At 64.2% G+C, this 57,671-nt stretch carries 48 protein-coding genes (1 of these 48 running past the window's edge); 26 read left to right on the plus strand and 22 right to left on the minus strand.

Annotated elements, in window-relative coordinates; all coding sequences use genetic code 11:
- Positions 1-193: 193 nt before the first annotated feature.
- The 8 genes from CLV47_RS13795 (at position 194) to CLV47_RS13830 (ending at position 12,547) form a co-directional block, all read left to right on the plus strand.
- Positions 194-676, plus strand: coding sequence for a DUF3817 domain-containing protein (locus CLV47_RS13795; protein WP_106349748.1), 483 nt, complete (start codon positions 194-196; stop codon positions 674-676).
- A 177-nt stretch (positions 677-853) separates the two neighbouring features.
- A complete protein-coding gene (locus CLV47_RS13800) occupies positions 854-1,291 on the plus strand; it encodes a MarR family winged helix-turn-helix transcriptional regulator (protein WP_106349642.1) in 438 nt (145 codons plus the stop codon).
- Positions 1,292-1,340: 49 nt separating this feature from the next.
- On the plus strand, positions 1,341-2,705 hold the full coding sequence (locus tag CLV47_RS13805; RefSeq protein ID WP_106349643.1) for an MFS transporter: 1,365 nt from the start codon (positions 1,341-1,343) through the stop codon (positions 2,703-2,705).
- 86 nt (positions 2,706-2,791) lie between these two features.
- The gene (locus tag CLV47_RS13810) at positions 2,792-3,295 is read left to right on the plus strand and encodes an NUDIX domain-containing protein (protein ID WP_106349644.1); all 504 of its coding nucleotides are present in this window, start codon (positions 2,792-2,794) and stop codon (positions 3,293-3,295) included.
- A gap of 261 nt (positions 3,296-3,556) precedes the next feature.
- Entirely contained in the window at positions 3,557-4,165 is a 609-nt protein-coding gene (gene rplJ / locus CLV47_RS13815; RefSeq protein WP_106349645.1) for a 50S ribosomal protein L10, read from the plus strand.
- A 75-nt stretch (positions 4,166-4,240) separates the two neighbouring features.
- Positions 4,241-4,624: a 50S ribosomal protein L7/L12 gene (gene rplL, locus CLV47_RS13820; protein WP_106349646.1), complete on the plus strand. Its 384-nt coding sequence runs from the start codon at positions 4,241-4,243 to the stop codon at positions 4,622-4,624.
- 478 nt (positions 4,625-5,102) lie between these two features.
- Positions 5,103-8,561, plus strand: a complete 3,459-nt coding sequence (rpoB, locus tag CLV47_RS13825) for a DNA-directed RNA polymerase subunit beta (RefSeq protein ID WP_106349647.1) — start codon at positions 5,103-5,105, stop codon at positions 8,559-8,561.
- 89 nt (positions 8,562-8,650) lie between these two features.
- Entirely contained in the window at positions 8,651-12,547 is a 3,897-nt protein-coding gene (locus tag CLV47_RS13830) for a DNA-directed RNA polymerase subunit beta' (protein ID WP_106349648.1), read from the plus strand.
- A 247-nt stretch (positions 12,548-12,794) separates the two neighbouring features.
- Here the strand turns inward: CLV47_RS13830 and CLV47_RS13835 are convergent, their stop codons facing one another.
- The 7 genes from CLV47_RS13835 to CLV47_RS13865 all read right to left on the minus strand — a co-directional run bounded on the left by CLV47_RS13835 (position 12,795) and on the right by CLV47_RS13865 (position 23,414).
- Positions 12,795-15,011 carry an NADP-dependent isocitrate dehydrogenase gene (locus tag CLV47_RS13835; RefSeq protein WP_106349649.1) on the minus strand — a complete coding sequence of 739 codons (2,217 nt, stop codon included), beginning with the start codon at positions 15,009-15,011 and terminating at the stop codon, positions 12,795-12,797.
- Positions 15,012-15,210: 199 nt separating this feature from the next.
- Positions 15,211-16,566: an MFS transporter gene (locus CLV47_RS13840; protein WP_106349650.1), complete on the minus strand. Its 1,356-nt coding sequence runs from the start codon at positions 16,564-16,566 to the stop codon at positions 15,211-15,213.
- A gap of 148 nt (positions 16,567-16,714) precedes the next feature.
- The gene (locus CLV47_RS13845) at positions 16,715-17,323 is read right to left on the minus strand and encodes a GntR family transcriptional regulator (protein WP_106349651.1); all 609 of its coding nucleotides are present in this window, start codon (positions 17,321-17,323) and stop codon (positions 16,715-16,717) included.
- A complete protein-coding gene (locus tag CLV47_RS13850) occupies positions 17,320-19,677 on the minus strand; it encodes a xanthine dehydrogenase family protein molybdopterin-binding subunit (RefSeq protein WP_106349652.1) in 2,358 nt (785 codons plus the stop codon). The genes CLV47_RS13845 and CLV47_RS13850 overlap by 4 nt, the downstream gene beginning before the upstream one ends.
- Positions 19,678-19,684: 7 nt before the next feature.
- The gene (locus CLV47_RS13855; protein ID WP_106349653.1) at positions 19,685-20,173 is read right to left on the minus strand and encodes a (2Fe-2S)-binding protein; all 489 of its coding nucleotides are present in this window, start codon (positions 20,171-20,173) and stop codon (positions 19,685-19,687) included.
- Entirely contained in the window at positions 20,170-22,539 is a 2,370-nt protein-coding gene (locus tag CLV47_RS13860) for a xanthine dehydrogenase family protein molybdopterin-binding subunit (RefSeq protein ID WP_106349654.1), read from the minus strand. The genes CLV47_RS13855 and CLV47_RS13860 overlap by 4 nt, the downstream gene beginning before the upstream one ends.
- A 2-nt stretch (positions 22,540-22,541) precedes the next feature.
- Complete coding sequence (locus tag CLV47_RS13865) at positions 22,542-23,414, minus strand: FAD binding domain-containing protein (RefSeq protein ID WP_106349655.1); 873 nt, start codon at positions 23,412-23,414, stop codon at positions 22,542-22,544.
- Between the two features lie 76 nt (positions 23,415-23,490).
- Here CLV47_RS13865 and CLV47_RS13870 point away from each other — a divergent pair, with 76 nt between their 5' ends.
- The 4 genes from CLV47_RS13870 to CLV47_RS13885 all read left to right on the plus strand — a co-directional run bounded on the left by CLV47_RS13870 (position 23,491) and on the right by CLV47_RS13885 (position 27,268).
- Positions 23,491-24,171 carry an enoyl-CoA hydratase/isomerase family protein gene (locus CLV47_RS13870; RefSeq protein WP_106349656.1) on the plus strand — a complete coding sequence of 227 codons (681 nt, stop codon included), beginning with the start codon at positions 23,491-23,493 and terminating at the stop codon, positions 24,169-24,171.
- A gap of 107 nt (positions 24,172-24,278) precedes the next feature.
- A complete protein-coding gene (locus CLV47_RS13875) occupies positions 24,279-25,076 on the plus strand; it encodes an SDR family NAD(P)-dependent oxidoreductase (protein ID WP_106349657.1) in 798 nt (265 codons plus the stop codon).
- A gap of 53 nt (positions 25,077-25,129) precedes the next feature.
- A complete protein-coding gene (locus tag CLV47_RS13880; protein ID WP_106349658.1) occupies positions 25,130-26,011 on the plus strand; it encodes an alpha/beta fold hydrolase in 882 nt (293 codons plus the stop codon).
- 60 nt (positions 26,012-26,071) lie between these two features.
- Positions 26,072-27,268, plus strand: a complete 1,197-nt coding sequence (locus CLV47_RS13885) for a CaiB/BaiF CoA transferase family protein (RefSeq protein ID WP_106349749.1) — start codon at positions 26,072-26,074, stop codon at positions 27,266-27,268.
- Between the two features lie 8 nt (positions 27,269-27,276).
- On the opposite strand, the gene CLV47_RS13890 is transcribed toward CLV47_RS13885, so the two are convergent.
- Positions 27,277-28,188 carry a hydroxymethylglutaryl-CoA lyase gene (locus tag CLV47_RS13890; RefSeq protein ID WP_106349750.1) on the minus strand — a complete coding sequence of 304 codons (912 nt, stop codon included), beginning with the start codon at positions 28,186-28,188 and terminating at the stop codon, positions 27,277-27,279.
- 202 nt (positions 28,189-28,390) lie between these two features.
- Between CLV47_RS13890 and CLV47_RS13895 the strand changes: the two genes are divergently transcribed.
- Positions 28,391-29,803 carry a PhoH family protein gene (locus CLV47_RS13895; protein ID WP_170111077.1) on the plus strand — a complete coding sequence of 471 codons (1,413 nt, stop codon included), beginning with the start codon at positions 28,391-28,393 and terminating at the stop codon, positions 29,801-29,803.
- Positions 29,804-29,825: 22 nt separating this feature from the next.
- Here CLV47_RS13895 and CLV47_RS13900 read toward each other — a convergent pair whose 3' ends face one another.
- Together CLV47_RS13900 and glpX are read right to left on the minus strand one after the other, a co-directional pair.
- Positions 29,826-31,241, minus strand: coding sequence for a class II fumarate hydratase (locus CLV47_RS13900; protein WP_106349752.1), 1,416 nt, complete (start codon positions 31,239-31,241; stop codon positions 29,826-29,828).
- 105 nt (positions 31,242-31,346) lie between these two features.
- Entirely contained in the window at positions 31,347-32,357 is a 1,011-nt protein-coding gene (gene glpX / locus CLV47_RS13905; protein WP_272946796.1) for a class II fructose-bisphosphatase, read from the minus strand.
- Between the two features lie 86 nt (positions 32,358-32,443).
- Here glpX and CLV47_RS13910 point away from each other — a divergent pair, with 86 nt between their 5' ends.
- Both CLV47_RS13910 and CLV47_RS13915 read left to right on the plus strand, forming a co-directional pair.
- The gene (locus CLV47_RS13910; protein WP_146135387.1) at positions 32,444-33,034 is read left to right on the plus strand and encodes a DUF4245 family protein; all 591 of its coding nucleotides are present in this window, start codon (positions 32,444-32,446) and stop codon (positions 33,032-33,034) included.
- A gap of 133 nt (positions 33,035-33,167) precedes the next feature.
- On the plus strand, positions 33,168-33,410 hold the full coding sequence (locus tag CLV47_RS13915) for an exodeoxyribonuclease VII small subunit (RefSeq protein ID WP_106349660.1): 243 nt from the start codon (positions 33,168-33,170) through the stop codon (positions 33,408-33,410).
- Positions 33,411-33,429: 19 nt separating this feature from the next.
- Here CLV47_RS13915 and xseA read toward each other — a convergent pair whose 3' ends face one another.
- The gene (gene xseA, locus CLV47_RS13920) at positions 33,430-34,731 is read right to left on the minus strand and encodes an exodeoxyribonuclease VII large subunit (RefSeq protein WP_106349661.1); all 1,302 of its coding nucleotides are present in this window, start codon (positions 34,729-34,731) and stop codon (positions 33,430-33,432) included.
- A 1-nt stretch (position 34,732) separates the two neighbouring features.
- Positions 34,733-35,455 carry a lipid droplet-associated protein gene (locus tag CLV47_RS13925; RefSeq protein WP_106349662.1) on the minus strand — a complete coding sequence of 241 codons (723 nt, stop codon included), beginning with the start codon at positions 35,453-35,455 and terminating at the stop codon, positions 34,733-34,735.
- Positions 35,456-35,576: 121 nt separating this feature from the next.
- Between CLV47_RS13925 and CLV47_RS13930 the strand changes: the two genes are divergently transcribed.
- On the plus strand, positions 35,577-36,560 hold the full coding sequence (locus CLV47_RS13930) for a 4-hydroxy-3-methylbut-2-enyl diphosphate reductase (protein WP_238145446.1): 984 nt from the start codon (positions 35,577-35,579) through the stop codon (positions 36,558-36,560).
- Between the two features lie 11 nt (positions 36,561-36,571).
- On the opposite strand, the gene CLV47_RS13935 is transcribed toward CLV47_RS13930, so the two are convergent.
- The 3 genes from CLV47_RS13935 to CLV47_RS13945 all read right to left on the minus strand — a co-directional run bounded on the left by CLV47_RS13935 (position 36,572) and on the right by CLV47_RS13945 (position 40,299).
- Positions 36,572-37,459 carry a DUF6542 domain-containing protein gene (locus tag CLV47_RS13935; RefSeq protein ID WP_146135388.1) on the minus strand — a complete coding sequence of 296 codons (888 nt, stop codon included), beginning with the start codon at positions 37,457-37,459 and terminating at the stop codon, positions 36,572-36,574.
- Between the two features lie 140 nt (positions 37,460-37,599).
- A complete protein-coding gene (locus CLV47_RS13940) occupies positions 37,600-38,649 on the minus strand; it encodes a DNA recombination protein RmuC (RefSeq protein ID WP_202862585.1) in 1,050 nt (349 codons plus the stop codon).
- A 138-nt stretch (positions 38,650-38,787) separates the two neighbouring features.
- Positions 38,788-40,299 carry an AlkA N-terminal domain-containing protein gene (locus tag CLV47_RS13945; RefSeq protein ID WP_106349754.1) on the minus strand — a complete coding sequence of 504 codons (1,512 nt, stop codon included), beginning with the start codon at positions 40,297-40,299 and terminating at the stop codon, positions 38,788-38,790.
- A 270-nt stretch (positions 40,300-40,569) separates the two neighbouring features.
- Here CLV47_RS13945 and ychF point away from each other — a divergent pair, with 270 nt between their 5' ends.
- Positions 40,570-41,655: a redox-regulated ATPase YchF gene (ychF, locus tag CLV47_RS13950; RefSeq protein WP_106349666.1), complete on the plus strand. Its 1,086-nt coding sequence runs from the start codon at positions 40,570-40,572 to the stop codon at positions 41,653-41,655.
- Between the two features lie 68 nt (positions 41,656-41,723).
- On the opposite strand, the gene CLV47_RS13955 is transcribed toward ychF, so the two are convergent.
- Positions 41,724-42,386, minus strand: coding sequence for a FadR/GntR family transcriptional regulator (locus CLV47_RS13955; RefSeq protein ID WP_106349667.1), 663 nt, complete (start codon positions 42,384-42,386; stop codon positions 41,724-41,726).
- A gap of 189 nt (positions 42,387-42,575) precedes the next feature.
- Here CLV47_RS13955 and CLV47_RS13960 point away from each other — a divergent pair, with 189 nt between their 5' ends.
- On the plus strand, positions 42,576-43,811 hold the full coding sequence (locus CLV47_RS13960; protein ID WP_106349668.1) for an MFS transporter: 1,236 nt from the start codon (positions 42,576-42,578) through the stop codon (positions 43,809-43,811).
- Positions 43,804-44,616, plus strand: coding sequence for an ABC transporter ATP-binding protein (locus tag CLV47_RS13965; protein WP_106349669.1), 813 nt, complete (start codon positions 43,804-43,806; stop codon positions 44,614-44,616). The genes CLV47_RS13960 and CLV47_RS13965 overlap by 8 nt, the downstream gene beginning before the upstream one ends.
- A gap of 50 nt (positions 44,617-44,666) precedes the next feature.
- On the opposite strand, the gene CLV47_RS13970 is transcribed toward CLV47_RS13965, so the two are convergent.
- From CLV47_RS13970 to CLV47_RS13980, 3 genes are all read right to left on the minus strand, one after another.
- The gene (locus CLV47_RS13970; RefSeq protein WP_146135389.1) at positions 44,667-45,047 is read right to left on the minus strand and encodes a hypothetical protein; all 381 of its coding nucleotides are present in this window, start codon (positions 45,045-45,047) and stop codon (positions 44,667-44,669) included.
- Between the two features lie 67 nt (positions 45,048-45,114).
- Positions 45,115-45,525: a PIN domain-containing protein gene (locus CLV47_RS13975; RefSeq protein ID WP_106349671.1), complete on the minus strand. Its 411-nt coding sequence runs from the start codon at positions 45,523-45,525 to the stop codon at positions 45,115-45,117.
- Entirely contained in the window at positions 45,512-45,790 is a 279-nt protein-coding gene (locus CLV47_RS13980) for a type II toxin-antitoxin system Phd/YefM family antitoxin (protein ID WP_170111078.1), read from the minus strand. Before CLV47_RS13980 ends, CLV47_RS13975 begins: the two co-directional genes overlap by 14 nt.
- 128 nt (positions 45,791-45,918) lie before the next feature.
- Here CLV47_RS13980 and CLV47_RS13985 point away from each other — a divergent pair, with 128 nt between their 5' ends.
- Positions 45,919-46,836 (plus strand): alpha/beta hydrolase, encoded by a 918-nt coding sequence (locus CLV47_RS13985; RefSeq protein ID WP_238145447.1) that lies wholly within the window; start codon positions 45,919-45,921, stop codon positions 46,834-46,836.
- Between the two features lie 9 nt (positions 46,837-46,845).
- The gene (locus tag CLV47_RS13990) at positions 46,846-47,856 is read left to right on the plus strand and encodes an MDR family NADP-dependent oxidoreductase (RefSeq protein ID WP_106349673.1); all 1,011 of its coding nucleotides are present in this window, start codon (positions 46,846-46,848) and stop codon (positions 47,854-47,856) included.
- Positions 47,857-47,873: 17 nt separating this feature from the next.
- Here CLV47_RS13990 and CLV47_RS13995 read toward each other — a convergent pair whose 3' ends face one another.
- Both CLV47_RS13995 and CLV47_RS14000 read right to left on the minus strand, forming a co-directional pair.
- On the minus strand, positions 47,874-48,854 hold the full coding sequence (locus tag CLV47_RS13995) for an NADPH:quinone reductase (RefSeq protein WP_106349674.1): 981 nt from the start codon (positions 48,852-48,854) through the stop codon (positions 47,874-47,876).
- Positions 48,854-51,010, minus strand: a complete 2,157-nt coding sequence (locus tag CLV47_RS14000; RefSeq protein ID WP_106349756.1) for an FUSC family protein — start codon at positions 51,008-51,010, stop codon at positions 48,854-48,856. Before CLV47_RS14000 ends, CLV47_RS13995 begins: the two co-directional genes overlap by 1 nt.
- Positions 51,011-51,390: 380 nt before the next feature.
- Here CLV47_RS14000 and CLV47_RS14005 point away from each other — a divergent pair, with 380 nt between their 5' ends.
- Positions 51,391-51,831, plus strand: coding sequence for an ACT domain-containing protein (locus tag CLV47_RS14005; protein ID WP_106349757.1), 441 nt, complete (start codon positions 51,391-51,393; stop codon positions 51,829-51,831).
- Here the strand turns inward: CLV47_RS14005 and CLV47_RS14010 are convergent.
- The gene (locus CLV47_RS14010; protein WP_106349675.1) at positions 51,828-52,175 is read right to left on the minus strand and encodes a hypothetical protein; all 348 of its coding nucleotides are present in this window, start codon (positions 52,173-52,175) and stop codon (positions 51,828-51,830) included. The genes CLV47_RS14005 and CLV47_RS14010 overlap by 4 nt on opposite strands.
- Positions 52,176-52,383: 208 nt before the next feature.
- On the opposite strand from CLV47_RS14010, the gene typA reads away from it, so the two are divergent.
- The 4 genes from typA to CLV47_RS14030 form a co-directional block, all read left to right on the plus strand.
- Positions 52,384-54,300 (plus strand): translational GTPase TypA, encoded by a 1,917-nt coding sequence (gene typA, locus CLV47_RS14015; RefSeq protein ID WP_272946797.1) that lies wholly within the window; start codon positions 52,384-52,386, stop codon positions 54,298-54,300.
- Between the two features lie 292 nt (positions 54,301-54,592).
- Positions 54,593-56,299 (plus strand): ABC transporter family substrate-binding protein, encoded by a 1,707-nt coding sequence (locus tag CLV47_RS14020; RefSeq protein WP_170111079.1) that lies wholly within the window; start codon positions 54,593-54,595, stop codon positions 56,297-56,299.
- A gap of 179 nt (positions 56,300-56,478) precedes the next feature.
- Positions 56,479-57,462, plus strand: a complete 984-nt coding sequence (locus CLV47_RS14025) for an ABC transporter permease (protein WP_106349677.1) — start codon at positions 56,479-56,481, stop codon at positions 57,460-57,462.
- A 61-nt stretch (positions 57,463-57,523) separates the two neighbouring features.
- Positions 57,524-57,671 carry the start of an ABC transporter permease gene (locus tag CLV47_RS14030; RefSeq protein ID WP_106349678.1) on the plus strand. It continues 800 nt past the right edge of the window, so only the first 148 of its 948 coding nucleotides appear in the window; it begins with the start codon at positions 57,524-57,526; its stop codon lies off the right edge, out of view.

A 57,671-nucleotide genomic window follows, 5' to 3' on the forward strand; every position in this document is an offset into this window, starting at 1 on the left:
TCACCCATCCACCAGTGGTGAAGTCCCCACTCGCGAGCGTGGGAATCAACCACCCCATCACCGACGAACGACTCCAAACAGGTTGACAGGTTCCGGAACCATACATTTGTGTGCGGTCGGGAGATGCGCGGGTTGGCCAACGTCACGTCGTCGCGAGCGGCGGTACGACGTAGCCTCGGGCATGCTTGGGGACATGACTGCCGAGCCGCCCAAGCCTGCCAAGCCATTTGTCACCTTCGACCTTCGCCGAGCGGTTCCTACTTCCACCTGGGTGAAATGGTGGCGGTTCATGGCGTTCGCCGAAGCCGTGTCGTGGGCGTTGCTGCTGACGGGTATGTACTTCAAATACCTCGCCGCCGACCCGACGCCGGTGCTCGTGACGATCTTCGGGTCGGTGCACGGCGCGATCTTTGTCGCTTTCGGCATCTTGACACTCCAGTTATGGCAGCGGCTGAAGTGGACCTACCCGGTTGTGATGATGGGCTGCCTGTCAACGATTCCGCCGTTCTGTTCGGTGGTGTTCGAGCTATGGGCGCAGCGCACTGGCCGGCTGGAGCACAAGCTCGGCCAGGTCGGCGACGCTGCCCAGCACGTGGGTGGCCCCGGCGTCGACGAGACGCGCACGGTCGTGGGCGCCGGTGAGTACGCCGGCGACCAGCGCAGCGCCACTTCGTAAACCGCTCAGTACGTCGTACGCCGTATCACCGACCACGTCCATGTGACGCATGTCGGTGACCTGGGGACCACTGATGAGATCGCGAGCGTCATGTCCACCCCGAACGATGCTCCACGCTGTATGGCCCTTACGTAATTAGTTGGTAAAAACCAATCATTGTGTGCTTAAAATAGTTGTATGACGATAACTAAAACCACACCTGTTGCAGTCTGGCTCAATCTGCACGCTCTGGTGATGGACCACAAATGGTTGTCCCGGGACCTGCTGCACGACCGCACCGACGGGATGCCGTGGAGCGGATACCGCGTACTGCGACGCGTCGAGGACGATCCGAGGTCACAGGGCGAGATCGCCGACCTGATGGGCATCGACGCCCCGGCAGTGTCGGGGATCGTCGCCGATCTGCTCGCCCGCGGGTATGTCGGCCGCACGACTGATCCCGCTGATGGACGACGCAAGCTGGTCCGCATCACCGACAGCGGTCGCGAGGTGCTGGAGAATTTGCGTGGGGTCACTGACGTGGCGCCTGCGCCGGTGGCGTCATTGACCGCGCCCGAACGCCGAGAGTTGACGCGGCTGATCGACAAGATGCGCGCGGCGAGCGACCGTGGATGATGCCGCGCTGAGCCGTAGGCGTCGGCTCGGGGTGCTGGCAATCTGTTGTATGAGCCTGTTCATCGTCGGAATTGACTCCACTGGAGTCAATCTTGCCCTGCCGTCGATCAACCGCGAGCTCGGTGCCAGCGGTTCGCAGTTGCAATGGGTCGTCGACGCCTACACGCTCATCCTGGCCAGTCTGCTGATGTTGTCCGGCTCGATGGGTGACCGGCTCGGTCGCAAGCGCGTCTTCCAGGTCGGCCTGGTCGTCTTCGGCGTGGGCTCGATCTGCTGTTCGCTTGCGGTGGACCCAGGCTTCCTGATCGGCGCGCGCGGCCTGCAGGCGATTGGTGGCTCGATGTTGAACCCGATCGCAATGTCCATCATCACTAATACATTTCGCGATCCACGCGAGCGTGCTCAGGCGATCGGCATGTGGGGCGGAGTGATCGGACTGAGTATGGCGCTCGGGCCCGTCATAGGTGGCGCGCTTGTCGAGGGGATTGGATGGCGGGCAATCTTCTGGTTGAACGTTCCGGTGGTCGCGGCGGCCGTCATACTCGCCGGGCTGTTCGTGCCCGAGTCGCGGGCTGCACTGGCACGCCGCCCCGATCCGGTCGCCCAGGTGCTCGTCGTGGTGATGCTGGGGAGCGTGACCTACGCGATCATTGAAGGCGAGTCGCTGGGCTGGACGTCGTTCACTGTGCTCGGTTGCTTCGTGGCATCGGTGGTTGCGACCGGCGCCCTCGTCGGCTGGGAGCTACGGCGAGACCAGCCCCTGCTCGACCCGCGCTTCTTCCGCAGCATTCCGTTCAGCGGCGCGGTGCTCGCGGCCATCGTCGGATTCTGCGCTATGGCCGGCTTCCTCTTCCTGAACACGTTGTATTTGCAGGAGGTGCGGGCCTTGTCTGCGTTGCAGGCCGGGTTGATGACGTTGCCGATGGCCCTGTCCGTCGCGGTGTTCGGTCCGGTGTCCGGCCGGGTCGTCGGGGATCGCGGAGCGCGTCTGCCGATGACGATCGCGGGCATCGGCATCGGGTTGAGCGCCGTCCTGCTGATGTCCCTCTCGAACCACACGAGCCTGCTCTATCTCGGCATTGCCTACCTCTTCTTCGGCATCGGTTTCGGAATGTTGAACGCGCCGATCACCAATGCCGCGGTGTCCGGCATGCCGCGCGCCCAGGCCGGTGTGGCTGCGGCGATCGCGTCGACCAGCAGGCAGGTCGGCGGTTCGCTCGGTGTCGCGGTGCTGCCGGCGATTGCCTACGGTCGGCTGGACGGCTCGATGGCACGCGGGTTCGCGGCAGCCACCCACCCTGCTTGGGGAGTGATGCTCGGCTGCGCCATCCTGCTGGTGGTGTTGGCCTTCGCGGTCACCGGGGGAGTCGCGCTCCGCTCAGGTGAACGCGTCGCGGCCGAGCTGGTGCAGTGAGTCGTGCATCGTCATCGTCTGTGCGATGTCGGATGGCCAGTCCCCGCGATCGGTGAGACTGCATCGCTCGTGAGATCGTGTGAGGCATGTCTGACCCGACCGATCCGCCCCGCCGTGACCACCATCGACCTTTCGGTCCGCGCGATCCAGGAGACGCGTGGGTGAGCGGAGCCCAGGGGCGGTTCTGGGGTCGGTACGGCGCCGCGGGGCTGATGGTTCACGACCCGCGCCGGGGCATCCTGCTGCAGCATCGCGCCGAGTGGAGCGACCGCGGCGGCACCTGGGGTCTGCCGGGTGGCGCACTGCACATGGGGGAGCAGGCCGTAGACGGTGCACTGCGCGAGGCGCACGAAGAAGCCGGCGTGCCGGCCGACGCGGTATGCGTGCAGTTCACCTCGACGTACGACGTGGGCTACTGGTCCTATACGACGGTGGGAGTCCGAGCGACCCGGCCGTTCGAACCGGTAGCCGGCGACGCCGAGAGCATCGAGCTTCGCTGGGTACCGCTCGAGCAGGTCGATCAATTGCCGCTGCATCCGGGCTTCGGGGCCGCATGGCCGGCGTTGCGGGCGAAACTCGCCACCGAGTGATGGACGTCGCCGGATATTGCGTTGCCGGTGGCGCGCGGGTGCCGTAACCTAGTCAAGGTTCTACCAAAGACCGCTGGTCTTCGTCGTGCTCCGGTACGCCGAAATAAGGTCCCACCAACATGGGCGACCCGCGCAGGGAGACGGTTCTGCATTGCCGAGACCACAGCGTCTCGCTCATGTTGCCCCGTGCGCTCTGCGCCGGGGTTCTCTTGTTTTCCGGGCACTTTTCACCACCAGCCCGACGTACAAGAGAGGAGGAACATGGCAAACCAAGAGAAGGTCGACGCTGTCGACAAGATCGCCAAGAGCTTGGAAGATTCCTCAGCCGCGGTGCTCACCAACTACCGCGGCCTGAAGGTCTCGGAGATGCACGCTCTGCGCCGCGTCCTGGGTGCCGAGACGACGTACACCGTCGTCAAGAACACGCTGACGAGGCGCGCAGTAGCGAAGGCTGGCCTGGACGAGCTCACCGAGCATCTGCAGGGCCCGACCGCGATCGCGTTCATCAAGGGCGACGCCGCTGTCGCCGCAAAGGGGCTTCGTGATTTCGCGAAGGACAACCCGCTGCTGGAGATCAAGGCGGGTGTCTTCGAAGGCCGCGCCGTTTCCGCCGACGAAGTTAAGCAGATCGCGGATCTCGAACCGCGTGAGGTCCTGTTGGCGAAGCTTGCAGGCGCGATGAAGGGCAACCTGACGAAGGCTGTCGGCACGTTCGCCGCACCGCTTTCGCAGTTCGCTCGGCTCGCCGAGGCGCTCAAGGCAAAGAAGCCGGCCGATGTGGCCGCTCCCGCCGAAGCCGCCGCGGATGCGCCCGCACCGGCCGCCGAAGTACCGAGCACCGAAGAATCCACCGAGGCCAGCGAGAGCTAGTCCCGGGTAATACCAGTCGCTGCGGCGACGCCCATGAACCCACGCCCACGCGGCGTAACTGAAAGGAAAGCCACCATGGCGAAACTGTCGTCTGAAGACCTGCTTGCGCAGTTCGAAGAAATGACCCTGCTCGAGCTCTCGGACTTCGTGAAGGCGTTCGAAGAGAAGTTCGACGTGACCGCTGCTGCTCCGGTCGCCGTTGCCGCTGCCGGCGGCGGCGCTGCCGCTGCTCCTGCCGAGGAAGAGAAGGACGAGTTCGACGTCATCCTCGAGTCGGCTGGCGACAAGAAGATCCAGGTCATCAAGGAGGTGCGCACCCTCACCAGCCTCGGCCTCAAGGAAGCCAAGGATCTCGTTGACGGCGCGCCGAAGCCTGTCCTTGAGAAGGCCAACAAGGAGACCGCTGACAGTGCCAAGGAAGCCCTCGAGGCTGCCGGCGCGACGGTCACCGTCAAGTAGCACCGCTTCACCGCTTTAACGCGCACAGGGCGTCCCGGCTTCGGCCGGGACGCCCTGTCGTCGTACGTCGTGCCACGCCGGTCCTGCGGTCGTCCGGCTGCGGAATCGGTCCAGCCAGGTAACGACTACGGCGAGTCGCTTGACGAAATCCCGGCGGCGGGGCAGGCTGCTACCCAACAACCCTCACCGAGGCCAGTTGGCTCGGTGGAAGCAAGATGCACGAGTTGTCCGCACGGATCGGCTCGCAGGCACCGTTCACCTGGAGGCCTCGCCGCTGTGTTGCATGACTCAGGCGTCCCCCCCGGCAGGGGACTGGACAGTCTGCCCTAAATAGGGCTAGACTTCATCTTTGCGCTGCCTCCCTATTCGGCTCCCGTTTGACACGGGTTACTTGCTATGAGATTTCCCGGCGTGAATCGGGCCAAAAGGGACCAGCGCGGCCCACTATTGCAGACGCAAGTCCTCGGAAGGACCCATCTTGGCAGGCTCCCGCCCCGAATCGACCACCGTCCGCTCGTCTTCCGCAATTGGCGCAAATGGCCAGCCCATTCCTGGGGCTCCTAAGCGCGTCTCGTTCGCGAAAATCCGCGAACCCCTTGCGGTACCAGACTTGCTTGCGCTTCAGACGTCCAGCTTTGACTGGCTCGTCGGCAACGAGGCATGGCAGGCGCGGACGAGCGATGACCCAACCGCACGAAGCGGTCTTGACGAGATCCTCGGAGAGATCTCACCGATTGAAGACTTCTCCGACTCCATGTCTTTGTCGTTCTCCAACCCTCGGTTCGAGGACGTCAAAGCCTCGCTCGACGAGTGCAAAGACAAGGACATGACCTACAGCGCGCCGCTGTTCGTCACCGCAGAGTTCATGAACAACACCACCGGCGAAATCAAGAGCCAGACGGTGTTCATGGGCGACTTCCCGATCATGACCCCGATCGGCACGTTCGTCATCAACGGCACCGAGCGCGTCGTCGTGTCGCAGCTCGTACGTTCGCCGGGTGTCTACTTCGACCGGTCGCTCGACAAGGCAACCGACAAAGACGTCTATGGCGCGAAGGTCATCCCGAGCCGCGGTGCGTGGCTTGAGTTTGATGTAGACAAGCGCGACACCGTCGGCGTACGTATCGACCGCAAGCGTCGCCAGCCGGTCACCGTGCTGCTCAAGGCGCTCGGCTGGACCGAAGAGCGGATCCGCGAACGGTTCTCCTGGTCTGAGACGATGCTCGCGACGCTCGAAAAGGACCACATCGCTTCGGAGGACGAGGCGCTGCTGGACATCTACCGCAAGCTGCGCCCGGGCGAGCCACCGACACGCGACTCGGCAAAGACGCTGCTGTCCAACCTGTTCTTCAACCCCAAGCGTTACGACCTCGCGAAGGTCGGTCGCTACAAGATCAACAAGAAGCTCGAGCTTGACCTGCCGACGACCGACAGCGTTCTCACCGAAGAGGACATCGTCGCCGCGATCGAATACATCGTTCACCTGCACGCTGGGGACGACGATTACGACGTCGACGACATCGACCACTTCGGCAACCGCCGGCTGCGCACCGTGGGCGAGCTGATCCAGAACCAGATCCGGGTCGGCCTCTCGCGCATGGAGCGCGTGGTTCGCGAACGCATGACGACGCAGGACGTCGAGGCGATCACTCCGCAGACCCTGATCAACATCCGCCCCGTGGTGGCCTCGATCAAGGAATTCTTCGGCACCAGCCAGCTTTCGCAGTTTATGGACCAGACCAACCCGCTCGCGGGTCTGACCCACAAGCGCCGTCTGTCGGCGTTGGGCCCAGGCGGTCTGTCTCGTGAACGCGCAGGCATGGAAGTGCGCGACGTGCACCCCTCGCACTACGGCCGCATGTGCCCGATCGAGACTCCGGAAGGGCCTAACATCGGTCTGATCGGATCGCTCGCGTCGTTCGCGCGGGTTAACCCGTTCGGGTTCATCGAATCGCCGTACCGCAAGGTCACCAAGGGCGTCGTCACCGACAAGGTCGACTACCTGACTGCGGATGAAGAAGATCGCCATGTCATCGCGCAGGCGAACGCTCTCCTCGACGAGAAGGGCCACTTCTCCGAGGAACGCGTGCTTGTGCGGACCAAGGGCGGGGAGACCGTCGAGGTCGAGCCGGACGCCGTCGACTACATGGACGTTTCGCCGCGCCAGATGAACTCCGTCGCCACCGCGATGATCCCGTTCCTCGAGCACGACGACGCCAACCGCGCGCTCATGGGCGCCAACATGCAGCGTCAGTCCGTCCCGCTGTTGCGTAGCGAGGCGCCGCTGGTCGGCACCGGCATGGAACTTCGTGCCGCCGTCGACGCCGGCGATGTCCTCACCACGACCAAGTCCGGTGTGATCGAGGACGTGGCAGCCGACTACATCACGATCATGGCGGACGACGGCACTCGTCAGACGCTCGCGCTGCACAAGTTCACTCGCTCCAACCAGGGCACCTGCATCAACCAGAAGGTGCTCGTCTCGGAAGGCCAGCGGGTCGAAGCGGGACAGGTCATCGCCGACGGTCCGTGCACCGACAAGGGTGAGCTCGCGCTCGGTCGCAACCTGCTCGTGGCGTTCATGCCATGGGAAGGACACAACTACGAGGACGCGATCATCCTGTCGCAACGCCTCGTGCGTGACGACGTGCTCTCTTCGATTCACATCGAGGAGTTCGAGGTCGATGCCCGCGACACCAAGCTCGGTGCCGAGGAAATCACTCGCGACATCCCCAATGTCTCCGAAGAAGCACTGGCCAACCTCGACGAACGCGGGATCATCCGCATCGGCGCCGAGGTTATCGCCGGCGACATCCTCGTCGGCAAGGTCACGCCTAAGGGCGAGACCGAGCTGACCCCGGAAGAGCGCCTGCTGCGCGCGATCTTCGGTGAAAAGGCGCGCGAAGTGCGCGACACCTCGCTCAAGGTCAAGCACGGCGAGTCGGGCAAGGTCATCGGCGTACGCGTGTTCTCGCGCGAAGACGGCGACGAGCTGGCCCCGGGCGTCAACGAGCTCATCCGGGTGTACGTCGCTCAGATGCGCAAGATCACCGACGGTGACAAGCTGGCCGGTCGACACGGCAACAAGGGCGTTATCTCCAAGATTCTGCCTGAGGAAGATATGCCGTTCCTGCCGGACGGTACGCCGGTCGACATCGTGCTCAACCCGCTCGGCGTGCCATCGCGCATGAACGTCGGACAGGTTCTCGAGACGCACCTTGGCTGGATCGCGAAGCAAGGCTGGAAGGTCGAGGGCACCCCCGACTGGGCGGCCGAGCTGCCTGAGCAGGCCCGCGAGTCCGAGCCGGACACCAACACCGCGACGCCGATTTTCGACGGTGCGGCGGAGAAGGAAGTCATCGGGCTGCTCGGCTCGACGACGCCTAACCGCGATGGTGAGCGGATGGTCAAGGAGACCGGCAAGGCGCGGCTGTTCGATGGTCGTTCGGGTGAACCGTTCCCGGCGCCGATCGCGGTCGGTTACATCTACATCCTCAAGCTCTCGCACCTCGTGGATGACAAGATCCACGCGCGTTCGACCGGTCCGTACTCGATGATCACCCAGCAGCCGCTCGGTGGTAAGGCGCAGTTCGGTGGTCAGCGCTTCGGTGAGATGGAGTGCTGGGCGATGCAGGCGTACGGCGCGGCGTACGCGTTGCGCGAGCTGCTCACGATCAAGTCCGACGATATCTTCGGCCGCGTCAAGGTCTACGAGTCGATCGTCAAGGGCGAGAACATTCCCGAGCCCGGTATCCCCGAGTCGTTCAAGGTGCTGCTGAAGGAACTTCAGTCGCTGTGCCTCAACGTCGAGGTGCTCTCCTCGGATGGTCAAGCAATTGAGCTACGTGACAGTGACGACGAAGTTTCGCGCGCCGCTGAAGAGCTTGGAATCGATCTTTCTCGGCGCGAGCCGAGCAGCGTCGATCTCGACGGCTAGTCATGTTGACGGCGGCGTACCACGATGGTCTGCCATTCGGTACGCCGCCAGACCAGCCTTAATACCTGCTAAAAGAGGGACTGACATACGTGTTCGACGTAAACGTCTTCGATGAGTTGCGCATCAGCCTCGCGACGGCCCAGGACATCCGCACCTGGTCGTACGGCGAAGTGAAGAAGCCTGAAACCATCAACTACCGCACGCTGCGTCCGGAAAAGGACGGCCTGTTCTGCGAGAAGATCTTCGGACCTACTCGCGACTGGGAATGCTACTGCGGCAAATACAAGCGTGTCCGCTTCAAGGGCATCATCTGCGAACGCTGCGGCGTCGAGGTCACTCGCGCCAAGGTACGGCGCGAGCGCATGGGTCACATCGAGCTCGCCGCTCCTGTGACGCACATCTGGTACTTCAAGGGCGTTCCTAGCCGCCTGGGCTACCTGCTCGACATCGCTCCGAAGGATCTGGAAAAGATCATCTACTTCGCGGCATACCTGATCACCACGGTCGACTCGGACGCTCGTCATCGCGACATGTCGACGATCGACGCGGAGATCGCGGCTGAGAAGAAGCAGCTGGAAAACAAGCGCGACTCCGATGTGGATACTCGCGCCAAGAAGCTCGAGACCGACCTGGGCGAGCTCGAGGCCGAGGGCGCCAAGGCCGACGTACGCCGCAAGGTGCGCGACGGTGGCGAGCGCGAAATGCGCCAGATCCGGGACCGTGCACAGCGCGAGATCGACCGTCTGGACGAGGTCATCGACACCTTCCGCAAGCTCGCCGTTGGTCAACTGATCATTGACGAGATGCTCTACCGGGAGCTGCACGACCGCTTCGGGGAGTACTTCGAGGGCGGCATGGGTGCCGCGGCGCTGCAGAAGCTGCTCGCCGACTTCGACCTCGCCGCGGAGTCCGAGAAGCTGCGCGAGATCATTCGCGACGGCAAGGGTCAGAAGAAGATCCGCGCGCTCAAGCGGCTCAAGGTTGTCGCGCATTTCCAGAACACCAAGAACTCGCCTGCGGGCATGGTGCTGGACTGCGTGCCGGTCGTCCCGCCGGAGCTGCGCCCGATGGTGCAGCTTGACGGTGGCCGTTTCGCGACGTCCGACCTCAACGACCTGTACCGCCGCGTGATCAACCGCAACAACCGTCTGAAGCGGTTGCTTGACCTCGGGGCCCCCGAGATCATCATCAACAACGAGAAGCGCATGCTTCAGGAGTCCGTGGACGCGTTGTTCGACAACGGTCGTCGCGGCCGTCCGGTCACCGGTCCGGGCAACCGTCCGCTGAAGTCGCTGTCCGATCTACTCAAGGGCAAGCAGGGCCGGTTCCGTCAGAACCTGCTCGGCAAGCGCGTGGACTACTCCGGCCGTTCGGTCATCGTCGTCGGCCCGAAGCTCAAGCTGCACCAGTGCGGCCTGCCTAAGCTGATGGCGCTCGAGCTGTTCAAGCCGTTCGTCATGAAGCGCCTGGTCGACCTGCAGCACGCGCAAAACATCAAGTCCGCCAAGCGGATGGTCGAGCGCGCCCGGCCGCAGGTGTGGGACGTCCTCGAAGAGGTCATCTCCGAACACCCGGTCATGCTTAACCGCGCACCTACCCTGCACCGGTTGGGTATCCAGGCGTTCGAGCCGCAGCTGGTCGAGGGCAAGGCCATCCAGATCCACCCGCTCGTCTGCACCGCGTTCAACGCGGACTTCGACGGTGACCAGATGGCGGTCCACCTGCCACTGTCGTCCGAGGCGCAGGCCGAGGCCCGGATCCTGATGCTCTCGAGCAACAACATCCTGTCGCCTGCATCCGGCCGTCCGATCACGGCGCCGACGCAGGACATGATCATCGGCCTGTACCACCTGACCAACGTGGTTGAAGGCGGCGCCGGTGAGGGCGATGTCTACTCGTCGTACGCCGAGGCCATCATGGCCTACGACCGCGGCAAGCTCGCGCTCAACGCGAAGTGCCGGATGCGTCTGAAGGACGTGCCGACGGTCGACAACGGCAAGGACGAGAAATGGGAAGCACCCGAAGGCTGGGTCCCCGGTGAGCCATTGCTGCTGGAGACGACGCTGGGCCGGGTGATCTTCAACGAGACGATGCCGGCGGACTACCGCTACGTCAACTACATGGTCTCCAAGAAGGAGCTCGGCGCGATCGTCAACGATCTCGCGGAGCGCTACCCGAAGGTCCAGGTCGCGGCTTCCCTTGACGACCTCAAGGAGAAGGGCTTCCACTGGGCGACTCGCGCGGGCGTCACGATCGCGATCGACGACGTCTCCACGCCGCCGAGCAAGCCCGAGATCCTGTCTCGTTACGAGGCGGACGCGGTCAAGATCGAGAAGCAGTACCAGCGCGGCGTGATCACGTCGGACGAGCGTCGCCAGGAGCTCATCGAGGTCTGGACGAAGGCAACCGAAGAGGTCGCCAAGGCGACCGAGGCCAACTTCACCAAGGAGAATCCGGTCTTCATGATGGTCAACTCTGGCGCCCGCGGCAACATGCTGCAGCTGCGTCAGATCGCCGGCATGCGTGGCCTGGTGGCCAACCCGAAGGGCGAGATCATCCCGCGGCCGATCAAGGCGTCGTACCGCGAAGGCCTGACGGTGCTCGAGTTCTTCATCGCGACGCACGGTGCCCGCAAGGGTCTTGCCGATACGGCGCTGCGTACGGCGGACTCCGGCTACCTGACTCGTCGCCTGGTCGACGTTTCGCAGGATGTCATCATCCGCGAGGAAGACTGCGGCACCGAGCGTGGCGTGGCTATGCCGATCGCGACCGAGGAAAACGGCGTACTGGTCAAGGATGAGCATGCCGAGACCTCGTCGTACGCCCGCCAGCTGGCCGAAGATGCGGTCGACGGCAAGGGCAAGGTTGTCGCCAGCAAGGGCGATGACCTCGGCGACACGCTGATCGACACGCTGATCGAGGCCGGCCTGACTGAGGTCCGGGTGCGGTGCGTCCTGACCTGCGAGTCGGCTGTCGGCACCTGTGCCGCCTGCTACGGGCGGTCGCTGGCCACCGGTAAGACCGTGGACGTCGGTGAGGCCGTCGGCATTATCGCCGCGCAGTCCATCGGTGAGCCTGGCACGCAGCTGACGATGCGTACCTTCCACACCGGTGGCATCGCCGGCGACGACATCACGCACGGTCTGCCGCGCGTGGTGGAGCTGTTCGAAGCCCGCGTTCCCAAAGGCAAGGCGCCCATCGCCGAGACCGCCGGCCGGATTCGGATCGAGGAGCAGGACAAACTGCGTTCGATCACGATCATTCCGGACGACGGCAGCGACGAGGTCGTCTACGAGAAGCTCTCCAAGCGCATCCGGTTGCGCGTCGCCGAGGGCGACCACGTCGAGATCGGTCAGCAGATGACCGAGGGCGCCGTGGATCCGCACGAAGTGCTGCGCATCATGGGCCCGCGCGAGGTGCAGCTGCACCTCGTCCGTGAGGTCCAGGAGGTCTACCGCAGCCAGGGTGTGCAGATCCACGACAAGCACATCGAAGTGATCGTTCGCCAGATGCTCAAGCGCATCACCGTCATCGAGTCCGGCTCCACGGAGTTCCTGCCGGGATCGTTGCCGGAAAACGCGCACTTCATCGCGGAGAACCGTCGCGTCGTCCAAGAGGGCGGCGAGCCGGCCTCGGGTCGTCCGGTGCTCATGGGCATCACCAAGGCGTCGCTTGCCACCGAGTCGTGGCTGTCGGCCGCGTCGTTCCAGGAGACCACTCGGGTGCTCACCGATGCGGCAATTCAGGCTAAGAGCGACTCGCTCGTCGGCCTGAAGGAAAACGTCATCATCGGCAAGCTCATCCCGGCCGGCACCGGTATCGCGCGTTACCGCAACGTCAAGATCGAGCCGACCGAGGAAGCCCGCGCCGCGGTCTACTCGATGGCCTCGTACGACGATGGCTCCTACTACGACGACAGTGTCTTCGGGCAGGGCAGTGGCCAGGCGGTCCCGCTGGACACGTTCGACTACGGCGACTACCGCTAGTCAGTCAGTAAAAAGGCCCGGCTCCCCGCAAGGGGAGCCGGGCCTTTTGGTTTTGCACGTGCCGAACGTCCGTTTACGGTCACCTTTCAAGCGGGCTGACCACGGGCAGCATCGCTGGGGTGAGCTGCCGCGGCCGCCCCGCCCACATCTGTGCCGTTGTGCATCACAGCTCGACGCTGACTACTGCTAATCGCTACAAATGCGCCGCCGTGCAGAAGCGCGCCGGATCGCCCAGGGCGACCGCGAGCTAGTCGGTCAGGCTGGCGAGGACCTTGTTGAGCGTCGCGGACGGACGCATGATGGCCTCGGCCTTGGCGTCGTCCGGGCGGTAGTAACCGCCGAGATCGGCAGGCGAGCCCTGTACGCCGAGCAGCTCGGCGTTGATCGCTTCTTCGTTACCCGCCAGGCCCTGCGCCACTTCGGTGAACGCGGCGGCCAGGTCCGCGTCTTCGGTCTGGGCCGCGAGTTCCTGCGCCCAGTACAGCGCGAGGTAGTAGTGGCTGCCACGGTTGTCGATCTCGCCGGACTTGCGGCTTGGGGACTTGTTCTCGTCCAGGAACGTGCCGGTGGCGCGGTCCAGAGTGTCGGCGAGAATTTGCGCCCGGGCGTTGTTCGTCGTGGTCGCCATGTGCTCGAAGCTGGAAGCCAGCGCCAGGAACTCACCAAGGCTGTCCCAGCGGAGATGGTTTTCCTTCATCAGCTGCTGGACGTGCTTGGGCGCCGAGCCACCGGCGCCGGTCTCGAACAACCCGCCGCCGTTGATCAGCGGCACGATCGAGAGCATTTTGGCGCTCGTGCCAAGCTCGAGGATCGGGAACAGGTCGGTGTTGTAGTCACGCAGCACGTTACCGGTGACCGAGATGGTGTCTTCGCCCTTGCGGATTCGCTCGAGCGAGAATGCGGTCGCCTCAACGGGGGACATGATCTCGATCTGCAGCCCATCGGTGTCGTGCTCGGTCAGGTACTGCTTGACCTTGGCGATCAGGTTGGTGTCGTGCTCGCGAGTCGGGTCCAGCCAGAAGACCGCAGGGGTGTTCGAGGCGCGCGCGCGGGTGACGGCGAGCTTGACCCAGTCGCGAATCGGCACGTCCTTGGCCTGACAGGCGCGCCAGATGTCGCCGGGCTCGACTTGGTGCTCGATGAGCACGTCACCGGAACCGTTGACAAGCTGTACGACGCCGCGGGCGTCGAGCACGAAGGTCTTGTCGTGGCTGCCGTACTCCTCGGCCGCCTGCGCCATGAGGCCGACGTTGGACACCGAGCCCATGGTGGTCGGGTCGTACGCGCCGTTGGCGCGGCAATCGTCTATGACGGTCTGGTAGACCCCGGCGTAGGAGCTATCCGGGATCACGGCCAGCGTGTCGGCCTCGTCGCCGTCCGGGCCCCACATGTGGCCGGAGGTGCGGATCATGGCCGGCATCGAGGCATCGACGATAACGTCGCTTGGCACGTGCAGGTTGGTGATGCCCTTGTCGGAGTCGACCATCGCGAGTGCCGGACCGTTGGCGATACCTTTATCGATCGCGGCCTTGATCTCGGCACCGTTGGGAAGCGCGTCGAGGCCGGCGAGGATCGAGCCCAGACCGTCGCTCGGGGAGAGACCGGCCGCGGCCAGATCGTCGCCGTACTGGCTGAAGACCTCGGGCAGGAACGCCTTGACGACATGTCCGAAGATGATCGGGTCGGACACCTTCATCATCGTGGCTTTGAGGTGGATCGAGAACAGTACGCCGTCGGCCTTCGCGCGGGCGACCTGTGCCTCAAGGAACTTGTCTAGCGCGGCGGCGCGCATTACGGTGCCGTCGACGACCTCGTCGGCCAGGACCGGGAACGAGTCCTTGAGGACGGTCGTGGTGCCGTCCTCGCCCACGAACTGGATCTTGACCGAGTCATCGGCCGAGATGACGACCGACTTCTCGTTGTGGCGGAAGTCGTCGCTGTCCATGCTGGCGACGTTGGTCTTGGAGTCAGCGCTCCACGCGCCCATCGAGTGCGGGTGGGTGCGTGCGTAGTTCTTCACGGAGGCAGGCGCCCGCCGGTCGGAGTTGCCCTCGCGTAGCACCGGGTTGACGGCGCTGCCCTTGACCTTGTCGTAGCGGGCCCGGACGTCCTTCTCCTCGTCGGTGGCCGGCGACTCCGGGTAGTCCGGAAGTGCGTATCCCTGGCTCTGGAGCTCCTTGATCGCGGCTTTCAGCTGGGGGACCGAGGCGCTGATGTTGGGGAGCTTGATGATGTTGGCTTCCGGCTTCTTCGCCAGGTCGCCGAGTTCTGCGAGTGCGTCCTCGATGCGCTGCTCGGCTGGGAGCCGGTCGCCGAACTGGGCGATGATGCGTCCGGCCAATGAGATGTCCCGAGTTTCGACCTCGACGCCGGCGGTCGAGGCGTAGGCCTCGATCACGGGCAGGAACGAGTAGGTCGCCAGCATCGGCGCTTCGTCGGTGTGGGTGTAGATGATCTTGGCCATCGGCGTGGTGTCTCCTAGAAACGGTTCGCGGGTTGGTGCGTTGCGTCTTATCGTCCCGCTGTAGATAGACGGGACTCAAGAGTCCAGACTATCGTCCGCGCGCCGTACCGCTTCGGCCTACCGAACATCTCACAACGTCATGCGATGTGGTTGGGATGCCGACAACATCGCATGACCTCCCGCTGCCCATCGGGTGCCGTCAGTGGATCAGCCGGCCCTTGGTCTCGGGCGTCAGGAACAGCATGATGGTCGTCACGATCACGAGCAGGCCGCCGGCGATCGCAAACGTGCCGACGTACCCGAAGAACGGGAAGAGCAGGCTACCGAACGCCACCGGCACCAGCGCCGAGACGATCCGGCTGGCGCTCGAGGCCCAGCCAAACCCGGAGGCGCGTAACTCGGTGGGGTAGAGCTCGGAGCAATAGCAGTAGATCGCCGGTATGCAGAATTCGATCACGATGCCGAAGGCCAGGATCCAGAACTTCGCCGGTCCGGGCGACTCGATGAAGATCGCGAACAAGATGATCGAGAGCGTGGTCAGGACGGCCGACCCGAAGATCACCTTCTTGCGGCCAAACCAGTCGACGAGGTACGCCGACACGAGTACGCCGATGATGCCCACGGCAGTGACGCCGGTGGTGACCATGAACGCGACGTACTCGCTGTACTTCGTATCGCGCAAGATCGACGGCAGCCAGATCAGCGCCCCGTAGTAGACGAACAGCACCGAGGAGAAGAGCGCCCATGAGATGAAGGTGACCTTCCAGTCGAACTTCCACAGGTGCCCGACGCGGTTGAGGATGCTCTTGATCGACAACGGCGCTGCCGGCTCCGGCTCGCCCATGACGTATTCGTGGGCCTCGGCACCGGTACGACGCACGAGGTTGTCGATGATCTCACGAGCTTCGGCCTCGCGGCCGCGCCGCAACAGGTACATCGGCGACTCGGGGATCCCACGGCGTACCCACACGACCAACAGCGCCGGCAGGACCATGAACAGCAGCAGGAGACGCCAGTTGCTGACACCCTGTGCGGCGAGGAACGCCGCGACGAGCCCGCAGATTGTGGCGCCGATCGGCCACCACGCGTCCATCGCGGTCAGCGCCCGGCCACGCACCTTGCTCGGAGTGAACTCGCCGACGATCGCGTAGTCAACCGGGATGCAGCCGCCCAGCCCGACGCCCGCCAGGAAGCGCAGAACGATGAACACTTCGTAGTTGGGTGAGCCGGCGCTGAGCACCGATAGCGCCGCGAATATCAGCAGCGAGTAGGTGAAGACCTTCTTGCGACCGATGATGTCGGCGATGCCGCCGAGCAGAATCGCGCCGATCGCCATGCCGATGAGGTTGGTCGTGCCGAGCCAGCCGAGCTGTGCCGCGCTGAGCCCCCAGTCCGCCTTCAGCAGCGGGAAGAGGAACGCGTTGAGGATGACGTCCCAGGCGTCGAACATGAAGCCGAGACCGCCGATGATGAAGATCTTCCCCTGGACGCCCCACCTCCAGGGGAGGTTCTGAACAATCTCGGCGCCGGTGCGCGTGGGTGCAGTCGTCGTCATTTGGTGCTTCCTCCAGGGTCCTGACCGATCATCGACGTCGAGCCGTTAGCGGGATCACACCCATCAGGTATACCAAGTGATATACCAAATGAGCAACAGGTAAACGCGAGAATGTTGCTTGACCGAGACCTGTGGCCGGGTGCGTCAGCTATTCCTGGTCGATTGCGGCGCCAAGGATGTGCACGCGCAGCAGGCTCCCGATCGTGTCTTTATCCCTGGCCCGCAGGGCTTTGAGGATCTTGGCGTGCTGTCTGGCGGACTCGCGGTGGCTGCGTACGACGTGCGGCCCGTCGCCCAATGCGTTCCACAGCAACCGGATGAATGACATCAACATCGGGCTGCGGGCAGCGCCGCAGATGCCGAAATGGAACTGTTGGTTGAGGTCCCGGTACTCGTCGTTGATCTCGCCGAGCTCCCGCATCTTCTTGTCGATCCGGGCCAACTCGTCGATCTGCGTATCGGTGATCGACTCGCAGGCAAGCTCGGCCGCGAGCGATTCGAGCGCCGCGCGAATCGCGAAGTTCTCGTTCCACAGACCGGCGCTGGCCTCCACGACGGTGGAGCCCTTATGCGGGTCGTTGACGACGATTCCTTCGGACTCGAGTCGTCGAAGTGCCTCCCGCACAGGCGTCTGGCTGACCCCGAACTGGATAGCGAGATCCCGTTGCCGAAGGGCCGCGGATGATCTGATCTCGCCCGAGATGATCATTTCGCGCAGCTTCGCGGTGACCATGTCGGCTTTCGAGGTATAGATCATCGGCGGTCCTTGGCGTGTCTATTGAGGTAGCGGGCGACGTACGCCGGAGTGATCGGCAGTTTGATGATATCGACTGCTGCCGGATCGCCGTTGCATAAGGCATCACGTACGCCGCTGGCAAGACAGCCGCCTGCCGCGGTGAGCCCGCCTTCGCCCGCACCGCGTACGCCGAGGGGGTTGGTCGAGGCGGGGAAGTTCGCGCTGATCAACAGTTCCATGTCCGGAATCTCGCAGGCCGTCGGCATCAAGTAGTCCATGAACGTCGTCGACTGGGGCTGGCCGGCCTCGTCGTACGTGAACTCCTCCAGGAGCGAACCGCCGATGCCCTGCGCAATACCGCCGCGCAACTGCCCCTCGATCATCATCGGGTTAACCGCCACGCCGATCTCGTAAGCGACGAGGTAGCGGCGTACCTCCACTTGTCCGGTTTCCGGGTGAATCTCGACTAGGCAGACGTGGGTGCCGTACGGGTAGGTCATGTGGTCGACGGTGAACCGATGACGCACTCGGATCCCGGACGGCTCGTCTTCGTGTAAGTAAATCGATCCTGGCATGCTGGCGGCAACAATCTCGGCAAATGTCTTGCGCTGATTGGGATCCAGCCGACTCTGCACGGTCGAACCGTTGATGACGAGCTCATCCGGAGTATGACCGAGCATTCGTCCGGCGAGCTCGATGAGGCGGGCCGCGACCTTCTTGCATGCCTGGTGGACAGCGCTGCCGGTAACCACGGTCGAGCGGCTGGCCCACGAACCGGTGCCAAACGGTTGCTCTGCGGTGTCGCCGTTTATGACGTCGATCTGGTCCATGCCAACCGGAAGCACGTCGGCGGCGACCTGCGCGAGCGCGGTCTCGATGCCTTGACCGAGCGAAGTGCCTCCGGAGTAGACGCGGACACGGCCGCGGCGGGTGATCTCCACATCGGCCGTGTCGTTGGGTCCGAGGCCACTCTTCTCAAGGAACGTAGCGATACCTAGGCCCATCACGCGCCCTTCGCTGCGGCCGCGGCGTACTTCGTCCTGCCAGCCGAGCTCGGACGCCCGGTCGAGCGTCTTGTTGAACAGCTCGAGAAAGTCGCCCTCGTCGAGAATCACGTCGGTGCCGAGTGTGCTCATCGGTCGTTCGTGGGGCATCTCGTGCGCGGTGAGCAGATTGCGGCGACGGAATTCGACCCGATCGATGCCGACTTCTGCTGCCGCCTTGTCGAATAGCTGCTCACGGCTCGACGTACCTTCGAATCGGCCCGGCGCACGGTAGGTGCCGCATGGTGTCTTGTTAGATAGCGCGACCCGCACATGGCCGTCGTACGCCGGGATTCGGTACGGCCCAGGCAACATCGCGATGGTCAGCTCGGGGACGATGATGCCGTGCGTGCGCGCATAGGCGCCGTTGTCGTGGATGACGTCGGCCTTCAGCCCCAGGATCGTGCCGTCCTTGGCCATTGCGACAGAGAGCTTGTGGCGCTGTTGGCGAGAGTGGTTGACCGCGACGAGGTGTTCGGCGCGGTCCTCGGCCCAGCTGACCGGACGCTTTGCGCGTCGTGCGAGCCACGGGATCAGAAAGTCCTCAGGGTAGAACTCGCCGCGGACGCCGAATCCGCCGCCGGCATCGACTGCGTGCATGTGGATCTTCTGCTCGTCGAGCTCGAGCATGTCGCTGAGTACGCGTCGGTTGAAGACCGGCACCTTGGTGCTGCCGAAGATCTCCAGGGTGTCCAGCGCGACGGGATCGACGACAAGCGTGCGCGGTTCCATCGGTACGGCGGAGTGCCGGCCGATATCGAACGTCAGCTCGGTGACATGGTGCGCCGCGGTGAACGCGTCGGCGACCGCTCCGAATCCCATCGAGAAGTCCGCCGCGATGGTGACGTCGGCGCCGTCGTCCACGGCCGTGGTGTCGAGCGTGACGGGAAGCTCGTCGATCTCTACGACGACCAGTTCGGCGGCATCCTCTGCGACGTAGGCATCTTCGGCTAGTACGACGGCAACCGGCTCTCCGACATAGCGCACTTCGTCAAACGCCAGCACCGGTTGGAGGTAGTCGTCGAGGTCGACCTCTTGCACTTGAATCCGCACCGGGATACGCGGCATATCCGGCAGATCTTGCGCGGTCACGACGTCGACGACGCCGGGCAGTGCCTTCGCCTCGGCGATGTCAATGTTGATGATGCGCCCGTGCGCGACCCCCGAGCGGATCACGCGCGCGTGCGTCATCCGTGGCCGCTGCATGTCATGCCCGAAATTGCCGGCCCCGCTGAGCAGCCGTTGGTCTTCCTTGCGTGCGGCGCGGCTGCCGACCACCGTCTCGGGTAGTGAAGCGGTGGGGACCTTGGCGGCGGCCGGGGCGGTAGTCATGGACGTGTCATTTGGCACGGGCGGCTGCCCTGCTTCCGGCGACCTCGGTGACCGCGTCGACGATTCCTTGGTAGCCAGTACACCGGCACAGGTTGGAAGCGACCACTTCGCGGACGTCTTCGCGGTTGGGCACCGGGCTGCTGGCCAGATAGGACTCGGCAAGCATCAGGAATCCGGGGGTGCAGAAGCCGCACTGTAGGCCGTGATGTTTTGAGAATGCCTGCTGCAGATCGGAAAGCTCGTCGCCATTGGCGAGGTCCTCGACGGTACGCACGGAACGGTCGTCGGCCTGTACGCCGAACACGAGGCATGAGCGCACCGGTTCGCCGTCAAGCAGCACGGTGCACGCGCCGCAGATGCCGTGTTCGCACCCCAAATGGGTGCCGGTAAGTCCGAGGTCTTGGCGCAGCATGTCGGCAAGGGTGCGCCGTGACTCGATGACGAGTTCGTGCTTCGTGCCGTTGACCTCGACGGTGATCAGGTGAAGGTCTTTCATGAGGCGGCCCTTTCGATTGCATCGTTATCGTTGGCACCGAGTGCGCGGACGATATCCGGAGGCAGCACGGGCAGTCGGTCAAACTGCGTGCCGGTAAAGCGGAGTGCGTCGTTGACGGCCGACAGCACCGCGGATGGTGCGCCGATCGCGCCACCCTCGCCCATACCCTTGGCGCCGAGCTCGTTGGCGGCATTAGGCGTCTCAAGGTGATGGATGGTGACCGGTGGTATCTCGCAAGCCGTGGGGATGAGGTAGTCCATCAACGTGGCGGTTAGCGGCTGACCGTCGGCGTCGTACTCCAGATGTTCGTAGAGTGCGGCCGCGATGCCTTGTGCGACGCCGCCGCGTACCTGTCCCTCGACGATAAGCGGGTTGACCACAACGCCGCAGTCCTCGACGACGAGGTAGTCCACGACGTGTGCCTCTCCGGTGCTCTTGTCGATGCGCACTAGAGCCGCGTGGGTGGCGTTGGAGAAACACCCGTCCGGATCGCTTTCACCACGGGCTTCGAGTAGCTGCTCGGGCTGTTCGGTGAATTCGTGTGCCCGGAAGTGCACCCGCGAGGCCAAGTCGCTCAGTGATATCGACACGGAATCGATCGAGGCTTTGCCGTCTGCGAGCCGGATGTCACGCGGATCGGCTTCGAGGAGCTCGGCGGCGACTCGCTTGAGATTGTCTGCGAGTACGCCGGCCGCGTTGCGCGCTGCCATACCGCCGATGACCAGAGACCGGCTGGCGAAGGTGCCCCAGCCGTAACTGGTCAGGTCGGTATCGCCCTGACGAAGATGTACGTGGGCGGGGTCGATGCCGAGTTTGTCGGCGACGACCTGAGCGAACGTCGTCTCGTGTCCCTGCCCGTGCCCGCAGGTCCCCGTTGTCACCGTGACGTGGCCGCTCGGGTCCATTTTGATGTGCGACACGTCGTACCCCGGCGTCATCCCCATCTTGCGCGCGCCCATAGTTGGCGTGCCGTAGGCCGACCGCTCGGAGAAGCAGGCGATGCCGATGCCATAAAGACTGTCGCTGTCGGTGTCGTTGCCATCAGTGGCGCGTTGCCGCCAGCCTGCGCTTTCGACTTCCTTGGCGCACAGGTCGAGTGACTCGGCGTACGAACCGAGCTCGTAGGTGAGCGCGTTCGGCCCGGTGTAAGGGAAGTCTTCGTAGCGGATGAGGTTTCGACGACGAATGTCGATGGGGTCGATTCCCAGGCGGACGGCGGCCTTGTCCATCAGTCGCTCCATGACCATCACGATCTGCGGGCGAGAGACACCGCGGTACGGCGCGGTCGGCGATTTGTTGGTCGCGTAGCCGCGGCCGCGGGCGGCGTACCGGCCGACCTTGTAGACGCCGGGTAGCTCGCTGCACGCCATCAGCGGTTCGACGCCGCACGTGAACGGGTACACCGAGTACGCCCCGATATCGCAACGGATATCTGCGCTGATCGCGGTCAGTATGCCGTCCTCGGTGAAGCCGGCGCGCACCGCATAGTGCTGCTCGTGTCCGGTGAAGGAGGCCATCAGACTGTCCCGACGGTCTTCGCTCCAGCGCACGGTGCGACCGAGCTTGCGCGCCGCAGCGGCGGTCGCGATCTCCTCCCGTCCGGTAACGCACTTGACGCCGAACCCGCCACCCACGTCTGGCGCGATCACCCGCACCGCGCCCTCCGCCATGCCGAGCGACTGGGCGATCGCGCTGCGCATCTGATGCGGCACCTGAGTGGACGTGTGCACGACGAGCTGGCCGCTGCGATCGTCGACTTCCGCCAACGCCGCGCGACATTCCATGGGAGAGGCGTGCACTCGCGCCGCGCTGAACTGTTCGGTGAGGGCCAGGAATGAGCCGTCAATCGTCGGCTCGACCTGATCGTCGACGTACATCCGCAGGTCCACGAGCGTGCCGTCCGGCGCATCGTCGTGCACGCCGCCGGAACTCGCTGCCTTAAGATCCATCACCGCGGGAGTCTGGTCGATCTCGACGATCACCGACTCGGCACCGTCCTCGGCGCTGTATGCGCTATCGGCGACGACGATGGCAATCGGCTCGCCGCAGTAGCGCACTCGGTCATGCGCGAGAATCGGCATTTCAGTGGCGATGAACCCGTCGCGCTCGAGTACCGCGATCAAGCCATCCGCGCCAAGGTTCTTAGCGGTAAAGACCGCGACAACGCCTGGCACGTCGGCGGTCTGCGACGTGTCGATGGACGTGATTGTGCCGGCGGCGACCGATGAGCGGACGAACGACGCGTGTAGGGCGCGGCTGGGCATGATGTCGTCGGTGAACCGGCCCCGGCCGCGCAGCATCCGGGCATCTTCGTGCCGCGGCCGGCGCTGACCGACCCAAGTGAACGGAGTCTGGTCGCTGGCCATGCCTAAGCCGCCTCGGTCGGCACGGCGCCCGCATCGGCGAAGGCCTGGCGGATCATGCTGCCCACCAGATGCCGGCGGTAGTCGGAGCCGCCGTGCAGGTCGGCCGGAGGATTGACCATCGCCTGGGCGGCGGTCGCGACTGCCTGCGCCGTGTCGGCGCCCGGCGGTCGACCGTTCGCGACCGCGTCGAGTTCGGGGCTGCGGAACGGTTCGCTGCCGACACCGCCGAGAACGACCGTGGTGTTTGCGCACCCGCCATCGGTGACGTCGAATGCGACCGCCGCGGAGGCAATCGCGAAATCGCCCTTGCGCTGCGCGAACTCGGCGAGTGCCGAATACGTTCGCGGATTGGTGAAGCGGATTTCGACGACGACCTCGTCGTACTCCGCGCTGGTGGTGAGAAATCCGGTGAACCACTCGGCGCTACCCACCTCACGCTTTCCACGCGGGCTTTCGGTGACGATCGTGGCATCGAAGAGTCGAGCTAGCAGGCACCACTCGGCCGACGGGTCGGAATGCGCGATGCTGCCGCCGACCGTGCCGCGGGTGCGGATGGGGAAGTGGCCGATGTGATGCGCGGCCTTCGGCAGTACCGCGAAGCCGTCGAGAATGTCTGCAGACGTGGAAGTCTCGACGGTGCGGTGCCTGGTTAGTGCGCCGATGGTGAGTGCCGCACCGTCGCGGCGGATGTAGTCCAGGTCGCTGACCCGGTTGATATCGATCAGGGCGCTAGGCCGCGCCAGACGGAAGTTCATCATCGGCGCGAGGCTTTGACCGCCCGCAAGGATCTTCGCCTCGTCGCCCAGTTCGCTGAGCAGCTGCACTGCTTCTTGGGCACTGAAGACCCGATGATATTCGAACGCGGCCGGTTTCATATCGCGATCCTCCAGAACTCTGGGCGGTTGAATTTGGTATACCATACGTCCACCGACGAAAGCGAGAGGTGACCCCATGACGCTTGCCCAGGTCGATGAGTGGAACGGCGCGACGCGAGTCCGCTTTGACGACGCCGGTCGGCGCAATTCACTCGCGCTCGACACGGTCGAGCAGTTGCGTGAGATTCTGGTTCGAGACAGCGACCGAGTGCTCGTGCTAGGCAGCACCGCAAAGATCGTGTTCTCGGCCGGCGCGGACATCACCGTTGACGATGCAACTCGCGCCAAGATCAGCGACCTGCTTTACGAATGCTACGAACTGATGGTTTCGCGTCGCGGATTGGTCGTTGCCGTTGTCGAGGGGTCCGCCGTAGGTGGAGGATCGCAGTTGGCGTCGGCCGCCGATATTCGGGTGCTAGGCGCTCGGGCCCGCTTCAAGTGGGTGGGTGCGGGACACGGGCTGGTGGTCGGTGCATGGATCTTGCCGAGCCTTCTCGGCCGGTCCACCGCCCTCGACTTAGCCATGTGCTCGGACTGGGTTGAGGCTGACGACGCCGTGCGAATCGGGCTGGCCAGCGCCGTACAGCGCGATCCTTGGGCGCACACCGAGTCGTTGCTTAAGCGGTTTGCCGGGCTCGATCCGCAAGCGGTAGCGGGATTTAAGAACCTCGCCAACTCGCCAGATCTGCTGCAGCGGCTCGCCGCCGAGCGCCGTACCAACGCGACCTGGGGCGGCCAGGCACCCGCCAAGCCCTAGCGCCCTCGAGCGCCCGGGAAGGCACCAATCCAGGCAATGGGGTTGCCAGATGCACCGGAGACGGTGTTGTATTTGGTATACCATTCCAATTTCGTAAGGGGCATATCGTGGATCTCAACCTTGCCGGCAAGGTCGCCTTTATCACTGGTGCAAGCAAAGGGATTGGCTACCAGGTAGCTAAACAGCTTGGCGAGGAAGGCGTGAAGTGCGCACTGACGGCGCGAAACGACGACGACCTTCAGAAGGCGGCCGCGCAGTTGAGCGAGGCGACCGGACAGGAGATGGCCGGTTACGCAGGTGACATGAGCAAGAGCGAGGACGTCGAGGCATGCGTCGCGCAGACGCTGGAGAAGTTCGGCCGGATCGACATTTTGGTCACCTGCGCGGGAAGCTCGCCGGGTGGCCTGCTTGAGGAACTCACCGATGAGCAGTGGCACGCCTCGTTGAACCTCAAGTTCATGGGCTATGTGCGCTCCGTGCGCGCCGTCGTGCCGCACATGGTGAAGCAGGGCAGCGGCACGATCATCCTTGTCGTCGGCAACGACGGCCTTAAGCCAAGCTTCTGGGAGATGACTGCCGGGGCGGCAAACGCGGCCGATCTCAACTTCGCCTCCTCCATCGCCGATCAGTACGGGCCCAAGGGCGTGCGTGTTAACACGGTCAACCCCGGACCGGTCGACACGGACCGGTGGGACACTCTCGAGAAGGCGTTCGCGCGCGACATGGGCGTCGACCAGGCAGCGGCGCGGGCCGCCGCCGAGCGCTCGGTGCCACTGGGCCGGATCACCCGACCCGACGAGGTTGCCTCGCTTGTGACGATGTTGTGCTCGGACCGGGTCGGAGCGGTGCACGGTGCGCACATCCCGATCGACGGCGCGCAGCGCAAAGCGCTCATGGAGCGCTGAAAACGAGTTGGGTTCAGGCCTTTGACCGCATCTATGCAAGGGAAGTAGCACCAATGGCATTCGCGACTACCGATGATGGTGTCAAGCTCTACTACGAAGTGCACGGCGAAGGTACGCCGATCTTGTTCATCCACGAGTTCGCCGGTGACCACCGCTCCTGGCAACACCAGCTCAGGCACTTCTCGCGGCGTTATCAATGCATCACGTACGGCGCCCGCGGCTACCCGCCGTCGGACGTGCCTACCGATCCGGCGGCGTACAGCCAGGAGCGCGCGGTCGCGGATGCGATCGCTGTGCTTGATGCGGTCGGCGCCGACAAGGCATTCGTGGTCGGCAACTCGATGGGCGGGTTCGCCGTGATGCACCTGGGCCTGCGACACCCTGAGCGCCTGCTGGGCATGGTTTCCTCCGGATGTGGCTACGGTGCGCACCCGGACAAGCAGGAGACGTTTCGAAGCGAGAGCGAGACCATCGCGCAAGCCTTCGAGAACGAGGGCTCCGAGGCCATGGCAAGTTGGTACGGCGTCGGCCCGGCCCGGGTTCAGTACGAGGCGAAAGATCCTGTGGGGCACGCCGAGCACGTCAGGGTGCTCGCCGAACACCATCCCGTCGGCGCGGCGCTGACCATGCGCGGCGTGCAGAAGTCGCGCCCGTCCCTTTACGCGCTGCAGGACGACCTGGCGAAGGTGACCGTTCCCGTGCTCATCGTCGCCGGCGACGAGGATGACGGCATACTCGAGACCGACTTGATGCTCAAGCGCACGATGCCGCGTGCTGGGCTGGCAGTCCTACCGCGATCAGGCCATGTGACTAACCTCGAGGAGCCCGAGTTGTATAACGGTCTGTTGGACTCGTTCTTCAGCGAGGTGGAGCATGGCGGATGGGGGCCTCGTGACCCGCGTTCGCTCTCCGGGTCCACCACGGGAGCCAAATAGTCGAACTCAACCGAAGTGAAGTAGCCAGAAGAGCGTGCGGTGAAGCGAAAGGCACATTCAATGCAGCCGTTACATGACGTCACTGTCGTCGATTTCAGCCAGTTCCTGGCCGGTCCGTACTGCACGATGCAGCTGGCCGACTTCGGTGCCGACGTGATCAAGGTCGAGCGTCCGGGCGGCGGCGACGATTCGAGACACATGGGACCGATGACTGACGGCGTGAGCCATCCGTTTCAGGTGCCCAACCGCAATAAGCGCTCGTTGGCGATAGACCTGAAGTCGCAGCCGGGCCGCGAGGTCGTACGAGACCTGCTCAAAACTGCCGACATCGTGGTCGAGAACTTTCGGCCGGGCGTGACCACGGGGCTCGGGATCGACTATTCCGCAGCACATGCGCTCAATCCCGAGGTGATCTATTGCTCGATCAGCGGCTTCGGCCAGACAGGCCCGATCAGCCAGCGGCCCGGCTTCGACATCATCGCTCAAGGGATGGCTGGATTCTTGATGATGACCGGCGAACCCGGCGGCAAGCCGGCAAAGTTTGGCGTCGCGGCGACGGATCTGGCCGCGGGCCTCAACGCGGCGATAGCAATCGCGATGGCCTATATCCGGAGGTTACGCGAGGGTGGTGGACAGTACATCGATGTCTCGTTGCTGGATGCCGGGCTCGCGCTGACGACATGGGAGGCGGGCGCCTACTTCGGCTCCGGTGAGGACGCCGCCGCCAACGGGACCCGGCACCGTAGAGTTGCGCCGTACCAGGCCTATCCAACGGCGGACGGCTACGTGACCGTCGGCGCCAACAATCAGAAGCTGTGGGAGATCCTGTGCCGGTCCGTCATCGATCGACCGGACCTCATCGAGCGGGATGAGTACGCCGACTCGGCCGCCCGACACGACCATGCCGATGATCTTGAGATCGAGCTCGGCGCGATCCTCAGGAAGTGCCCCACCGACGAGTGGGTGCGGCTACTCGATGCCGCCGGCGTACCCGGCGGCCCGGTGCTCACCTACGCGCAGGCGATGCAGCAGGAGCAGGCCATTGCCCGTGGGATGACAGCAGCTGTGGAGCATCCGAAGATCGGCGAGGTGCGGGTGCTCGGCCCCGCGGCGAAGATGAGCGAGACCCCGCCGACCGTGCGGGCCGCCGCACCGATGCTCGGCCAGCACTCCCGCGAAGTCCTTACGCAGATCGGCTACGACGCCGCGCGGGTTGGCGAGCTGTTCGCGACCGGCGTCATAGCCGAACCCAGCTAGCGAGCGGGCTACTTGCCAAGACTGCCAGGGAAGTTGCCGGCTTTGCTCACCAAGGCGGGCGTGTCATGCTCAAGCTGGCCGGCCAGGAAGCTGGCGACCGGGAAGAGCGCGTCAATGTCCATACCCGTCTCGTAACCCATGCGGTGCGCGAGATAGAGCAGATCCTCGGTCGCAATGTTGCCGGTCGCGCGCGGTGCGAACGGGCAACCGCCGATTCCGCCCGCGGACGAGTCGAGAACGCGTACGCCGACCCCGAGCGCGGCGGCCGCATTGGCAAAACCGGTGTTACGGGTGTTGTGGAAATGCGCGCGCAGACCGACGCCGTCGCCGACCTCACGACGGATCCCGTCGATGAGGTGGGTGACCTGGGTCGGTACGCCGACGCCGATCGTGTCGCCGATCGCGATCTCCGTGGCGCCCGCCGCCGCGCCGCGGCGCGCTAGATCGATGACGACATCGGGGTCGACCTCGCCCTCGAACGGGCAGCCAAACGCGACCGTGATCGTCAGTGTCGCCGGTACGCCCTCCGCCTTCGCGGCCGCGAGCACTTCCTCCGAGTCGGAGATAATCCCTTCGATGGTGGAGTTTTGGTTCTTCTCGCTGAATGTCTCGGAGGCGCACGCGACCACGTTGATCTCATCGACGCCGGCCGCCTTCGCGCGCGTCCAGCCACGCGGGTTGAGCACGAGCCCGATATAGGAGACGTCGTCGCGGCGCGGGATGGCCTCCATAACCGCCTCGGCATCGGCCATCGCGGGCACCATCTTGGGATGTACGAACGACACCGCCTCGATGCGACGTGCGCCGGCCCCGATCAACTGCTCGATTAGGTCCACCTTTGCGCCGGTGGTGAGTAAGGTCTTTTCGTTCTGCAGCCCATCTCGGGGCGACACTTCGACGATCGTCAACTGTTCAGCCATGCCCCGATAGTAGGCCGGGTGCGCGACGGCGGTGCTACCAGATGCTTCCAAGAGTTCGTTCAAGAGTTAATGTCCCGGTAACCGGGCCAGGGCGTGTCAGTACGCCACCTACGCCGATTTCGGCGTACTTTTGCGGTACATCGTCCATCCACCAACAGCACAATTCCATCCACTGAGTAGCTATCCGTTGGAGACTCGAAGAATGGCAGTCAGGCCGAGCGAAAAGCTCCCGATGCAAGCCCCGAACACCACTACTAAAGCGGTTGAAAGGGACGCTATTCAAGGCCAGACAGGCCGCGCCGGGACGCCGCCCGATCCGACCGAAGGCATCAAGTGCTACGTGCTCGACACGAGTGTCTTGCTTTCTGATCCCTCCGCATTGCGCCGCTTCGGCGAGCATGAGGTCGTGCTGCCGGTAGTCGTGATCAGCGAGCTTGAAGGAAAACGGCACCATCCCGAGCTTGGCTGGTTCGCCCGCGAGTCGCTGCGCATGCTGGACGACCTGCGCCATGAGCATGGGCGCCTGGATGGACCGGTCCCCATCGGCGAGTACGGCGGAACCTTGCGAGTGGAACTCAACCACTCCGACGGCGCAATTCTGCCAAGTGGATTCCGCGACGGGGGCAACGACTCACGCATTCTCGCTGTCGCGCTTAACCTTGCCGACGAGGGCCATGACGTCGTCTTGGTCACCAAAGACATGCCCTTGCGTGTCAAGGCGTCATCGGTGGGCCTGCCGGCCGAGGAGTACCGCGCGATTGGGGCCGTCGAGACGGGCTGGACCGGAATGGCCGAGGTTGCTCTGAGCGACGAGGAGGTCGGCACGCTCTTCGAGTCGCAGGTCATCGACCACGAGGAAGCCCGGCAGCTGCCCTGCCACACGGGGCTCGTGCTGCAGTCGGCGGGCAGTTCGGCGCTCGGTCGAGTGACGCCCAACAAACAGATACAGCTGATCCGCGGTGGGCATGAGGTTTTCGGTATTCGCGGCCGGTCGGCCGAACAGCGAATCGCGCTGGACCTGCTGATGGACGAGGAAGTTGGAATCGTGTCGCTAGGGGGGCGCGCTGGGACGGGGAAGTCCGCGCTCGCTCTCTGCGCCGGGCTCGAGCAGGTGCTGGAGCGGCGTACTCACAAGAAGGTCGTCGTATTCCGGCCGCTGTACGCCGTCGGCGGTCAAGACCTCGGCTACCTGCCTGGCACCGAGGGCGAGAAGATGTCGCCTTGGGCGCAGGCGGTGTTCGACACGCTGTCTGCGGTGACGTCCCGTCAGGTCATCGACGAGGTGATGCAGCGAGACCTACTCGAAGTGTTGCCGCTGACCCACATCCGCGGCCGGTCGCTGCATGACTCGTTCGTGATCGTCGATGAGGCGCAGTCACTCGAGCGCAACGTGCTGCTCACGGTGCTGTCTCGCATGGGGCAGAACTCGCGCGTGGTACTCACCCACGACGTAGCGCAACGCGACAACCTGCGAGTCGGGCGCCACGACGGCGTCACGGCCGTGATCGACGCGCTCAAGGGGCACCCGTTGTTTGCGCACGTCACACTCACCCGCAGTGAACGCTCGCCGATCGCGGCCCTCGTGACCAGCATGCTCGAAGGCAGCGGCGACTGAATCTCGGTCGCCGACCGCAGTTCTAAGGGTGCGTCATCGACAGCAGGTCAAGTGCCGCGTCGAGCTGGTCCTCGGTCAGCTTGCCGGCCTTGACCAGCCCCCGCTCGATCACGACTTCGCGGATCGTCTTGCGCTCTTTGAGGGCCTGCTTGGCCACCTTGGCGGCCTCCTCGTAGCCGATGTACCTGTTCAGCGGTGTGACGATCGACGGCGATGAAGCGGCGAGCTCGGAGCAGTGCTCCACGTTTGCGCTGATGCCGTCGACGCACTTGTCGGCGAAGACCTCGGACGTGTTGGCCAGCAGTCGAATTGACTCAAGGATGTTGCGGGCCATCACCGGCAGCATCACGTTGAGTTCGAAGTTTCCTTGCGCACCAGCGAAGGTGATAGTGGAGTCGTTGCCGACAACCTGCGCGCACACCATGATCATCGCCTCGCAGAGGACGGGGTTGACCTTGCCGGGCATGATCGACGAACCGGGCTGCAGGTCAGTCAGCGAGATCTCGCCGAGGCCCGCGCGAGGGCCCGAGCCCATCCAGCGGATGTCATTGGAGATCTTGGTCAGGCCGACCGCGATCGTCTTCATCTGGCCGGACAGCTCGACCAGCGAGTCACGTGCGCCCTGCGCCTCGAAGTGGTTGCGCGCCTCGGTCAACGGCAGGCCGGTAGCCGCGGCAAGCTCGGCGATTACGGCGCCCGAGAAACCCTTCGGCGTGTTGATGCCGGTGCCGACCGCGGTGCCGCCGAGTGGCAACTCCGCGAGCCGCGGAAGCGCACTCTGCAACCGCTCGATGCCGTAGCGAACCTGTGCGGCGTAACCGCCGAACTCCTGACCGAGAGTGACAGGGGTGGCATCCATCAGGTGGGTGCGGCCGGACTTGACGACCGTGACGTATTCCTCGGCCTTGCGTTCCAGTGACTTCGCGAGCGTGTCCAGCGCCGGCAGCAGGCTGCCGGTCACGGCCGCCGTGGCGGCGACGTGGATCGATGAGGGGAATACGTCGTTGCTCGACTGGCTCGCGTTGACGTGGTCGTTGGGGTGTACGTCGAGACCGGTGGCTTCCTTCGCCAGCGACGCGATGACCTCGTTGGTGTTCATGTTGGACGACGTACCCGAACCGGTCTGGAAGACGTCGATCGGGAAATGCTCGTCGTACTCGCCGGCAATGACCTTGGCGGCCGCGTCCTGAATCGCCTGCGCTATGTCCTTGTCGATCACGCCGAGATCGGCGTTGACCTTCGCGGCGGCGGACTTGATCCGAGCGAGGGCTGCGATGTGCGCATGCTCGATGCGCTGACCGGAGATCGGAAAGTTTTCTACGGCACGCTGAGTCTGCGCACGCCACTTGGCGTCGATGGGCACTTTGACCTCGCCCATCGTGTCGTGCTCAATTCGGAACTGGCCGTCGTTGGCCGAAGCATCAGAAGAGGTAGGCATGCATCCAGTCTGCCCCGTGGCGTAGGCCACGTCGGCACCAGGTCCGACGCGCATTACGCGGCGGCCACCGCGTCAAATGGCCGCCGCATCGATCAGCGGTCCGGCTCAGACGGCTGGCAGGTCCTGAATCAGCTTCGCATTTTGGTGATGGCTGTCGATCTGCCGCAGCGTGCCGGAGCTGCTGCGCATGACCAGCGACTGGGTGTGTGCGCCGTTGCTGTCGTAGCGGACTCCACGCAACAACTCGCCATCGGTGATGCCGGTGGCGCAGAAGAAGACATTCTCGCCGCTGACGAGATCGCGGGTACTGAGCACCCGGTCAAGATCATGGCCAGCGGCAATAGCCTTAGCCCGCTCTTCCTCGTCGCGTGGCCACAGCTTGGCCTGGATCTCGCCGCCCATGCATTCGAGCGCGCACGCGGCGATGATGCCTTCCGGCGTACCGCCGACTCCCATGAGTACGTCGACCTCGGAGCCGGGCCGAGCGGCCGCGATCGCGCCCGCGACGTCACCGTCGGTGATGAACCGGATCCGGGCGCCGGTCGCCCGAATCTTGGATACCAGGCCGCGATGTCGCGGACGGTCGAGCACGCAAACAGTGATGTCGCGGACGGCTCGCCCCTTCGCGTTGGCGATGTTGTGGAGGTTGGTCTCTACCGAGGCGTTGATGTCAATCGAGCCGGCCGCATCCGGGCCGACGACCAGCTTCTCCATGTAGAACACCGCAGAGGGGTCGAACATCGTGCCACGGTCGGCAAGTGCCAGTACGGCGATCGCGTTGGGCATCCCCTTGGCCATCAGCGTCGTACCGTCGATGGGGTCGACCGCGACGTCGCACTCGGGGCCGGTGCCGTCGCCGACATGCTCACCGTTGAAAAGCATCGGCGCGTTGTCTTTTTCGCCTTCGCCGATCACGACCACGCCGCGCATGGACACGGTGCTGATAAGCGATCGCATCGCGTCGACGGCCGCACCGTCGCCGTCGTTCTTACGGCCACGACCAACCCAACGCGAGGCCGCCATCGCGGCGGCCTCGGTGACGCGCACGAGCTCGAGAGCAATATTGCGGTCGGGGACAAGATGGTGATCGGGCGTGCTTGCGGGCTTCTTTGGCACGTGCGGCTCCTCGGCTCGGCGGTCGTTCCATCTTATGTTGCTCACCCTGCGCGCGGTCGGCAAGGCACGTAGGGCACCATTATTTTGTGGCAGATACCCAGCCCTACCGGCCAAAGAAACGTGGTTATGAGACCGCGGCGGACATGCTCCGATCGCTCGTCCCGATCGTCGTTCTCGTGGTGCTGTTTGCCTATTTTTGTATGCCGAAAAGCGACAACAAGATCAATACGATCGATCCGCAGGACAACATAACGAGCATGGCTGAGTACGGCGCATTCTCGATTGTTGCGCCGAAGGCGCTCGATAAGTCGTGGAAGCCGACCTCATCCAAGCTCCTGCGTGACGACTCAAACCAGCTCAGTACGCCCACCGGGCTGACCATCGGCTATGTGACGCCGAAGATGAAGTTCGCGCGGTTCACGATCCGGCAGGGTGTCCCCGAAGCAGTACTCAAAGCATCCGTCGACGACGCCACCGTCACCGACGATCCAGCGGGTAACGCCGTGCAGATCGCGGGTCGATCCTGGACTCCGATCACGACGGACAAGGGCCGCGGATACGTCAATGTCGCCGGTTCGGGTGCAGCGAGCATCGTGATCGTGCTGGTTGGCAGTGCGTCGTACGACGAACTCAAAGAACTGGCCACCGCACTGCAGCCGGTGGCCAAGAAGTCGTAGCTCCACACAATTCGGGCAGTACGCGGGCTCGCAACTCTCATCGACCGCTACGCCTAACCCTGACCCGACCATCCAGACGACGTTCCGAGTGCACGCACGCACCCAGCGCCCAGGCTCGGTTAGCCTGATAGGCATGCCAGAGCCACAATCGGCCGACAACGCCGTATCCGACGACATCGCCTCGCTGAGCTACGAAGATGCGCGCGCGCAGCTTGGCGAGGTCGTGCAGAAGCTTGAGGCCGGGGGTACGACGTTGGAGGAGTCGATGACGCTGTGGCAGCGCGGCGAGAAGATTGCCGACCAGTGTGAGAAGTTGCTGCAGGGTGCGCAGCAGAAGCTGGACAAGGCCCTCGCAGCCCGCGACGACGAGGCTTAGGTGGCGGAGCCCGGATCGGCTACGAGCCTGGACTGTCCGTAACCCTGAGCCGGATCGAACCGCCGGCGACGCGTGCGGTGAGCGAGTCCCCAGCGGAGGCCTGGGCGGGGTCGTTGATGACGTGACCGTCCTCGTGCTGGAGTACGGCGTACCCGCGTTCGAGGGTGGCCTGTGGCGACAGGGCAACCAGTCGTGCGCGCATCTGTTCGAGGCCGCTGTGCGCGATGGATAGCCGGTGATCGGTGGTACGGCGGATCGCCTCGCGTTGCCGCCCGACATCGTCGATGCGCGCGGTGACGATGCCTGTCGGCTCCGACAACGACGGTCGAGATCGCTGCTGGTCGAGAAATGACCACTGATTTGCGAGGTAGCGCGCGACGGCGCTACGGATTCGGTCCCGTCCACCGCCGACCAGCGCGCGTTCCTCGGCCACGTCCGGTACGACGCGCTTCGCGGCGTCGGTAGGCGTCGAGGCGCGCAGATCCGCCACATAATCGAGAAGCGGCTTGTCCGGCTCGTGCCCGATCGCGCTGACGAGCGGGGTCCGTAACGCGGCAGCGTACCGGCACAGCGTCTCGTCACTAAACGGCAGCAGGTCCTCGACCGAACCTCCGCCCCGGGCAACGATGATGATCTCGACGGACTTATCCGCTTCAAGAGTCGCGATCGCGCCACGCACCTCGACTGCCGCCGTCCGCCCTTGTACGGCGCAGTTGATGACCTTGAAGGTCACGCCAGGCCAGCGATGCCGGGCGTTGGTGAGCACGTCGTGCTCGGCGGCGCTGTCGCGGCCGGTGACCAAGCCGATCGTCTTAGGCAAGAACGGGAGTCGCTTCTTGCGCCGCTGGTCGAACAGCCCTTCTGCCTCGAGGGCTTGTCGCAGGCGCTCGATGCGGGCCAACAGTTCGCCAAGGCCGACTTGACGAATTTCCCTGGCGCGCATGGAAAAATTTCCGCGCTCGGCCCAGAAGTCGGCCTTGCAGTGCACGAGCACCCGTGCGCCTTCTTTGAGCTCGACGCCCAGATCGTCCAGGACACTCGTGCTGCAGGTGATCGGGAGCGAGAAGTTCGCGACCGTGTCGCGCAGCGTGAGGAACACCGCGCGGGAGCCGGTGCGCCGATTGAGCTGGGCGATCTCTCCGTCGAGCCAGACCGGCCCAAGCCGGGCGATCCACGAGCTGATCTTCTGCGAGATCACGCGCACGGCGTACGGGTTGTCCGGGCCGTTGGGTGGACGCGCCGCCGGGGCAGGACCCGTCGTCGGCGCGGGGCGCTGCGGCGTACTAGCAGCCGGCGGGCGGTCCTCGTGGCGGTCGGTCACGTTAACCCTGCGGTTTGAGCGCGGTCAGCCTGGTGGCGAGCATCTTCAACACCGGCGCCCGGTTGCCCTGAGCGGTCTCATAGACGACCAGCGCCTGCAACGTGGCCGCGTCGAACGACTTCACCCGGGCCCGGATCTGCGGCAGCGTCATATCGTCGAACCCGGCGACGGGGGCATCGGAGGCGGTGCCGTTGCTCTTCGGGCTGCGGGTACGCCGCCGCGCGATGGGCATGTCCTCGAGTGCCTGCTGGTCGAAGGAGGACCCAGGTCCGATGCCGGGGGGTCGCACCCGGTTGCGCGGTTTTGACCGCGTGTCGGAGACGGTTGGCTTTGCTTTAGCGGGAGCCTTTTTAGGTGCCGCGGGGCGGGGATCGGTGTGCGTCTTCGGCGTACCCGTATCGGTACGTTGGCGCGTCGTCCGCGGCGCGACCTCCGGAAGGTCCTCGTCGAAGGTCGCCCACTCCGGCACCTCTTCGCTGGGACCGCGCAGCGTGTTGATGAGTTGCTCGCCTTTGGTGACCAGCTCGGTGTACTGCTGTTGGGCCTGCAACGAACGTTGCATCACGGCAGTCACCAGCGCCATCGGCAGTCCGCTAATCCGGTCCGGTAAGGCTCGCGCGTCCTCTAGTGCTTGTACGGCGAGGCCCGCCGCCGCTTTGAGCGGTGTTGGGAGGTCGACCGCTAGCAACGCGGACAGCGATGGTGGCAATTTTGACTGCGACATCCCTCTAGGGTGCCTTATTCAACAGTGGATTGTGCAATGACCCACGTTATTGATCGTCGGCTCGACGTAGGCTTGCCCTATGTCCTCGACGATCGAAAATGCGACCTCAGTGAGAGATTCTGTGACGCAGCGCAAGCGCGTCCTGCTGGCCAATCCCCGCGGTTACTGTGCCGGCGTCGATCGCGCGGTGGTGACAGTCGAGAAGGCGCTCGACTTGTACGGTGCCCCGGTCTACGTGCGTAAGCAGATCGTGCACAACGTGCACGTCGTACGCACGTTGGAGGCGCGCGGCGCGATCTTCGTCGAGGAGACCGAGGAAGTCCCCGAGGGCGCCATCGTCGTATTTTCGGCGCATGGGGTTGCGCCGGTCGTCCACGAAGAGGCCAAGCTACGCAACCTGCGCACTATCGACGCAACCTGCCCGCTCGTGACCAAGGTGCACAACGAAGCGCGGCGCTTCGCCGACGAAGACTACGACATCCTGCTCATCGGGCACGAAGGCCACGAGGAAGTCGTCGGCACGTCCGGTGAGGCGCCGGAGCACATTCATCTCATCGACGGGCCGGACGATGTCGCCAACGTGACCGTGCGCGACCCCGACAAAGTGGTGTGGCTCTCGCAGACCACGCTGTCTGTCGATGAGACGATGCGCACGGTCGAGGCCCTGCGCGAACGGTTCCCCAACCTGATCTCGCCGCCGAGCGATGATATTTGTTACGCGACCCAGAACCGCCAGCTCGCGGTCAAGCGGCTCGCACCGCAGGCCGACGTCGTACTCGTCGTCGGCTCGCGCAACTCGTCTAACTCTGTACGCCTTGTCGAAGTCGCGCTCGAGTCCGGTGCCGGGTCGTCCTACCTGATTGACTACCCAGAGGACATCGATCTCGGCTGGTTCGCCGGCGCGACGACCGTAGGCGTGACGAGCGGCGCGTCGGTGCCGGAAGACCTGGTGCGCGGCGTACTCGATGTGCTCGCCGGTCAGGGATTCGGCGACGTCGAGATCGTCACCGAGGCAGAAGAACGGTTGACCTTCTCGCTGCCCAAGGAACTACGCCGTGACTTGCGCGCGGCCGCGAAGACCTCGTCGGCTCAAGCGTCCTCCTAGCCGGCGCTTGTTCAGCGGCGCTCGGTCGGCCGCGTCGTCATCAATTTGACCCCGCCGATGAGCAGTGCAATCCCCGTCGCCAGCGCCATCCACGGAAATCCAGCGATTGCGATCTCGGCTAACGAGTATTTGTCGACGGTGGTGGGTGACAGCCAGATCAGCAGCACCCCAAACAGGGCGTAGACGATCGGTGGCGCGACTATCACCGACAGCAGGTCGAGCTTGCGGGTCACAAGCGCGGCAAAGAACGCGCCGATGCACAACCCGATACCGGTGAAAACGCCAAGTTTTGAGCTGACCATGTGGTCGATGAGCGCGCCGATCCCGGCCGTGATGATGATTAAAATAACGCCGCCGAAACCGGCGAGCACCGTGCTCGGTCCGGTCCCGGCCGTCGGTGGCTGACGCAGCTCACGCGCCTCTCCCAGGTCTGGTTTCACCCGGGTTGCCGAACCTCGGCGCGCTCCGGGTATGTCAGTGCCCGCGGTCGTGGAGCGTGGTGCTTCAGCGGTGGAGTACGCCGATGCAGGACTCGGCGCATCACCGTGGCTGCGGCGTGCCTGCTCGGCGGAGCGGCCGGTAACCTCGGCTTGCTCTGTGCTTCCCGCGCGTTCGCTCCTTCGCCTCGCCACGGTAGGAAGGTCTCGCCGCGCGCGGGACTCGGCGAGAATGTCGGCCGCAGACCGGCCACGGGGGATCGATGCGGCTTTAGTGTCGTCGGCAGTTGCGGCCCATTTGCTCCGCGTCGCCGAGTCATCAGCTTGATCGGCGGCGTGTGTGCTGGGCCCGGACGTGTCCTTGAGCGACTTGACCACCGAACCAGGCGCCACTGCCCAGCGTGACGATGAGGTTGCCGAGCCCTGTTGAGGGCGCTGTTCCTCGGGGAGTTCGTCGTTCACTCGATGCAACCCTCGTTCTGGTGGATGCCCGCCGAGTGCGTGATAAGCGAGACGGGGCGACGGCATTTTCACCAGAATAGACGCCGGGTGCCGTCGGACGGTTGACGACGTACACGATGGCGGCGACGAGTTTGGCCTCGTTAGTCGACGGCGCGCAGTTGCCGCGCGTGCTTCTCGAGCGGTAGAGGTGGGTCGATCTCGTCGCGCACGACGCCGTACTCGACGAATTTATTGGCGCTGACGAGCACGTTGCGCTCCAGCGAGCCGACAGTGTCGTTGTAGCGCTCGACCGCGCCACCGAGCGACACTCCCAGCCGCCGCAAGTGCGCGGACATCGTCGTAAGTCGCCCGTGCATCTCCCGGCCAAGGTCGAGCACCTGATGCGCTTCGCGGCTCAGCGTGTCCTGGCGCCAGGTATAGGCGACGGTGCGCAACAACGCCAGCAGCGTCGAGGGCGTCGCCATGATCACGTCGCGGTCGAAGCCGTGCTCAAGCAGTGCCGGGTCGTGTTCGAGCGCGACCTGTAAGAACGCGTCGCTTGGCAGAAACATCACGGTGAATTCGGGACTCGCTTCGTAGCGAGCCGGATAGCGCTTACGCGACAGCGCATCGAGGTGTCGACGTACGTGCTGTGCGTGGGCTTGCTGCTTGGCAACGCGCTCGATGTCATCAGACGCGTCGATAGCCGCGATGAAACCGGTGAACGGTACCTTGGAGTCGACCACGATCGTGCGGCCCTCAGTGAGCTGTACGACCAGGTCAGGACGCAGTAACCCGTCATCCGACGACGTCGTGTCCTGCTCGCGGAAGTCGCAGTGCGGAAGCATGCCGGCCGACTCCACGATGCGGCGCAGCTGCATCTCGCCCCATCGACCGCGCACGGTCGGAGCGCGCAGGGCATTGACGAGCTTGCCGGTCTGCTGCCCCAAAGTGAGCTGCGATTCGTGCATCGCGCGCACCTGCTCGCGCAGGGCTCCAGTTTCCGCGGCGCGATGTGATGCGCTGCTGCGCAGATAGTCCTCGACTCGGGCAAGCGTGTCCTCGATCGGCTGCACAGCCGAGTCCAGTCGTGGTTGGTCAGCCAGTGTGCTCGCCGCGCCGAGTCGGCGCCCGGCGACGACGCCCGCCCACACGCCGGCGGCCGTGCACAGCAGGGTGATCGCGATGTAGAGAAGCGTGCTCAGGTCCATGTCCTCAGTGTGCGGCAGAGGACTGACATTTCCTGGACCCGGCATTCCCGGACCTGGCATTTTGGACCTGGCAATCCCACAGCCGCGGCCCTTCGAGTGGACGCCATCCAACGATTACTGGCGTGTGACCCGACGTGCTTAGCGGTCCTGGGCGAGCAACTGCGGCGAGGCGCGCCACAGATGCATTGTCGCGTAGCTTCGCCACGGCGCCCATACTTTTGCCGCGTCATCGAGCGGGCCGAGATCAGCGGGCATTCCGGCCGCCGCAGCCGCTCGCCGTACGATCAGGTCCGTCGACAAGAACACGTCCGGGTCACCGAGCGCGCGCATCGTGACATAGTCCGCCGTCCATGGTCCGATGCCCTTCAACGCCAACAGTTGCGCGTGTGACTCGAGCCGGTCGCTGCCGATGTCCAGGTCAACCGCGCCGCTGGCGAGCGCGGCGCCGAGTCCGACCAGCGCCGTTGCTCGGCTGCGCGGCATCGGCAGCTCCATCGAGTCGACTTCGGCCAACGCCGCACTCGATGGGAATAGGTGGGTGAGACCCGGTTCGGTCGGGGTGACTGGACTGAGCGCGCCGTACCGTGCGACGAGCTTGGCGCCGGCATTGGCGGCGGCGGCCACCGAGATCTGCTGACCGAGCAAGGCCCTGATCGCGAGTTCGTGTCCCTCGAGTACGCCGGGTACGCGCAGCCCGGGAGCCGCCTCGACGTACGCCTTCAGCCAACTCGCGCCACACAACGTCGTGTCCACCGCGACCGGGTCTGCGTCGAGATCAAGCAGCCGACGGGCGCGGCGTACTGCTTGGGTCAGGTCGCGGAAGTCCTCCAACGAGACCTTGAGCGTGAGTTGGCCGTCGTTCCAATGCAGCGCTAGCGCCGCGGCTCCGTGCGCCAGGCCGACCGTGCGTGCGTAGACCCATCCCTCGGGTGTACGCCGAGCCGTCTCGATTCCGGCGATCTGGCGGCGCTCGAAGAAGTCGAAGATCCCGTCGGCGTGAAACGGTTCGCGAACCGGCAGTCGCAGCGACAGCAACTCGCCACCGTCGCTGGCATGTGTCGAGTGTCGGGTGCGTAACGCCGTCGGCGGTTGAGCGAACACTGCGCGGACCGTGTCGTTGAACTGCCGAACACTGGAAAAACCGGCAGCGAAGGCGATGTCGGCCATCGGCATCGTCGTACCTTCGATGAGGACGCGTGCGGTGTGGGCGCGTTGGGCACGGGCGAGCGCGACTGGTGGCGCGCCAAGCTCAGCGCTGATCAGCCTGTTGAGCTGGCGTTCGCTGTAACCGAGACGGGTCGCCAGACCACTGACACCATCCCGGTCAACGACGCCGTCACTGATCATCCGCATCGCCCGCCCGACCGTATCCGCGCGTAGGTCCCATTGCGGAGATCCGGGTACGACGTCCGGTCGACAGCGCAGACAGGCGCGATATCCGGCCTGCTGTGCGGCGGCGGCGGTGCTGTGAAACGAGCAGTTCTCCCGCCTTGGGGTGACGGAACTGCAGCTGGGCCGGCAGTAGATTCCGGTCGACCGTACGGCGACATATATCCACCCGTCGTACCGGTGGTCGCGGCTGGTGACGGCGCGGTAGCACGCGTCCGGGTCGGGAAGTCCGGTCGTATGCGACGTGCTCGGTCCGCTCATGTCACGCATCGTCCCAGGAATCCGTTAGCCTCGCTAGCGGATATCGGACACGCCCGTCGGCGTGGATTCGCCCAGGTGCGGCCTTCCTCATACCGCCAAGATCCCCCTTGTGCCGCCTAAAGAGCCGCGACAAGCAGGAGGTTGGCGCGACAAGAGACGTCGCCGGGCCGGGCGATACGGCGGTGCGCTGGGGTCCAAGACGGCGCGGCGCAACGTCCAACGAAACCGTGTGACCCAACCGGGCTCGGGTAGACCACTAGGATTGCGCACGTGAGTCTCACTATCGGAATCGTCGGTCTGCCCAACGTTGGCAAATCCACGATGTTCAACGCCCTTACCCGCAACAACGTGCTCGCCGCGAACTATCCGTTCGCGACGATCGAGCCGAACGTCGGGGTGGTCGGCGTACCCGACCCGCGGCTCGACGTGCTGGCCGGGATCTTCGGCAGCGCGAAGATCCTTCCAGCGTCTGTCTCGTTCGTCGACATCGCAGGCATCGTCAAGGGGGCCAGTGAAGGCGAGGGACTAGGCAACAAGTTCCTCGCCAACATCCGCGAGGCCGACGCGATCTGTCAGGTGGTGCGCGCATTCGAGGATGACAACGTCGTACACGTCGATGGTCGCGTCGACCCGCTGTCTGACATCGAGATCATCAACACCGAGCTCATCCTTGCCGACCTGCAGACGATCGAAAGAGCACTGCCACGCCAGGAAAAGGACGCGCGGATCAAGAAAGACCTTCAGTCGACGCTCGAGGCAACCAAGCAGGCGCAGGAATTGCTCGAGTCAGGCACGACGATCTTCGCCGGTGCTGCGAAAGCTGGTATCGATACCGCGCTGATTCGCGACTTGCAGCTGATGACCGCGAAGCCATTTCTCTATGTGTTCAACGTCGATACCGACGTACTGTCCGACGACGCGCGTAAGCAGGAGCTGTCCGCGTTGGTTGCGCCGGCCGACACGATCTTCCTTGACGCCAAGACCGAGGAAGAGCTCATCGAGCTCGACGAGGAAGACGCCAAGGAGCTTCTCGAGTCGATCGGTCAGGACGAGTCCGGTCTCGATCAGCTGGCGCACGCCGGGTTCAATACGTTGGGTCTGCAGACCTACCTGACGGCAGGGCCCAAAGAGGCTCGCGCGTGGACCATCCCGCAGGGCGCGACTGCGCCTGAGGCCGCCGGCGTCATCCATACCGACTTCCAGCGCGGCTTCATCAAGGCGGAGATCGTATCCTTCGACGACTTGGTCGCCGCCGGGTCGATGGCCGACGCGAAGGCCGCCGGCAAGGTCCGCATGGAGGGTAAGGACTACGTGATGGCCGACGGCGACGTGGTGGAGTTCCGCTTTTCGCTTTAACCTCTGGCTGCTGAGACGGTGCTTCACCGCCCGGACCTTTGGCTAGCAACGCACCCGACCGTGACCTCTTACGCCATCTTGAGCGTCAGCAGGTGCTCCCGCGCCAGGGTAGATGCGGTCCGGTCATCGCGATCAGCGATGGCGTCAAGAATGTCTTGGTGCGCGTGCTGGTCGGCGTCGCTGCCGAAGTCGCCGCGTAGCCGCAGCAGATCAATCATGGCTTGCCGGCTGCGCGGCGTGAAGCTGTCGAACAGGTCGACGAGGATCGGGTTGTGCGATCCGGCCACGATGGCCCGGTGGAAGACGATGTCCGCGTCGACGTGAGCCTCGATGTCCGTTCGCTGGGCGTCGCGCTTGCCTGCGGCCCACCTCATCGCGCGCAGCTCAGCTGGCGACCTCCGCTCGGCGGCAAGAGCTGCGGCTTCGACTTCGATGGCGATGCGGGCTTCGATCACCGAGTTGATGTCTGCCTTGCGCAGCGCCGCGCCCCAGTCCTTGGTCACATCGAGCGCAGCAACGAAGACGCCAGCCCCTTGCCTGGTGGCCAGGACGCCCTGACCGGCCAACCGGCGAATGGCCTCGCGCACAGTGGACCTGCCGACTCCGAGCTGCGGTCCGAGCGTGTTCTCCCCGGGGAGCTTTGATCCCAACGGCCACTCGCCGCCGCGTATGCGGTCGAGGAGCAGATCCGCTGCTTGCTCTGCGAGCGGGGTGCGTGTCACTAGTGCCATGAAATCTCCACTTGACTACTTGTCTGAGAAGGTGTGTAGAGTCTAACTCATGCCTCGGCCGCTACTTCTTCGCCGCCGCGCCAGGAACTGATCCGACCAGACATCTTGCGCGCGGAGTGGCTCACCCTTGCTGGTCTCCCTCACTACTTGCGCGCCGTGCCTCGACGCGCCCTGGATCGAAAGAAGCACATGAGCACGACCTCTCCTGGAACCCGCAACCGGCTGGGCCTGTGGGCACTGACCGCCACCCATGCAGCGAACGACTTCTATACCGGCGCGGTCGCGGCGCTGCTGCCGTTCTTCGTGCTCCACGCGGAGTACTCCTACGCGGCAGTCGCCGGCATCACCCTTGCCGCAACTGCTCTGTCGAGCGTCGCCCAGCCGATGTTCGGATACCTCAGTGACCGCTACGGGATGCGCTGGATGAGCCTGGCCGGGCTCCTCGCGGCCGGCGCTGGCATTGCCCTGAGCGGCATCGTCGTCGACTCGTATGCGGCCGTCTGGATCGTCGTGGCTATCTCCGGTATCGGTGTCGCCGCGTACCACCCGGCGGCGACCATGGAAGCGCGCGAGCTCGGCGGTGGCACCAGCGGCTCGATGAGTCTGTTCTCTGTCGGCGGGAATGTCGGCGTGGCGCTGGCACCTTCCGCCGTGATTCTCGTGGTCGGCACCTTCGGGCTGTCTGGCTCGGGCTTCCTCATGATCCCGGCGGTAGTGCTGGGGCTGGTGCACGTGCTCGTCTCCTGGAAGCACCTGTTCTCGCGGACAGTGGCTACCGAGCGAGCGCCTGCCGCCGCCAAGGCTTCGATTCCCGACGACTGGCGTGCTTTCGCGTGGCTCACCGCGGTGCTGGCCACCTGGTCAGTCGCCTACGTCGGCACCTCGACGTTCATCTCGCTGTACTCGATCCAGCGGTTCGACGTGACCACCGGCTTCGCGTCGATCGCGCTGTCGGTGTTCCCCGCGGCCGGCGCAGTGGGAACTCTTGCCGGCGGTTGGCTGGCTGACAGATTCGGACGGCTGCGCATCGTGCGCACCGGGTACCTGCTGGCGGCAGTCTCGGCCATCGCGATCGTGCTCGCGCCGTCTCCGGTGATTGTCATCGTCGCCGCGGCGGTCCTGGGGACTGGCCTGTTCCTGCCTTTCGCCGCGCAGATCACCTTGTCGCACTCATACCTGCCTAACAGGATCGGCATGGCCAGCGGAGTCACGCTGGGACTGACGCTTTCGCTCGGAGGACTGGTCAGCCCGCTGCTGGGATCCATCGCGGACCACACGAGCGTCCAGTCAGTCTTCGTGATCGTCGCTGTACTGCTGGTAGCTGGATTCGCACTCTCGTTCATCCTCAAGGAGCGCCGGAGTGGCCCCGTCCAGAGCTTTCAACAGCAGAACGAGAGCAGCGAACTGGAGAGTGCCAATGACTGACCAGGAGATCCTCCGCCTTGAAGCTGTGGACTTTGTGCGGGAATCGCGTCAAATTCTCACCGGCATCAACCTGACGGTTCGTGCGGGGGAACGATGGGCGCTGATCGGCCCGAACGGAGCTGGCAAGAGCACCATCCTGAGCATGTGCGGTGCGGTGAAGCACCCGACCCGCGGCAGCGTCCATGTGCTCGGCCGCGAGCTCGGACGGGTCGACATCCGGGAGCTGCGCGAGTCCATCGGACATGTCAATCCCCGCCACCCGCTTAGCTCGCCGCTCACAGTTCGGCAGGTGATCCTCACTGGCGCGACTGGCACGACAGAACTCATGCCGCGCTGGACGCCGGACACCGCCAGCCAGGCCCGCGCTGACAAGCTGATCGAGATGCTGGGTCTTGCCGGGCTGGAGCAGGCGACATGGCCGACGATGTCGCAAGGCGAGCGGGGGCGCGCGCTGATTGCGCGTGCCCTGCTGCCGGACCCTCCGCTCCTACTGCTGGACGAGCCCTCTACGGGGCTGGATGTCGCGGCGCGCGAACAGTTCCTCAGCACCGTGGACCATCTGCACCTTGTTCGGCCGGACCTTGCCACCATTCTGGTGACGCATCACCTGGAGGAGCTGCCCACAACGACGACGCATGCGATGCTGATCATGGACGGCCAGGTGCATGCGGCTGGCCGAGCCCGAGAGATCCTGACGACCGAACTGGTCAGCGAGTGCTTCGACCACCCGATCGAGATCGAGCACCGTGCAGGGCGCTGGCAGGCGCGGGCACTGGTGAATGATCTGGATACCTATGGCGGGTGACGCTATGCAGTGAAAGGTTGGTATGTGGGGCGACGTGGTGGAGCTCCGCTTCAACGTGTGAGGCCTCGGTGGACAGCGTCCAAGGTTGTCTCGGGAGAGTCGTTGAAGGCGAACGGGAGGCCTGGCTGGAGTGCGGCAACCGTGTTGACGATCCGCTCGAAGATCAGGGTGTACTCATGAGACGTCCGCAGCCCGGACCCGATTTCGACCACGTCGTATGCCCTGTTGGCGAATAACTCCGTAACCACCGACTCAGCGATGTCGGCGTCGTCCGGCAAGAGGCAGACAGTGACGTCCAGACCGGCGCGACTCAACTCCGCCTTGGCCGCTCCGATGCGGGCCCGAAGTTTGTCGGCGTCCTGGCCCGGCCACGGGGAGAAGTCGACGACCTCCGGGTCTATCCCGATCTGAAGCACGCGGGCGTTCGTCATCCGATAACGATAGCCCGACGGATCATCATTTTCACCTGTGCGATCGACGTAGGCCTCCATGGTTCGGTCAGTTCGATTCGACCGGGTCGGTGACCTGGAGTCCGAGGTGGCCCGCCACGGCTTTCATGGCAGCGTCATGGCTGGCGACCGTGACCTGTTCGCCGATGAGAAGTGCTGTCGCCAGATGAAGCGCATCGAGCGTCTTGATATGGCGCTCGATGGACTCGGCGACCGAATGGGTCTCACGGGTGATGTCGAACATGCCTACGCGATCGAGCAGTGGTGCCCCGTCGGTCAGTGGCCGGGCGTCGCGTCGTAGTACGCGGATGACTTCGGTGCGCAAGAGCCGAGACGACACATGAACTGTTCCAGGGATCTGCATCCAGGTCTGCAGCCGGACGCGCTCGGGGACGTCGAGGATGGTGCGAAGCGCAATCGAGGAGTCGAGGTAGACGATGCCCACCTCAGTGGTCCCCATGCATCTCGTCGAACAAAGCGTCAACGTCGGCGTCGGTGTACTTCGGACCGCCAGGACTGCTCGGCCAGGGCGCTGGCGTCGGCGTCGGCGGAGTGTAGCGACCATCGTGTTCCATCCGGCCGAGCGGCGCATCTTGGCCTTGGAAGGGGCTGACCCGCCACCGAGGTACGCCGCGTTCGGTCACGACGACATCACCCGTCTCGATCACTCGATCGAGGACCGATGCGGTGTGTTGGTTGAGGTCGCGCTTGCTCACTCTGTCCATGCGACAATTGTACTACCTATGTCTGACATGGCGAGCGATTTCCAACTGGTTTCGTCACGCTGGTGGGCGGTGGACAGGCACCGTTGCCGAGGACCAGGGGTCCTAGAGTTTCTCTCATGCGAGTTGGGATGTCTTCTCTGATCGATCCGGTGCTCTTGTCGCTTGTCGGCGAGTCTCGTACGTTCTACGCACGCCGAACTCCCGGCCACGGGCCCACGAGCGAAAGTGAGCTCCTCGCTGTCCGTGCAGCGATGCCCATCCCGGCCGAGTGCCAGCCATCGCCGTCGCTGGAGACAGTGAGCGCTTGCGGGCGGAGTGTGCCCGTCCGGATCCACATGCCGACGCGCCAGGCCGCGGCGGGAGTGCTGCTGGAGATCCACACCGGCGGCTTCTACCTCGGGTCCGCCGCAGGTAGCGATGTTCGAAATCGGCGGCTCGTCGACGACCTGGGCATCGCCGTGGTGAGCGTGGACTACCGACTGGCCCCGGAGCATCCATGGCCGGCGGCGACAGACGATTGCGAGACCGCGGCGTTGTGGCTCGTCGCGAACGCCGAAGCACGGTTTGGCACGACACGATTGGCCATGGGCGGATTGTCCGCGGGCTCGACCTTGGTGGCCACGACGCTGATTCGGCTACGCGATCGGGGGATTCATGCATTCGGGGGCGCGGTCGTTCAATGCGGCACGTACGACCTCTCCGCGCAGACGCCGCCCGGGCGCCTCATCGCCGACGAGTACTTTCTCGGCGCGTATGCAGGTGACGCGCCCGATCGGGCGGACCCGGACATCTCTCCCATCTTCGCGGAGTTGACTGACCTCCCGCCGCTCCTGATGGTGATCGGCACGGAAGATGTTCTCCTCGAGGACAACCTCGCCATGGCGGCGAGGCTTATCGCAGCGGGCGTCGAAGTCGATCTGCGCGTCTATCCCGCATCGCCGCACGCCTTCACGGGGCACGAAACTTCGATGGCGCGAGCGGCCCTAGCGACCATTGACGAATGGCTTCGAGATCAGATCGGAGCGACGGCGAAGCCCGCGACGTAAGGTCGGTCTATGCGATGCCAATCAGTGCAATTGACCGCGATACCCACCGGAGCCGCGACGGCACAGAATTTTGGCGTCTTTGACGCTGAGGTGGATGATCCGGGCGACGGGCAGGTGCTGGTAGGGCTTCGGCGGCTCGGACTGAATGCCGGGCTGGCTCACCGCCTCGGCGGGAAGGGCACCGCTTATGGGCCGGGAATCGGGGTCGGTGACGTTCCAGCCAGCGATGCCGTGGTCGAGGTACTCAGATCCAGCGATCAGCAGTTCGTGCCGGGCGATCTGGCCGTAGGCAAATCGCCATGGTGTACAGCAGCCGTCGTCGACGCCGATCAACTACGCAAGATCGACAAGGCCGCGTCAAATGAGGATCTCAACGCGCGCCTGACGATTCTTGGTCACGTCGGCCTCACCGCTTACACCGGCATGATCCACGTCGGCGAGGTCACCCCCGAGGACATCGTCTGCGTCTCCGGCGCTGCCGGCGGGGTCGGTAGCTGCGCGGTGCAGTTCGCGAAGGCGCGCGGCGCGACGGTCATCGGCGTCGCCGGATCAGCTGACAAGGTCGCGATGCTCACCGACGACCTCGGCGCCGATCGTGCCATCAACAGGCACGCGGGTCCCGCTGTCGACCTGTTGCGGGCGGCGGCACCGGAGGGAATCGACCTGTATTACGACAACGTCGGGGGAGAGCAACTTGAGGCGGCGCTCGATGTGCTGAACTTCGGCGGCCGGGTGGTGATCTGCGGAGCGGTATCGGGTGGATCGGGTTCCGGAGGTCCGGCGAACTTCCGAAACGTCATCTACCAAGAGATCACCATTCGAGGTTTTACGGTCACCGCGCACGAGGACCTACGCGAACGATTTGAGTCCGAGGTCGGCCGGTGGTTGCGCGAGGACAAGGTCCGCAGTATCCACACTGTCTTCGATGGAATAAACCGGGTGCCCGAGGCTTTCGAGTCGTTGTTGAGCGGCACCAGTTCCGGTCGGGTGATTGTCTCGGTGCCGTCCCAGCGAGAGTAGGTTGATCGATCGTTCCTTCAAGGACGGATGACGATCTTGCCGCCCAACGCGCGCGTGGACTCGGTTTCCAGGAGCCGATGCGCTTCGGCCGCATCCTTCAGCGGCAGGATGCGGCCAATTCGAGTGTTGACCCCGCGCGTCCTGAACGATGTGTTGATGAACTCTGCGGCAGCGCGCAAGTCCTCGACGGAGGCATTACTGATCGCGAATCCACGGAGGCTGAGATCGTGGGTGTAGAGCGCTCCGGTCGGCACCGGATCGGCCGAGGACAGCCCCGCCGCGACGATGATGCATCCGCGCATGGCCATCAGCGGAATGGTGTGAACAAAGTCGTGGTGGCCAGAACAATCCCAATATAGATCGAATCCGGATGGGTTTCGCTCGTGCAGTAAATCCGCGATCGCGTCATTGTGATAATCGAAAACCTCGTCCGCACCGCACGAGCGGACCCACTCAAAGTCATCCGGAGCTGCGCTGGCGAGCACTCTCGCGCCGCGCTCAGCGGCGAGCTGTACGGCGGACGAGCCCACGCCGCCCCCGGCACCACCGATAAAGACCGTGTCCCCGGTCGCTATTGATCCTTCCCGGCATAGACCGAGGTACGCCGTAGCCAACGTGTGCAGCACACTGACCGCTTCGACGGGATCGATTCCGTCGGGTAGGGGATAGGCGCGGTCCTCGGGTACGCCGACGTACTCGCTGAATGAGCCTTGTCGGCCGGCGTATCCGAGGCTGTTGCACCAGACCCGGTCGCCAGTGCCGAACTGCGTCACGTCCGCGCCGACCGCGGTGATCGTGCCGACGAGGTCACGTCCGATAACGAAGGGAAACGTGACGGGAGTCCGATAAGCAGCCGAGCGGACAAACCGGTCGACGTGGTTGACGGCCATCGCTTCAGCGGATACCAATACCTCGCGGGGCCCTATGGCCGGGACGGGCAATGCGCCGTAGCGGATGCTGTCGGGCCCGCCGAAGCGCTCGATGTAGGCGGCCCGCATCACGAGATCAACTCGGTGATCGACCGGTTGAGCTTGCTCAGAGCCCGCACGGCGCTGCGTAGTGCGCCGGGGGTGTTCGAGGTCGTCGTCATCACGTTGATTACCGGCGAATCGGCATTACGCGGCGGATGTTCGAAGGGCTTTCCGGCTACCATCTTCATGGCCAGGTCCAGATGCCCCTGCACTACCAGTGTCGCGGCCCGGAGCGCATCGGCGGTTTCTTCCGACGGTCTCGTGTCCGGTTCGGCTCGGCTGGCAACGACTCCGGCGCGAGCGAGTGCATGCGCCGCGCGTCCGCTGACGCCTAGCACGCGCAGGAGTCGGCGGGTACTACGGCGGCCTGTCGTCGTTGGCCCGAGACTCAGCGGCTTCGCGGCCGTGACGACATCCTGCAGCGCGGTGTCGAGACTGCGTGACTTAGCGACGAGGTTGTTGCTGCCGCCCGGTGCGAGGACCGACTCGATGCTCTCGTCGATCAGCGCACTCATCTGGCCGAGATAGCCGTTGACCCCCGCAATAACGGTCGCTCGGGTCCGGACCGGCAGGACGACAAACGCCGCGATAATGCCCATCGCCGCTCCGGCGGCGGTCTCATAGATCCGCAGCTCGAGTACGTCGACGCTGAACTTACCCAGAAGCCCGTAGAGCAACGCCAGAAGCACAGTGATGAAGAACGCCAGCAACGAGTAGTTGACGGCGACCAGCCAGAAGCCGAAGAAGACACAGACCACGATCAGCGCCATCTGGGCGATCGGATGGTGTCCGACGAGAGCCGCCAAGAGTACGCCGGCCACGACCCCTAGGACGGTGCCCAGGATGCGGTTTCCGGCCTTCGTCAGAAGCTCCCCGCGAGTTGTGACCCCACCGAACACGAGGAACGCCGTCAGCACCGCCCAGTACCACCGGTTAGGTGAGATCAGCTCGCCGACCACGGTGGCCGCGCTGGTGGCGACGGCGACCTGGATCGCCGCACGCGTGTTCTTGTTTAATCCCGGCCTGCCGGCTACCTCGGGCGCATCGGGTTCGTCAGCCCCGCCGTACGCGTCGATCGAGTCGGACCCGCGCGCAGGCGAGACCGATGCCGACACGACAGCTGGAATCGCTTCGGTCGTGTTGCTGTTGGCGCGCTTTCGCTCCCGTGTCGTGTTTGCCGTGATGCGGTGGATAGCGGTGTGCGCCTGGACAGTGCGCGCCGCGAGGATGGTCGCAATGCCGACCTGGCTGGAGTCCGCCTTATCCGCGGCGTCGGTGGCGAGGCGTCGCGCGGCGCGCAACGCCTCGGCCGACGGGTTGTCCTGCAAGCAAGCGCCGACTGCGGTCATCGCGCGACCCAAGGACGGCGCCCACGAGCCATCCCCAGCGAGCGCCCACAGCGCGCTGGCAAGCTGCTCGGTCGCGATCTGCGCCTCGAACACCCGGACCGAAAGGTCATGGCTCGTCACGCTCAGGTGCAGCGAGGCGTTGTTGCGGTCCAGCCAGTCCTCGATCATCATCCCGGTGTCCGCCAGGCCGGTCAGCTTGCGACGTAGCGTGTTGATGTCGCGGGGCCGGTCGGGTGCGGCCACCTCGAGGGCGGACACCGACGCGGCGCGCAGGGCCCGGGCGAGCCGGCGTACCTCTGACTGGGGCCGGTCCCGAAAGATAGCGATACGCACGAACAGCGCGACCGTCACTCCGATGGCGATGGCGATCAGCAGCACCGGCACCTGCGCGATCGTGGCATGCAGAAACAGTGCGAAGAAGTACGAGATGAACGACACCATGCCCAACGCGGTTCCGCGCGGGCCGAACCTGCGTGCCCATACGGCCGTGAACAGTACGGCGATGAACCCGACGTCGGCGAGCTTGCCGAACTCCGATAGTGCCGCAACGAGCAGTACGGCGCCGGCCGCAGGAAGGGCCATCAGCGCCGTCGTGGCGATCCGTGCCCGAGGGGTACGGTCCTTGACCGATACCGAGGCTTGCATGGATACGACCGTGCCGAGCATGGCGACCGTCACCGGGTCGCCCGTTGCCGATGTGAATCCAATCGAGACCACGATCGTCAGTAGCACGGTCAGCGCCGTCCCTGCTGCGCTGGTCAGACGCAACTGGCCCGGGTCAGAGACCGCGAGGAACCGCACCGCGCGGGTGACGGGGTGCGGGACGGATGCCATGAGGTGATTGTGTCGCATGTCAGCGGCCGGCGGTGCACGGACGGGCAGAACGTCGACGCTGGAGAGCGCGAGCCGAGGCGACACCCGAACCGACAGAAAGAGGTGGAGTTCAGGTGAACAGTTGCCGTGGTCGTCGTTACGTTCATCGCCGTTGGCGAACCTATGTCGGTGCCGGCAGGTAGAGTTCGCTCAGCACCAGCAGGACCACTGCCCCCAGTCCGCAGCCGCACCGTTGGCCTCCTGCCGACTCGCGTGTGAGCGTCTGACCGATGAGTGGCGGCGCTCTTTGCGCAGCAGCCAATCATGGCCGCGCGTACGCATGGCCGCCTTACAAGAGGGATTTGAGCACTATGTCTGACCGCGAAATGTCTGATAACGAAATGTCCGATAACGAAACGTCGTTCGGCGGTACGCCAATCGTCGATCTCGGTCGGGCGTTGGCCGATCTTCGTCCCAAGTTGCGCCCCGGCCGTTTCGTCTTCGTCTCGGTGCCGTCCGGCTCGCTCAATCTGCTGTCCTCGGCCGAAGCGACGGTCGCCGAAGACGAAGGCCTGACCGCGGTGCTTTCTCAGGAGGTCGCGGATGAGGCCGGCCTAAAGTACGACTACGTCGGCGGGTGGATCACTCTTCGGGTCCTCTCCGATCTGTCACTCGTCGGACTGACCGCAGCGGTGGCGCAGCGGCTGACCGCGTCCGACATCAGCTGCAACGTGATCGCGGGTCGCTATCACGACCACATCGTCGTGCCGTGGGACCGTCGCGAGCACGCCGTCGCGGCGCTGATGGAACTGGCCGACGAAGCTCGCGAGTCCGCCGCTTAGCCCTCAGAACTTCGGTCGTCGTGCGGTCGATCCGACTTCAGTTCGTCCAACTTGGTTCGTACGTCTCCGTACAGGTCGCTGGCTTTACCCTTCGCGTTTTCCAGCAGCGGTCCGGCCTTGTCTTTCGCGTCCTTGAGCAGTGGCTTCGCGCGGTCTCGGGCGTCCTTGAGGACCGGCACGGCCTTGTCCTTCGCGTCTTTCAGGATGGGCGTCGCTTTGCTTTTGGCGTCCTTATAAATCGGCTCGGCCACCTCGCGGGCATCTTTCAAGATCGGCTCGGCTTTCTCCCACGCCGTACTGAGGAGCCCTTCGGCTTTCTTCTTCATCTCGTCGAACTGGCTCATCGTGGTGTCCTTTCCAAGTGCGTCGCCGGACGGGGGAGTACGACGACGCGAAGTGAGCTTGTGTATCCATCGTCCGCCAGGGTGTCCGATCGTGCCTGTGAACCGGACTTAGCAAGTGCGATCCGACACGACGAACCCCGTATGGCGGTTGCAGCCTCTAGAATTAACTGTTTTTCACTTTCGTTTCCATCCTAGGAGTTCCCGCAGTATGAGCAGCCCAAACGCGACGTCGGTCAACTTGGTTCATCGTGACGATATCCGCAACGTCGCGATAGTGGCGCACGTCGACCACGGCAAAACGACGCTCGTTGATGCAATGCTGCAGCAGGCCGGGGCTCTTGGCGAGCGGCACGAGGGTCAGGCTGAGTCGGCGACGCGGGTCATGGACTCCACGGATCTCGAACGCGAGAAGGGCATCACCATCCTCGCAAAGAACACCGCGGTAAAGATTGAGCACGACGGCAAGCCGATGATCATCAACATCGTCGACACGCCCGGTCACGCCGACTTCGGTGGCGAGGTTGAGCGCGGATTGTCCATGGTTGACGGCGTGCTGCTGCTCGTCGACGCCTCTGAGGGTCCGCTCCCGCAGACCCGATTCGTGCTGCGCAAGGCGCTCCAGGCCAAGCTGCCGGTCGTGCTGGTCATCAACAAGGTCGATCGCGCCGACGCTCGCATCGGCGAAGTCGTCGACGAGACCTATGGCCTCTTCATGGATCTTTTCGACGATCTGGGCATGGCTGACGACGCAAACTTGGACTTCCCCATCGTCTACTGCCACGCCAAGCTCGGCAAAGCGTCGCTCGAACGTCCCGCGGACGGCACGAGCCCGGACAGCCCCAATCTCGGTCCGCTGATCGACACGCTGCTGGATGAGATCCCGGCGCCGACGTACGACCCGACGATGCCACTGCAGGCGCACGTCACCAACCTGGACGCGTCGCCGTACCTTGGCCGTCTCGCGCTGTGCCGGATCCACAATGGCACGATGCGGTCCGGGCAGCAGGTTGCCTGGTGTTCGCCGAACGGCGACATCAAGCGAGCGAAGGTTGCCGAACTGCTGCTTACGGAGGGCCTCAACCGGGTGCCTGCCGAGGAGGCCGGACCCGGCGACTTGATCGCCGTAGCGGGTATTTCTGATGTGATGATCGGCGACACGCTCGCCGATCCTGCGGACCCGCGCCCGCTCGCAGGTATCACCGTCGACGAACCGTCGATCTCGATGACCGTCGGTATCAACAACAGCCCCCTCGCGGGGCGGAGCGGTACAAAGCTCACGGCGCGGCTGCTGAAGAACCGGATCGATACCGAGTTGATCGGCAACGTCTCAATCCATGTGCTCCCCACCGAGCGACCGGATACCTGGGAGATCCAGGGCCGAGGTGAGCTCGCGCTCGCCGTCCTCGTCGAGACCTTCCGGCGCGAAGGTTTCGAGCTGACCGTCGGACGGCCGCAGGTCGTCACCCGTGAGGTCGACGGCAAGGTGATGGAGCCGTTCGATCACGTCACGATCGACGTGCCGGAAGAGTTCATCGGCACGCTCACGCAGCTGCTGTCCGTCCGCAAGGGGCGCATGGAGACTCTCGCCAACCACGGCACCGGCTGGGCGCGCATGGAGTGGATCGTGCCGAGCCGCGGGCTCATCGGCTTCCGCACGGAGTTCATGACCGAAACGCGGGGTACCGCAGTGCTCAACTCGATCTCGCACGGCTACGAGGAGTGGGTAGGAGAGCTGCGCAGCCGCCAGAACGGTTCGATGGTCGCCGACCGTTCCGGAGTCGCGACCGAGTATGCGATGTTCGGCCTTCAAGAGCGTGGCTCGATGCTCGTCGAGGCCGGTGCCGAAGTGTATGAGGGCATGGTGATCGGCGAGAACTCGCGCCAAGACGAGATGGACGTCAACGTCACCCGCGAGCGCAAACTGACCAACATGCGAAAGGCGACCAGCGAGGAACTGGTCCGACTGATTCCGCCGCGGATCCTCTCACTCGAGCAGGCACTCGAGTTCTGTGCTGTCGACGAATGTGTGGAAGTTACGCCGGAAGCTGTTCGGGTGCGGAAGGTGCTGCTCAGCGCGACCGAGCGTAGCCGCGACCGCGGCAAGCGCGCAAGCGGCCGCAAGTAACTCGCGGTCACGAGTCCGACTGTTTCGGTCACTCGACCAGGTCGGGCTCTCCGTTGGAAAATGTGGCTGTTTCTCTAGGTCAGCCGCAGTTTCCTGGCGTCGCGAGGCGGACAGTTCCTTCGCGTAGGTAATAAAAATTTGCCAAATTCGGTAACCGATGTGTAACGAGGCGGCGAATCTCGTTGTCTCAACAGGTGAGATGGTCTTACAGTTTGACGGCTTGGCGGAACCCCCGCCGCTAAAGGTTCAAGCCGCTCTCCCGATCGGGAGGGATTACAAGGAGGCACTTACTGTGCTGTTATCAAAGCGCAAAGGTGTAGTCGCAGCCGCGATGGCGCTAGCGCTTCTGGCCGCTGGTTGTTCTGGAAGTAGTAAGGATTCGGCCGGGGGGCCAACCTTCACTTTCGGTGAGAGCACGGACTTCCCGACAAACCTGCTGCCTATTATCTCGGCCGGCAACGCGACCTCGACGCAAAACATCGAAGTCCGCTTGCTTCCGTACTCCTACAACCAGTTGCCGGACTTCACTGTTGAGTGGGATAAGAACATCCTCGCATCTGAGCCGACCAACGAGGTGGGAGCGGACGGCGTCCAGAAGACGACGTACGAAATCAACCCCAAAGCAGTCTGGAGCGACGGCAAGAAGATCACCGCGAAGGACTACATCTACACGGCTAACGCTCAGAAATCGTCTGACCCGGCGGCAGGTGGGTGCGCCGCACTCATCTCCACCAACGGCTACGAGCAGATGGCCAGCGTCGAGCAGGGCAAGGATGATCACGAAGTCGTAGTCACCTACAAGTCCGCATTCCCGGACTGGAAGTCGATGTTCTCCCCGGTGTTCCCGGCGCACATCATGGACAAGGGCGATGCGAAGAAGAACTGCGACTACATCACCAAGGGCTGGCCGATCAAGGACGGCATCGACGGCGAAATCTCTGCGGGTCCATACCAACTGCTGAAGAAGAACATCCAGGCAGGCAAAAAGGTCGTGGTACTGACCGAGAACCCGAAGTGGTGGGGCAAGAAGCCGAACATCAAGCGCATTGTCTACAACAACATCGGTAGCACCTCTGACACCGTCGTCAAGTCGATTAAGAACGGCGACGTCAACATGGTCTACCCGCAGCCGCAGCTCGACCTGGTCAAGGATCTGCAGGCGCTGTCACCGGATGTCAAGACGACTACGACCTTCGGGCTTTCGTATGAGCACCTTGACATGAACGTGCAGAACAAGCATCTCGCGAAGCCCCAAGTGCGTCAGGCCATCGCGCTCGGCCTCGACCGTAGCGAGATCGTCGCGAAGACGGTCGGCCAGTTCGATAATCGAGCCAAGATCGACAACAACCGTTTCTGGGTCAACAACCAGCCCGAGTACAGCGACAACTCCGGTGGCAAGTACGACAAGGCCAATGTCGCCGAAGCTCAGTCACTCCTGGAGCAAGCCGGCTACACGAAGGGCGCCGACGGCATCTACGCCTCGCCGGTCGACGGCCCTCTGGAGCTGAAGATCTCGACGACACAAGGCAACCCCTTGCGCGAGCAGACGGTCGACCTGATGACTCAGCAGCTCAAGGCAGTCGGGATCAAGATCGACAAGTTCCTGGACCCGGACATCTTCGCTGACGCGACCAAGCCGACCAGCCTGGAGGCGGGCGGATTTGACATGGCGTTGTTCGCGTGGGTCTCCAATCCGTTCATCAGCCAGACGTTGCCGTTGTACCGTTCGCCAGTTGATGGTGCGCCCGGCCAGAACTACTCGCGTGGTTCGGACAAGGCAGTCGACGCGCTACTGGACAAGCTTGCGGTCACCGTTGACCCAACGCAGCAGAAGGACCTGACGGCTCAGGCTGACAAACTTCTGTGGAATGACATGTTCACCTTGCCGCTCTACCAGAAGCCGACGCTTCTTGCGTACTCGTCGAAGTACACCGGTATCGAGGACAACACGACGACCTTTGGTCCGCTGTGGAACTCCGATACGTGGAAGGTGAAGTAGTAACGCAATTCCTGTGGCGGGGCCCTCGAGACTCAGGTCTCGGGGGCCTACGTCAGCGAGCGTTTCCCCACCATCCCCTTCTTCACAGAAGATCCCGATCGCGCGATGCACTCCGTCGACCTCTTGTGAACGCGTAGCGACGCGCGCAAGATGAATGCCCGCGATGCACGGAGGTACCATTGCTGTTCTTCACGATCCGACGATTCGTCCAGTCGATCGTCGTCCTGTTTCTCGCGGCATTCGCGGTCTATTGGCTTGTCGCGCTGACCGCGGACCCTCTTGCCCAGTACCGCGAGCAAAACCCTCGTCCGCCGCAGGCATTCTTCGACGCCAAGACGAAGGAACTTGGACTCGATCTTCCGATCCCGGTCCGATTCTTCAGATGGCTCGGCCATTTCGTTACCGGCGACTTCGGCAACGATCTTGCGGGCAACGCTGTCAAGCCGCAGCTGTTCAACGCGCTTGGCGTCACGATCCGGCTCGTTGTGGGAGCGCTCATCCTGGCGATCATCCTTGCCGTCGTCGTAGGCGTCTACACCGCCGTGCGGCAGCACAAGTTCGGCGACTACTTCTTCTCGGCCATCGCCTATGTCCTCATTGCCATCCCATCGTTCTGGTTTGCCGCGCTGCTTCGCAAGGGCGCAATCGGTCTGAACGGTGTCGCGGGTACAAACGTGATTCCGACGGTCAACGAGGAGACGGCGGGTATCTCGCTGTATGAGAGCGGCTGGCCGCTCTTCCAGGATCGGCTGCTACATCTGCTGCTGCCCACGATCTCGCTCGCAGCGCTGAGCTTTGCGGCATGGAGCCGATACCAGCGTGCGACCATGCTCGACGTGATGAGCTCGGACTACTTGCGGCTCGCTCGGGCAAAGGGTATCCCGTGGAAACGGGTGCTGGTCCGGCATGGGCTGCGCAACGCGCTCATACCGGTCACGACCGTCGTCGCCATCGGCGCCGGTGCGCTGTTGTCCGGCGCAATCATCACCGAGAAGATCTTTGCCTGGCACGGCCTCGGCGAGTTCTTCATCGACGCGCTGACGCGTGGCGACCAAAACAAGATCTGCGGATATCTCGTCTTCGCGGCGTTCTTCGTCATCCTCTTCAACCTGATAGCCGACCTTCTCTACGCCGTACTCGATCCCCGGATCAGGCTGAGCTAGTTCATGTCAACCGACTATCGCGCGTTCGAACTAGCCACCGCCCGGCACGAAAGGGGCACCAGTGAGTAGCACCATCGGAGTACCAACCACCCCGGTCGAGGACGGCACATCGCCGGGCCCCGACCGAGAGTTCACCATCGAGGCGCGCAGCCAGCGCCAGCAGATCGTCAGCAGGTTCTTTCACAACCCGTCGGCGGTCATCGGCCTCG

This window comes from Antricoccus suffuscus (assembly GCF_003003235.1).
Taxonomy (GTDB): domain Bacteria; phylum Actinomycetota; class Actinomycetes; order Mycobacteriales; family Antricoccaceae; genus Antricoccus; species Antricoccus suffuscus.

What these genes read in the sequence shown, in the direction of transcription:
- CLV47_RS13915 (WP_106349660.1), top strand. Translation starts at nt 33,168, where the DNA reads ATGCCAGAGCCACAATCGGCCGACAACGCCGTATCCGACGACATCGCC.
- CLV47_RS13945 (WP_106349754.1), bottom strand. Translation starts at nt 40,299, where the DNA reads ATGAGCGGACCGAGCACGTCGCATACGACCGGACTTCCCGACCCGGAC.
- CLV47_RS13955 (WP_106349667.1), bottom strand. Translation starts at nt 42,386, where the DNA reads ATGGCACTAGTGACACGCACCCCGCTCGCAGAGCAAGCAGCGGATCTG.
- CLV47_RS14000 (WP_106349756.1), bottom strand. Translation starts at nt 51,010, where the DNA reads ATGGCATCCGTCCCGCACCCCGTCACCCGCGCGGTGCGGTTCCTCGCG.
- typA (WP_272946797.1), top strand. Translation starts at nt 52,384, where the DNA reads ATGAGCAGCCCAAACGCGACGTCGGTCAACTTGGTTCATCGTGACGAT.
- CLV47_RS13980 (WP_170111078.1), bottom strand. Translation starts at nt 45,790, where the DNA reads ATGGACAGAGTGAGCAAGCGCGACCTCAACCAACACACCGCATCGGTC.
- CLV47_RS13990 (WP_106349673.1), top strand. Translation starts at nt 46,846, where the DNA reads ATGCGATGCCAATCAGTGCAATTGACCGCGATACCCACCGGAGCCGCG.
- CLV47_RS13900 (WP_106349752.1), bottom strand. Translation starts at nt 31,241, where the DNA reads ATGCCTACCTCTTCTGATGCTTCGGCCAACGACGGCCAGTTCCGAATT.
- CLV47_RS13940 (WP_202862585.1), bottom strand. Translation starts at nt 38,649, where the DNA reads ATGGACCTGAGCACGCTTCTCTACATCGCGATCACCCTGCTGTGCACG.
- CLV47_RS13800 (WP_106349642.1), top strand. Translation starts at nt 854, where the DNA reads ATGACGATAACTAAAACCACACCTGTTGCAGTCTGGCTCAATCTGCAC.
- CLV47_RS13810 (WP_106349644.1), top strand. Translation starts at nt 2,792, where the DNA reads ATGTCTGACCCGACCGATCCGCCCCGCCGTGACCACCATCGACCTTTC.
- CLV47_RS13880 (WP_106349658.1), top strand. Translation starts at nt 25,130, where the DNA reads ATGGCATTCGCGACTACCGATGATGGTGTCAAGCTCTACTACGAAGTG.
- CLV47_RS13870 (WP_106349656.1), top strand. Translation starts at nt 23,491, where the DNA reads ATGACGCTTGCCCAGGTCGATGAGTGGAACGGCGCGACGCGAGTCCGC.
- CLV47_RS13835 (WP_106349649.1), bottom strand. Translation starts at nt 15,011, where the DNA reads ATGGCCAAGATCATCTACACCCACACCGACGAAGCGCCGATGCTGGCG.
- CLV47_RS13890 (WP_106349750.1), bottom strand. Translation starts at nt 28,188, where the DNA reads ATGGCTGAACAGTTGACGATCGTCGAAGTGTCGCCCCGAGATGGGCTG.
- CLV47_RS13995 (WP_106349674.1), bottom strand. Translation starts at nt 48,854, where the DNA reads ATGCGGGCCGCCTACATCGAGCGCTTCGGCGGGCCCGACAGCATCCGC.
- CLV47_RS13885 (WP_106349749.1), top strand. Translation starts at nt 26,072, where the DNA reads ATGCAGCCGTTACATGACGTCACTGTCGTCGATTTCAGCCAGTTCCTG.
- CLV47_RS13840 (WP_106349650.1), bottom strand. Translation starts at nt 16,566, where the DNA reads ATGACGACGACTGCACCCACGCGCACCGGCGCCGAGATTGTTCAGAAC.
- CLV47_RS13845 (WP_106349651.1), bottom strand. Translation starts at nt 17,323, where the DNA reads ATGATCTATACCTCGAAAGCCGACATGGTCACCGCGAAGCTGCGCGAA.
- CLV47_RS13985 (WP_238145447.1), top strand. Translation starts at nt 45,919, where the DNA reads ATGTCTTCTCTGATCGATCCGGTGCTCTTGTCGCTTGTCGGCGAGTCT.
- CLV47_RS13925 (WP_106349662.1), bottom strand. Translation starts at nt 35,455, where the DNA reads ATGTCGCAGTCAAAATTGCCACCATCGCTGTCCGCGTTGCTAGCGGTC.
- CLV47_RS13965 (WP_106349669.1), top strand. Translation starts at nt 43,804, where the DNA reads ATGACTGACCAGGAGATCCTCCGCCTTGAAGCTGTGGACTTTGTGCGG.
- CLV47_RS14010 (WP_106349675.1), bottom strand. Translation starts at nt 52,175, where the DNA reads ATGAGCCAGTTCGACGAGATGAAGAAGAAAGCCGAAGGGCTCCTCAGT.
- CLV47_RS13805 (WP_106349643.1), top strand. Translation starts at nt 1,341, where the DNA reads ATGAGCCTGTTCATCGTCGGAATTGACTCCACTGGAGTCAATCTTGCC.
- CLV47_RS14005 (WP_106349757.1), top strand. Translation starts at nt 51,391, where the DNA reads ATGTCCGATAACGAAACGTCGTTCGGCGGTACGCCAATCGTCGATCTC.
- rplJ (WP_106349645.1), top strand. Translation starts at nt 3,557, where the DNA reads ATGGCAAACCAAGAGAAGGTCGACGCTGTCGACAAGATCGCCAAGAGC.
- CLV47_RS13895 (WP_170111077.1), top strand. Translation starts at nt 28,391, where the DNA reads ATGGCAGTCAGGCCGAGCGAAAAGCTCCCGATGCAAGCCCCGAACACC.
- CLV47_RS13865 (WP_106349655.1), bottom strand. Translation starts at nt 23,414, where the DNA reads ATGAAACCGGCCGCGTTCGAATATCATCGGGTCTTCAGTGCCCAAGAA.
- CLV47_RS13960 (WP_106349668.1), top strand. Translation starts at nt 42,576, where the DNA reads ATGAGCACGACCTCTCCTGGAACCCGCAACCGGCTGGGCCTGTGGGCA.
- rplL (WP_106349646.1), top strand. Translation starts at nt 4,241, where the DNA reads ATGGCGAAACTGTCGTCTGAAGACCTGCTTGCGCAGTTCGAAGAAATG.
- CLV47_RS13860 (WP_106349654.1), bottom strand. Translation starts at nt 22,539, where the DNA reads ATGGCCAGCGACCAGACTCCGTTCACTTGGGTCGGTCAGCGCCGGCCG.
- CLV47_RS13850 (WP_106349652.1), bottom strand. Translation starts at nt 19,677, where the DNA reads ATGACTACCGCCCCGGCCGCCGCCAAGGTCCCCACCGCTTCACTACCC.
- CLV47_RS13795 (WP_106349748.1), top strand. Translation starts at nt 194, where the DNA reads ATGACTGCCGAGCCGCCCAAGCCTGCCAAGCCATTTGTCACCTTCGAC.
- CLV47_RS13855 (WP_106349653.1), bottom strand. Translation starts at nt 20,173, where the DNA reads ATGAAAGACCTTCACCTGATCACCGTCGAGGTCAACGGCACGAAGCAC.
- CLV47_RS13970 (WP_146135389.1), bottom strand. Translation starts at nt 45,047, where the DNA reads ATGACGAACGCCCGCGTGCTTCAGATCGGGATAGACCCGGAGGTCGTC.
- CLV47_RS13975 (WP_106349671.1), bottom strand. Translation starts at nt 45,525, where the DNA reads ATGGGGACCACTGAGGTGGGCATCGTCTACCTCGACTCCTCGATTGCG.